This window comes from Streptomyces sp. NPDC088157, from assembly GCF_044741545.1.
Classification (GTDB): domain Bacteria; phylum Actinomycetota; class Actinomycetes; order Streptomycetales; family Streptomycetaceae; genus Streptomyces.
Genome location: NZ_JBIUSU010000002.1, coordinates 439,963 through 496,974, shown reverse-complemented (window position 1 = coordinate 496,974; position 57,012 = coordinate 439,963). Strand labels below are relative to the sequence as shown.

The 57,012-nt window shown below is 71.1% G+C and carries 52 protein-coding genes, 1 tRNA gene and 2 pseudogenes (2 of these 55 cut by a window edge); 34 read left to right on the top strand and 21 right to left on the bottom strand.

What is annotated here, in order from left to right; all coding sequences use genetic code 11:
* The 5 genes in view from ACIPFH_RS08550 to ACIPFH_RS08530 are tightly spaced (at most 24 nt apart) and all read left to right on the top strand, a layout consistent with a single transcriptional unit that may run on beyond the window.
* Positions 1–719, top strand: the 3' portion of a protein-coding gene (locus ACIPFH_RS08550) for a nitrate- and nitrite sensing domain-containing protein (RefSeq protein ID WP_401825107.1). It extends 2,254 nt beyond the left edge of the window; only the last 719 of its 2,973 coding nucleotides appear in the window; the start codon falls outside the window, past its left edge; its stop codon occupies positions 717–719.
* Positions 716–1,219: a roadblock/LC7 domain-containing protein gene (locus ACIPFH_RS08545; protein ID WP_401824388.1), complete on the top strand. Its 504-nt coding sequence runs from the start codon at positions 716–718 to the stop codon at positions 1,217–1,219. The genes ACIPFH_RS08550 and ACIPFH_RS08545 overlap by 4 nt, the downstream gene beginning before the upstream one ends.
* Positions 1,216–1,647: a DUF742 domain-containing protein gene (locus tag ACIPFH_RS08540; RefSeq protein ID WP_401824387.1), complete on the top strand. Its 432-nt coding sequence runs from the start codon at positions 1,216–1,218 to the stop codon at positions 1,645–1,647. Before ACIPFH_RS08545 ends, ACIPFH_RS08540 begins: the two co-directional genes overlap by 4 nt.
* Positions 1,628–2,284 (top strand): GTP-binding protein, encoded by a 657-nt coding sequence (locus tag ACIPFH_RS08535; protein WP_401824385.1) that lies wholly within the window; start codon positions 1,628–1,630, stop codon positions 2,282–2,284. The genes ACIPFH_RS08540 and ACIPFH_RS08535 overlap by 20 nt, the downstream gene beginning before the upstream one ends.
* 24 nt (positions 2,285–2,308) lie before the next feature.
* Entirely contained in the window at positions 2,309–3,571 is a 1,263-nt protein-coding gene (locus tag ACIPFH_RS08530; RefSeq protein WP_401824383.1) for a styrene monooxygenase/indole monooxygenase family protein, read from the top strand.
* Here the strand turns inward: ACIPFH_RS08530 and ACIPFH_RS08525 are convergent.
* The 4 genes and pseudogenes from ACIPFH_RS08525 to ACIPFH_RS08510 form a co-directional block, all read right to left on the bottom strand.
* Positions 3,535–4,743, bottom strand: coding sequence for an NlpC/P60 family protein (locus tag ACIPFH_RS08525; protein ID WP_401824381.1), 1,209 nt, complete (start codon positions 4,741–4,743; stop codon positions 3,535–3,537). The genes ACIPFH_RS08530 and ACIPFH_RS08525 overlap by 37 nt on opposite strands.
* Before the next feature lie 207 nt (positions 4,744–4,950).
* Positions 4,951–5,283 (bottom strand): annotated as a pseudogene (locus tag ACIPFH_RS08520) (hypothetical protein); the annotation flags it as partial.
* A gap of 14 nt (positions 5,284–5,297) precedes the next feature.
* On the bottom strand, positions 5,298–5,948 hold the full coding sequence (locus ACIPFH_RS08515) for a helix-turn-helix domain-containing protein (RefSeq protein ID WP_356250027.1): 651 nt from the start codon (positions 5,946–5,948) through the stop codon (positions 5,298–5,300).
* Positions 5,949–5,994: 46 nt separating this feature from the next.
* Positions 5,995–6,933, bottom strand: a complete 939-nt coding sequence (locus tag ACIPFH_RS08510) for a diiron oxygenase (RefSeq protein ID WP_401824379.1) — start codon at positions 6,931–6,933, stop codon at positions 5,995–5,997.
* Positions 6,934–7,225: 292 nt separating this feature from the next.
* Between ACIPFH_RS08510 and ACIPFH_RS08505 the strand changes: the two genes are divergently transcribed.
* On the top strand, positions 7,226–8,164 hold the full coding sequence (locus tag ACIPFH_RS08505) for an ADP-ribosylglycohydrolase family protein (protein ID WP_401824378.1): 939 nt from the start codon (positions 7,226–7,228) through the stop codon (positions 8,162–8,164).
* 61 nt (positions 8,165–8,225) lie between these two features.
* On the opposite strand, the gene ACIPFH_RS08500 is transcribed toward ACIPFH_RS08505, so the two are convergent.
* The 7 genes from ACIPFH_RS08500 to ACIPFH_RS08470 form a co-directional block, all read right to left on the bottom strand.
* The gene (locus tag ACIPFH_RS08500; protein ID WP_401824376.1) at positions 8,226–8,756 is read right to left on the bottom strand and encodes a DUF3291 domain-containing protein; all 531 of its coding nucleotides are present in this window, start codon (positions 8,754–8,756) and stop codon (positions 8,226–8,228) included.
* A 45-nt stretch (positions 8,757–8,801) separates the two neighbouring features.
* Entirely contained in the window at positions 8,802–10,259 is a 1,458-nt protein-coding gene (locus tag ACIPFH_RS08495; protein ID WP_401824374.1) for a peptidoglycan D,D-transpeptidase FtsI family protein, read from the bottom strand.
* Complete coding sequence (locus tag ACIPFH_RS08490) at positions 10,256–11,788, bottom strand: FtsW/RodA/SpoVE family cell cycle protein (RefSeq protein ID WP_401824372.1); 1,533 nt, start codon at positions 11,786–11,788, stop codon at positions 10,256–10,258. Before ACIPFH_RS08490 ends, ACIPFH_RS08495 begins: the two co-directional genes overlap by 4 nt.
* A 94-nt stretch (positions 11,789–11,882) precedes the next feature.
* The gene (locus tag ACIPFH_RS08485) at positions 11,883–12,749 is read right to left on the bottom strand and encodes an SH3 domain-containing protein (RefSeq protein WP_401824370.1); all 867 of its coding nucleotides are present in this window, start codon (positions 12,747–12,749) and stop codon (positions 11,883–11,885) included.
* A gap of 70 nt (positions 12,750–12,819) precedes the next feature.
* A complete protein-coding gene (locus ACIPFH_RS08480; protein ID WP_401824368.1) occupies positions 12,820–14,124 on the bottom strand; it encodes an ATP-binding protein in 1,305 nt (434 codons plus the stop codon).
* A complete protein-coding gene (locus tag ACIPFH_RS08475; protein ID WP_401824366.1) occupies positions 14,121–14,897 on the bottom strand; it encodes a hypothetical protein in 777 nt (258 codons plus the stop codon). The genes ACIPFH_RS08480 and ACIPFH_RS08475 overlap by 4 nt, the downstream gene beginning before the upstream one ends.
* Positions 14,898–15,238: 341 nt before the next feature.
* Positions 15,239–15,748, bottom strand: a complete 510-nt coding sequence (locus tag ACIPFH_RS08470; protein ID WP_359123971.1) for a dual specificity protein phosphatase family protein — start codon at positions 15,746–15,748, stop codon at positions 15,239–15,241.
* 111 nt (positions 15,749–15,859) lie between these two features.
* On the opposite strand from ACIPFH_RS08470, the gene ACIPFH_RS08465 reads away from it, so the two are divergent.
* The gene (locus ACIPFH_RS08465) at positions 15,860–16,663 is read left to right on the top strand and encodes an NERD domain-containing protein (protein WP_356250009.1); all 804 of its coding nucleotides are present in this window, start codon (positions 15,860–15,862) and stop codon (positions 16,661–16,663) included.
* Between the two features lie 219 nt (positions 16,664–16,882).
* Here the strand turns inward: ACIPFH_RS08465 and ligD are convergent, their stop codons facing one another.
* The gene (gene ligD / locus ACIPFH_RS08460) at positions 16,883–17,764 is read right to left on the bottom strand and encodes a non-homologous end-joining DNA ligase (RefSeq protein WP_401824364.1); all 882 of its coding nucleotides are present in this window, start codon (positions 17,762–17,764) and stop codon (positions 16,883–16,885) included.
* A 90-nt stretch (positions 17,765–17,854) separates the two neighbouring features.
* On the opposite strand from ligD, the gene ACIPFH_RS08455 reads away from it, so the two are divergent.
* A complete protein-coding gene (locus ACIPFH_RS08455) occupies positions 17,855–19,024 on the top strand; it encodes a Ku protein (protein ID WP_401824362.1) in 1,170 nt (389 codons plus the stop codon).
* A 61-nt stretch (positions 19,025–19,085) separates the two neighbouring features.
* Here the strand turns inward: ACIPFH_RS08455 and ACIPFH_RS08450 are convergent, their stop codons facing one another.
* Positions 19,086–20,675: an acyltransferase family protein gene (locus ACIPFH_RS08450; RefSeq protein ID WP_401824360.1), complete on the bottom strand. Its 1,590-nt coding sequence runs from the start codon at positions 20,673–20,675 to the stop codon at positions 19,086–19,088.
* A 359-nt stretch (positions 20,676–21,034) separates the two neighbouring features.
* On the opposite strand from ACIPFH_RS08450, the pseudogene ACIPFH_RS08445 reads away from it, so the two are divergent.
* The 4 genes and pseudogenes from ACIPFH_RS08445 to ACIPFH_RS08430 form a co-directional block, all read left to right on the top strand.
* Positions 21,035–21,301, top strand: a pseudogene (locus ACIPFH_RS08445) (MFS transporter); the annotation flags it as partial.
* 36 nt (positions 21,302–21,337) lie between these two features.
* Positions 21,338–23,092: a beta-galactosidase family protein gene (locus ACIPFH_RS08440; RefSeq protein WP_401824358.1), complete on the top strand. Its 1,755-nt coding sequence runs from the start codon at positions 21,338–21,340 to the stop codon at positions 23,090–23,092.
* A complete protein-coding gene (locus ACIPFH_RS08435) occupies positions 23,092–25,611 on the top strand; it encodes a beta-galactosidase (protein WP_401824356.1) in 2,520 nt (839 codons plus the stop codon). Before ACIPFH_RS08440 ends, ACIPFH_RS08435 begins: the two co-directional genes overlap by 1 nt.
* A gap of 105 nt (positions 25,612–25,716) precedes the next feature.
* Positions 25,717–26,787 (top strand): LacI family DNA-binding transcriptional regulator, encoded by a 1,071-nt coding sequence (locus ACIPFH_RS08430; protein ID WP_401824354.1) that lies wholly within the window; start codon positions 25,717–25,719, stop codon positions 26,785–26,787.
* Between the two features lie 300 nt (positions 26,788–27,087).
* On the opposite strand, the gene ACIPFH_RS08425 is transcribed toward ACIPFH_RS08430, so the two are convergent.
* Positions 27,088–27,996 (bottom strand): ANTAR domain-containing protein, encoded by a 909-nt coding sequence (locus ACIPFH_RS08425; RefSeq protein ID WP_401824352.1) that lies wholly within the window; start codon positions 27,994–27,996, stop codon positions 27,088–27,090.
* A 486-nt stretch (positions 27,997–28,482) separates the two neighbouring features.
* Between ACIPFH_RS08425 and ACIPFH_RS08420 the strand changes: the two genes are divergently transcribed.
* Positions 28,483–28,830, top strand: coding sequence for a hypothetical protein (locus ACIPFH_RS08420; protein ID WP_401824350.1), 348 nt, complete (start codon positions 28,483–28,485; stop codon positions 28,828–28,830).
* Between the two features lie 491 nt (positions 28,831–29,321).
* Here ACIPFH_RS08420 and ACIPFH_RS08415 read toward each other — a convergent pair whose 3' ends face one another.
* Both ACIPFH_RS08415 and ACIPFH_RS08410 read right to left on the bottom strand, forming a co-directional pair.
* The gene (locus ACIPFH_RS08415) at positions 29,322–29,915 is read right to left on the bottom strand and encodes a D-glycero-alpha-D-manno-heptose-1,7-bisphosphate 7-phosphatase (protein WP_401824349.1); all 594 of its coding nucleotides are present in this window, start codon (positions 29,913–29,915) and stop codon (positions 29,322–29,324) included.
* Complete coding sequence (locus tag ACIPFH_RS08410) at positions 29,912–30,916, bottom strand: glycosyltransferase family 2 protein (protein WP_401824347.1); 1,005 nt, start codon at positions 30,914–30,916, stop codon at positions 29,912–29,914. The genes ACIPFH_RS08415 and ACIPFH_RS08410 overlap by 4 nt, the downstream gene beginning before the upstream one ends.
* 799 nt (positions 30,917–31,715) lie before the next feature.
* Between ACIPFH_RS08410 and ACIPFH_RS08405 the strand changes: the two genes are divergently transcribed.
* The 3 genes from ACIPFH_RS08405 (at position 31,716) to ACIPFH_RS08395 (ending at position 35,166) form a co-directional block, all read left to right on the top strand.
* Complete coding sequence (locus ACIPFH_RS08405; RefSeq protein ID WP_401824345.1) at positions 31,716–33,140, top strand: phosphatase PAP2 family protein; 1,425 nt, start codon at positions 31,716–31,718, stop codon at positions 33,138–33,140.
* Positions 33,141–33,370: 230 nt separating this feature from the next.
* A complete protein-coding gene (locus tag ACIPFH_RS08400; protein ID WP_401824343.1) occupies positions 33,371–33,913 on the top strand; it encodes a GNAT family N-acetyltransferase in 543 nt (180 codons plus the stop codon).
* Between the two features lie 1,028 nt (positions 33,914–34,941).
* Positions 34,942–35,166: a hypothetical protein gene (locus tag ACIPFH_RS08395; RefSeq protein WP_356249979.1), complete on the top strand. Its 225-nt coding sequence runs from the start codon at positions 34,942–34,944 to the stop codon at positions 35,164–35,166.
* A gap of 256 nt (positions 35,167–35,422) precedes the next feature.
* Here the strand turns inward: ACIPFH_RS08395 and ACIPFH_RS08390 are convergent, their stop codons facing one another.
* Positions 35,423–35,740: a hypothetical protein gene (locus ACIPFH_RS08390; protein ID WP_401824342.1), complete on the bottom strand. Its 318-nt coding sequence runs from the start codon at positions 35,738–35,740 to the stop codon at positions 35,423–35,425.
* Positions 35,741–36,128: 388 nt separating this feature from the next.
* Here ACIPFH_RS08390 and ACIPFH_RS08385 point away from each other — a divergent pair, with 388 nt between their 5' ends.
* A complete protein-coding gene (locus tag ACIPFH_RS08385; RefSeq protein ID WP_401824341.1) occupies positions 36,129–36,254 on the top strand; it encodes a hypothetical protein in 126 nt (41 codons plus the stop codon).
* A 108-nt stretch (positions 36,255–36,362) separates the two neighbouring features.
* On the opposite strand, the gene ACIPFH_RS08380 is transcribed toward ACIPFH_RS08385, so the two are convergent.
* Entirely contained in the window at positions 36,363–36,740 is a 378-nt protein-coding gene (locus ACIPFH_RS08380; RefSeq protein ID WP_401824340.1) for a hypothetical protein, read from the bottom strand.
* Between the two features lie 135 nt (positions 36,741–36,875).
* On the bottom strand, positions 36,876–37,046 hold the full coding sequence (locus ACIPFH_RS08375) for a hypothetical protein (RefSeq protein ID WP_401825166.1): 171 nt from the start codon (positions 37,044–37,046) through the stop codon (positions 36,876–36,878).
* Here ACIPFH_RS08375 and ACIPFH_RS08370 point away from each other — a divergent pair.
* Both ACIPFH_RS08370 and ACIPFH_RS08365 read left to right on the top strand, forming a co-directional pair.
* Positions 36,999–37,160, top strand: a complete 162-nt coding sequence (locus ACIPFH_RS08370; protein ID WP_401825105.1) for an excisionase — start codon at positions 36,999–37,001, stop codon at positions 37,158–37,160. The genes ACIPFH_RS08375 and ACIPFH_RS08370 overlap by 48 nt on opposite strands.
* A gap of 267 nt (positions 37,161–37,427) precedes the next feature.
* A complete protein-coding gene (locus ACIPFH_RS08365; RefSeq protein WP_401824338.1) occupies positions 37,428–38,000 on the top strand; it encodes a hypothetical protein in 573 nt (190 codons plus the stop codon).
* A 65-nt stretch (positions 38,001–38,065) separates the two neighbouring features.
* Here ACIPFH_RS08365 and ACIPFH_RS08360 read toward each other — a convergent pair whose 3' ends face one another.
* Together ACIPFH_RS08360 and ACIPFH_RS08355 are read right to left on the bottom strand one after the other, a co-directional pair.
* Positions 38,066–38,692 (bottom strand): hypothetical protein, encoded by a 627-nt coding sequence (locus tag ACIPFH_RS08360; protein ID WP_401824337.1) that lies wholly within the window; start codon positions 38,690–38,692, stop codon positions 38,066–38,068.
* A gap of 280 nt (positions 38,693–38,972) precedes the next feature.
* Positions 38,973–39,044: transfer RNA gene (locus ACIPFH_RS08355), tRNA-Arg, on the bottom strand.
* Positions 39,045–39,234: 190 nt separating this feature from the next.
* On the opposite strand from ACIPFH_RS08355, the gene ACIPFH_RS08350 reads away from it, so the two are divergent.
* From ACIPFH_RS08350 to glyA, 15 genes are all read left to right on the top strand, one after another.
* The gene (locus tag ACIPFH_RS08350) at positions 39,235–39,717 is read left to right on the top strand and encodes a response regulator (protein WP_401825104.1); all 483 of its coding nucleotides are present in this window, start codon (positions 39,235–39,237) and stop codon (positions 39,715–39,717) included.
* Positions 39,718–39,981: 264 nt separating this feature from the next.
* Entirely contained in the window at positions 39,982–41,157 is a 1,176-nt protein-coding gene (gene nrtL, locus ACIPFH_RS08345) for an ArgS-related anticodon-binding protein NrtL (RefSeq protein WP_401824335.1), read from the top strand.
* Between the two features lie 15 nt (positions 41,158–41,172).
* Positions 41,173–42,564: a diaminopimelate decarboxylase gene (gene lysA, locus ACIPFH_RS08340; RefSeq protein WP_401824333.1), complete on the top strand. Its 1,392-nt coding sequence runs from the start codon at positions 41,173–41,175 to the stop codon at positions 42,562–42,564.
* Positions 42,565–42,805: 241 nt separating this feature from the next.
* A complete protein-coding gene (locus ACIPFH_RS08335) occupies positions 42,806–44,104 on the top strand; it encodes a homoserine dehydrogenase (protein ID WP_356257780.1) in 1,299 nt (432 codons plus the stop codon).
* 6 nt (positions 44,105–44,110) lie between these two features.
* Positions 44,111–45,169 carry a threonine synthase gene (thrC, locus tag ACIPFH_RS08330; RefSeq protein WP_401824332.1) on the top strand — a complete coding sequence of 353 codons (1,059 nt, stop codon included), beginning with the start codon at positions 44,111–44,113 and terminating at the stop codon, positions 45,167–45,169.
* A gap of 364 nt (positions 45,170–45,533) precedes the next feature.
* Positions 45,534–46,478, top strand: a complete 945-nt coding sequence (gene thrB / locus ACIPFH_RS08325) for a homoserine kinase (RefSeq protein ID WP_356257730.1) — start codon at positions 45,534–45,536, stop codon at positions 46,476–46,478.
* 405 nt (positions 46,479–46,883) lie between these two features.
* Positions 46,884–48,914, top strand: a complete 2,031-nt coding sequence (gene rho / locus ACIPFH_RS08320; RefSeq protein WP_356257727.1) for a transcription termination factor Rho — start codon at positions 46,884–46,886, stop codon at positions 48,912–48,914.
* A gap of 157 nt (positions 48,915–49,071) precedes the next feature.
* Positions 49,072–50,862 carry a trypsin-like serine protease gene (locus ACIPFH_RS08315; RefSeq protein ID WP_401824330.1) on the top strand — a complete coding sequence of 597 codons (1,791 nt, stop codon included), beginning with the start codon at positions 49,072–49,074 and terminating at the stop codon, positions 50,860–50,862.
* Positions 50,863–51,031: 169 nt separating this feature from the next.
* Positions 51,032–52,171 (top strand): LCP family protein, encoded by a 1,140-nt coding sequence (locus ACIPFH_RS08310; RefSeq protein ID WP_401824328.1) that lies wholly within the window; start codon positions 51,032–51,034, stop codon positions 52,169–52,171.
* Positions 52,172–52,321: 150 nt separating this feature from the next.
* Entirely contained in the window at positions 52,322–52,546 is a 225-nt protein-coding gene (gene rpmE / locus ACIPFH_RS08305; protein ID WP_062642060.1) for a 50S ribosomal protein L31, read from the top strand.
* A gap of 108 nt (positions 52,547–52,654) precedes the next feature.
* Positions 52,655–53,731, top strand: coding sequence for a peptide chain release factor 1 (gene prfA / locus ACIPFH_RS08300; RefSeq protein ID WP_401824326.1), 1,077 nt, complete (start codon positions 52,655–52,657; stop codon positions 53,729–53,731).
* Between the two features lie 45 nt (positions 53,732–53,776).
* Positions 53,777–54,622: a peptide chain release factor N(5)-glutamine methyltransferase gene (gene prmC / locus ACIPFH_RS08295; protein WP_020131188.1), complete on the top strand. Its 846-nt coding sequence runs from the start codon at positions 53,777–53,779 to the stop codon at positions 54,620–54,622.
* 53 nt (positions 54,623–54,675) lie between these two features.
* Positions 54,676–55,323 (top strand): L-threonylcarbamoyladenylate synthase, encoded by a 648-nt coding sequence (locus ACIPFH_RS08290; protein WP_356256109.1) that lies wholly within the window; start codon positions 54,676–54,678, stop codon positions 55,321–55,323.
* Complete coding sequence (locus tag ACIPFH_RS08285; RefSeq protein ID WP_401824325.1) at positions 55,320–55,997, top strand: protein-tyrosine-phosphatase; 678 nt, start codon at positions 55,320–55,322, stop codon at positions 55,995–55,997. Before ACIPFH_RS08290 ends, ACIPFH_RS08285 begins: the two co-directional genes overlap by 4 nt.
* Before the next feature lie 138 nt (positions 55,998–56,135).
* Positions 56,136–57,012: the 5' portion of a serine hydroxymethyltransferase gene (gene glyA, locus ACIPFH_RS08280; protein WP_401824323.1), read on the top strand. It continues 386 nt past the right edge of the window; only the first 877 of its 1,263 coding nucleotides appear in the window; its start codon is at positions 56,136–56,138; its stop codon lies beyond the right edge, outside the window.

Below are 57,012 nucleotides of genomic sequence, written 5' to 3'. Positions count from 1 at the left end.
AGACGGAGCCCGCACCGGAAACGCCGACGGCGAATTTGACGGCGAACCCGACGGTGACCTCGGCGGACCCCGCGCCGCGGTTCGCCGATGACGCGTCGGCGGCGACCCCGTCGAGGCCTTCGCCCGACACCGCGCCGCGGTTCCCGGACGAGACGTCGACGCCCGTCCCGCCGGGGAGTTCGGCACGGTCCGTGCCGCGGTTCCCGGTCGAGACGCCGGCCGAGACGACGATGGAACTTCTGCTGCCGACCCCGCAGGGCGGGGAGGCGGAAGAGGCGGGGGAGCAGGACACCGCCGCGGTCCTCGATCTCGGCATCGACCCGGCGACCGCCGACCGCGCGTACACCCCACAGAGCCCACCCGCACCTGACGAAGCGCACGCCGAGGGCGAGTCCGAGGCGGAACACGCCCGCACGCCGGACGCCCCGGAAGAGCTCGTCACGGACAAGGGCCTGCCGAAACGCACCCCCAAGATCACCGCACCCACCCAAGCCCCGCGCCAGCGGACCGGTTCCGTCGACGCGGACGCCCTCCGCCGCCGTCTGGGCGGCTTCCGCCGGGGGGCGGAGGCCGGCTACCGGCACGTGGAAGCGGAGATCGCCGAACGGACGGGCCAGAACCGGGCACCGTCCCCCGAGACAGCCCGAGAAACAGCTCAAGAAGCACACGCACACGCCGAAGATGACACGGGGGGCACAGTCGAGGAGGCAAGCAGTTGACCGCGCCCAGTACCTTCGGACTGAGCAGTGAAGCCCGAAACCTGCACTGGCTGTTGACCAACCTCGTGGAGGAGGTACCCGGCATCCAGTCCGTCGCCGTCGTCTCCTCGGACGGCCTGCTCCTGCTGTCCTCGGACCCAGGCCGCAACCTCGAGGCACGCCGGGCCCGCGAGACGAAACCCTCCGGCCCGCGCGGCTCCTCCGCCGACCTCGCCACCATCGTCTCCGGCATCGGCAGCCTCACCATCGGCGCCGCCAAGCTCATGGCGTTCGGCGGGGTGAAGCACACCATGATCGCGATGGACGAGGGCAGCCTCTTCGTCATGTCGATCAGCGACGGCTCGCTCCTCGGTGTGCACGGTTCCGCCGACTGCGACATGAGCGTGGTGGCGTACCACATGGCCCTCTTCGTGGGCCGCGCCGGCCACGTCCTGACCCCGGAACTGCGCAGCGAGCTACGGCAGTCCCTGGAGTCCCGGACGGCGGGGAGCGTCCGATGAGCGCCGTCCCGACGCAGCCCGAGGGCGGCAGGCAGTTGCTCCCCGTCCGCGGCGGCGACCGCAAACCGGCCCGGGTGCGCCCGTACTCGCTCACCGGCGGCCGGACCCGATTCGGGCACGTCCTGCTGGTGGAGACGTTCGTGGCGGCCCTCGAAGCGCCCGAAGAACGCAAGGAACTGACGAACAGCTCGCTCAAGTCCACGGTCATGCCGGAACTGCGGGCCATCGTCGAACTCTGCCGCCGTATGCGCACGGTGGCCGAGATCGCCGCGCTGCTGAAGATGCCGCTCGGCGTGGTCCGGGTGCTCCTCAGCGACCTCGCGGACCAGGGAAAGATCCGTGTGTACGGCACCGGTACCGCTCACGGTACGGGCCGTCCCGACCGCGCTCTGCTGGAAAGGGTGCTGAGTGGACTCCGTCGTCTCTGACGCCGCCTCCTCCTTTGGCGTCACCCCCCTCGTCGAGCCCGTGACCGAGCCCGACGAACCCCTGCAGCCCTGGCAGACGGACCGCACCCGTGCCCCCATCGCCACGAAGATCGTGGTGGCGGGCGGTTTCGGCGTCGGCAAGACCACCCTCGTCGGGACCGTCTCGGAGATCGAGCCCCTCCAGACGGAGGCGCTGATGACCGAGGCCAGCGAGGGGACCGACGACCTGACCGGCACCCCGGAGAAGGTCACCACCACGGTCGCCATGGACTACGGCCGGCTGACCCTCGACGACGACCTGGTGCTCTACCTGTTCGGCACCCCGGGACAGCAGCGGTTCTGGTTCATGTGGGACGACCTGGTGCGCGGCGCGATCGGCGCGGTCGTGCTGGCCGACACCCGCCGCCTGAAGGACTGCTTCCCCGCGCTGGACTACTTCGAGAGCTGCGGGCTGCCGTACGTCGTCGCCGTCAACCACTTCGACGGCAGCGAGCTGTTCGAGCCGGTGGACGTGCGGGAGGCGCTGACGATCCCCGCGCACATACCTGTCATGATCATGGATGCGCGGCGCCGGATCTCGGTGATCGAGACCCTCCTGGCCCTGGTGGGCCACGCGCTCGACGAAACCCCCGAGTAAGGCCCTTCAAGGAGAGTTCCCCGCATGCGGAAGATACTCGTCGTCGGAGCCGGCCAGTCCGGTCTCCAGCTCGCCCTCGGCCTCCAGTCGCACGGGTACGAGGTCACGCTGATGTCGAACCGGACGGCGGACGAGATCCGCTCCGGCCGGGTCATGTCGACGCAGTGCATGTTCGACACGGCCCTCCAGCACGAGCGCGACCTCCAGCTGAACTTCTGGGAGCAGCAGGCCCCGAAGATCGGCGGACTCGGCGTCTCGGTGGCGGCCCCCGGTTCGCACGACCCGGGTCCGACGCAGCGCGCGATCGACTGGCTGGGCAGGCTCGACGGGTACGCGCAGTCCGTCGACCAGCGGGTGAAGATGGCCGGCTGGATGGAGACGTTCGCCCAGCGCGGCGGCCAGCTGGTGATCCACGGCGCGGCGGTCTCCGACCTCGACTACTTCTCCCGCGCCTACGACCTCGTCCTCGTCTCGGCGGGCAAGGGCGAGCTCGTCCAGATGTTCGGCCGGGACCCGGAGCGCTCCCCCTACAACGAGCCGCAGCGCGCTCTCGCCGTCGCCTACGTCCACGGCCTGGGTCCCCGTCCGGAGCACCCGGACCTCGACGCCGTCCGCTGCAACCTCGTCCCCGGCGTCGGCGAACTGTTCGTCATGCCGACGCTCACCACCTCCGGCCGCGCGGACATCCTGTTCTGGGAGGGCATACCCGGCGGCCCGCTGGACGTCTTCAACAACGTCAAGGACCCGGCGGAACACCTCTCCCTGACCCTGGAGCTCATGGAGAAGTTCACGCCCTGGGAGTACGCGCGGGCCACCAGGGTCGAACTGACCGACGCCGGCGGCACCCTGGCCGGCCGCTACGCACCCACCGTCCGCAACCCCGTCGGCCGTCTCCCCGGCGGCGGTCTGGTGCTCGGCGTCGCCGACGTCGTCGTCGCCAACGACCCGATCACCGGCCAGGGCTCCAACTCGGCGTCCAAGTGCGCGGCCGCGTATCTCTCCTCGATCCTCGAGCGCGGGGAGAAGGAGTTCGACGAGGAGTGGATGCGCGCCACCTTCGACCGGTACTGGGACACCGCGCACCACGTCACCAAGTGGACCAACGCGATGCTGGCCCCGCCGCCGGAGCACATCATCAACCTGCTGGGCGCGGCCGGACAGCTGCCGCCGGTGGCTGATCGTTTCGCCAACGCCTTCAACGACCCCGCCGACTTCGAGAACTTCTTCTACGAGCCGGAGAAGACGGCGGCCTACCTGGGGTCGGTCGCGGGAGCTCCGGGCGCCTGAGCGGGCGGCGCGTCCGGACGTACGGCACCGAGCACCGGCTGGGCCGCGATCTCCGTGATCTTGACCTGCTCGCCGGTTCTCGGCGCTTGGACCACCTTGCCCCCGCCCAGATACAGCGCGACATGGGTGGCCCCGGGGAAGTAGATCACCAGGTCGCCGGGGCGCAGCTCCTTCAGCGGGATCCTCGGCAGGCGCGCCCACTGCTCCTCGCTGGTGCGGGGGATCGGCGTCCCCGCGTGCCCCCAGGCCTCGGACGTCAGGCCCGAGCAGTCGTACGACCTCGGGCCCTCCGCGCCCCACTCGTACGGCTTACCGAGCTGCCGTACGGCGTACCGCACGGCCTTCGCGCCCTCCTTCGACGGCTTGTGGTCCTCGGCGAGCGCACCGGACGCCACGAGCTTCTCCTGCGCCTGAGCGACGCCGTGCTTCTCCAGCTCGGCTAGCGCGGTGAGCTGCTCGGCGTTGAGCGAGGCGAGGAGTTTTTCGACGTCGTCCAGGCGTCGGCGCACGTCGTCGCGCTCCTTCTTCCTGCGCTCCGTGAGGGTGAGCTGTTCGTCGAGGACGGCGCGGGCCTTGCGCGCCAGTCCGTCGGCCCTGCGTTCGCCGCTCGCCAGCCGCCCGACCGTCCCGGCCCGCTCGCGCGCCAACTGGCCGATCAGGTGCCCCTGGTCGAGGGCGTGCTGTGGATCGCGGGCGAGCAGCAGCCGTACGTACGGGGAGATGTCGGTGCTGCCCTGGTACTGCTGGCGGGCCAGCCGTCCGGCCGCGCCCCGGCTCCGGTGCAGGGAGAGCCGGGCCTTCACCAGGTCGGCGTCCAGCCGCCCGGTCTCGGCCCGGCGCCGCTCCAGCTGCTCCTCGGTGGCGTTGAACGCCTCGGTGGCCCGTTCGGCCTCCTGATACAGCCGCTGAAGCTCCGTCAGCAGTTCGGCCACGGTGCGCCCGTCGGCGTCCGAGGCCTCCGCCTCCGCCACCGACGGTTCGCCCGGATTCGGGGTCTCCGGCGCGGTGACCGGTGGTTCGTCCGGGTCCGGGGCCCGTGGCGCGGTCACGGTCTGTTCTCCGGGCTCCGGGGAGCGCGGTGCGGCCACGGCGAGCCCGGAGGCCAGGACGGCCTGTGCGGCGAGCGCCGCCGTGGAAACCGTACAGGCCAGACGCAGCAACCTTCCTGACACACCATCACCTCCGTTGCGGGGTGGCCCCTCCACCCCGTACGGAGAGCATCAGGCGTGCGGACGTGGCCCGCGCGCCAAAGGTGCGCGGTTCGGCGCAACCGGTCACTCGTCGGCGTCATCCCGCCGCCCGCCCGGCGTGGCGTCGGGCCCGGAGCGGCGTGTGGTGCCGGGCCCGGGGTCGCCTGTGGTGCCGGGCGCGGGGTCGCCTGTGGTGCCGGGTGTGCTGTCGGCGGTGGTGTCCGGTTCGGTGCCGGGCTTCGACCACGGCCACTTCAGTCCGCCCAGGCCGCCCAACGCGCCGCTCCCCCTCCCCTTGTCGCCCTCGGCGGCGTACTCGTACTTCCAGCCCTGGGGCAGTCCGAGCTTCTTGCTGTGGCCGCGGGGCACGCGCCGGTAGACCAGGACGGTGGGCGGGCCGCCGGCCGAGTCGGGGACGGGGATCCGGTACGTCTTCGGCGGGTGCCCGGTGGGGCCGAGCAGCACGGGGAGCACCCGGCCGTCCATGGGGCCGCCCTCGAAGGGGGTGTCTTCGCTCTTCACCGCACCAGTGTCGATCAGGTCCGGGCGGTCAGCTCACCCCGGACCAGCTCGGCGGTCTGCGCGTCCCGCGCCGCGGTCACGGTGAGGACGGCGACGAACTGGTCGACCAGCCAGTCCCGCAGCTCGTCGACGGGCGGCTGCTTGTCCTCGTCGAGCCAGATGAGGGAGGCCGCCTCGACCGCGGTGATCCACATCCGTACGGTCATCCGGAGCCGCGGCCCGGGGGCGGGAACCCCCAGGTGGCTGTAGATGGCCTCGGCGGCGGCCCGTCGTACGCCGTCAACGATGGCGGTCGTCCGCGAGGTCTCGACGACGCTGCCGCCCTGGAGCAGGGCGCTGAAGCCGGCGTCATGGCGGCCGACGAAGGTCAGATAGCGGTCGAGGACCCGGGCGAGGCGGGGGAGGAGCGGGCCGTCGTGGGGCTCGTCGAAGCAGTGGTGCAGCTCCTCGGCGGCGGAGCGCAGGGCAGCCTCGTAGAGCTGCTGCTTGCCGCCGGGGAAGTACCGGTAGACGAGCGGCCGGGACACACCGGCGGCCTCCGCCACGTCGTCGAGCGAGACGTCCTCGGGGACCCGGTGCGCGAACAGCGAGAGCGCGGCCTCGAGCAGCTGGCTGCGGCGCTCCTCGACACTGAGACGACGGTAGGCGGGGGCGGCGGGGGTCATGACGTGCAGCGTAATCGCCCGTCCCCGGCCCGCGCCCGTCGTCGGCTCACGCCAGCAGCCCGGACGACCTCCACAGCCGCCGTCCGACGCCCCGCAGCACCCCGATGTCGTCCAGGAAGTCCGTCAGCCGTTTCGACCCCGTCTGCATGACCTCCCGCCGGTGCCCGCTCGCCCGCACCTGCGCCACGGCCTCCCGCTTGTCCAGGCCCACGTTCGTGTAGACGTCCGGATTCACGAAGGCCACCGAGAACACCCGCGCGAACTCGCCCGACGTGACCCTCGTGAACTCCTGGGACCACCTCGGCGCCGTCATCATCTGGCGGCGCAGCTCCTCACGGGCGTAGCGCACATGCCGGGCCTCCTCCACGACGTGGATCCGGGTGACGCCCCGGACCAGCGGCTGGACCCGCTCGTCCGGGAAGGTCAGCCGCTGCATCCAGTCGAGGACCTCCTCGCCGAGCAGGGTCGCGGTGAAGGAGCCGGGCGTCGTGGAGATCGTCTTGAACACCCGTCCCAGATGCTGGTGGGCGCGACTCACCGGGTACCAGGGCGTCCCGCCCTGCGTGATCAGCCGGGCGAACATCTTCGAGTGCCGGCACTCGTCCTCGATCTCGGTCAGCGCGTACCGCACGTGCGCGCTCGTCGCCGCCTTGTCGTAGATGTGCCGGACGAGCAGCTGCATGAGGATGATCTCGAACCAGATCCCGAGGGAGGCCAGCGAGGCGGCCTCGTGCTGGGACAGCAGGATCCGCTGCTCCTCGCCCATCCGCCGCCACATCGGCGTGTCGTACAGCGACACCAGTTCCGGCGGCCAGAACCACTTGCCCTCCTCGAAGGGGGCGTCCCAGTCCAGTTCCTTGTCCGGGTCGAAGGAGTGCTTGGCGGAGGACGCGAGCAGCCGCTCGGCCACCTGCTCCCGGTCCTTGAGCAGGCCCAGCGCGTCCCGCAGCCCTTCCAGCGCGTCGGCATCCGTGAGGGTCGTCATGGCTCTTATGAGACTGCCTGTCAGCAAGACCGTCAATCCCTCACGCACCATTTGTTGATCCGGCCCCGGTTCGGACTCCGATCCGGCGTCGGTCCGGGCGTCGATTCGGGCTGCGATCCAGGCTCCGGTTCGGGCGTCGGTCCGGGCTCCGGCTCGGGCGTCGGCGTCGGTCCAGGCGTCGGTCCGGGCGTCGAGCCGGCTGCGGACCGGGCCCCGATCAGGGGGCTTTGGGCTGCGGCTCGGATCCGGGGTCTGGGAGAATCGGGTTCCGCGAGCCGTAGGGGGAGACGACTTGAGCACCGAGCCCGGAAAAGACCCCGGAAGCGCAGCCGCAAGCGCGGCCGGCAGTGCCGCCGCCCGCCGCAGTCTGGAGGGCCTGGCCCTCGGTGACGCGTTCGGGGAGCGCTGGTTCCCGCTCTTCCGGGATCCCCGGCAGGCGTACGAGGAGGTCCGCGCCCGGCGGACCCCCGAAGAACCGGACTGGCACTGGACCGACGACACGGCGATGGCCCTCGGCCTGCTCCGGGTGCTCGACCAGTACGGGGAGGTACGGCAGCGGGACCTCGCCCTCGCCTTCGCGCTGGGCCACGACGCCGACCCGGCCCGCGGTTACGGCTACGGCATGCACGAGTTGCTGCCCCGGCTGCTCCGGGAACCGCACCGCTGGCCCGAGTTCACCCGCGAGCTCTTCGGCGGCGAGGGCAGCCTCGGCAACGGGGCGGCGATGCGGGTGGCGCCGCTGGGCGCCTGGTTCCACGCGGACCTGGCGCGGGTCGTCGAGCAGGCCACCCGCTCCGCCGAGGTCACCCACGCCCACCCGGAGGGCATCGCGGGCGCGGTCGCCGTGGCGGTGGCTGCGGCGCTCTCGGCCACGGGACGGCTGAGCCTCGCCGAGGTGGTGGCGCTGACCCCGGGCAGCGCCACCCGCGACGGCCTTGCCCGCGCCGCCGGGCTCCCCTTCACCACCGAGCCCTGGGAGGCCTCCGACATCCTGGGCAACGGTCAGCGCATCCGCGCCGACGACACCGTGCCCTTCGCCGTCTGGTCCGCCGCCCGCCACCCCGACGACCTCGTCACCGCGCTGTGGACCACCGCCGAGGGCTTCGGGGACGTCGACACCACCTGCGCCATCACCGGCGGCATCGTGGCCGCCCGCACCGGCGTCGACGCCGTCCCCGCACAGTGGCTGGAGCGCCGGGAACCCCTGCCCGGGAAGGCGGGACGCCGATGACCGCCGAGGTGCAGCCCGTCGCGGACGATGCCGGACATGGGCGGCGGCGCCGGCGGGCCGGCTAGACCGAGCAGCCCAGGTCCTCCGGGACGGAGAAGGCCACCGGCTCGGCGCCCTGCGGCGGGAACGAGGTGCGCAGGCCGAAGGCGTACGGCGTCGGGCCGTTCGCGCGAAGGTGGAGGAGACGGGACTCGGCCTCCGCGACCGTCGGCCGGTGGCCCGCCGGTACCCACCACAGTGCCGTCATCGCCTCCGCCACCCGCTCGAACCACTCCCGCCGACGGGTGAGCAGCTCGCGGTGCCGGCCCTGGTACATGAACGAGGTCAGGGCGTCGATGTCCCGCCACGTCGTCATGTTGATGATCAGCCAGGAGTCCCCGAAGACCTGGATGTCGGTCGCGTCGCCGCCGTCGGACTGGAGCCGCCACACATAGCCGTCAGCCCCCTCCGCGGCGGCGTTGACCGGGTCGAGGGAATCCACGAAGTCCTTCAACTCCGGTGAGTCCAACGGAAACCTGAGGCGGGAGATGTTGACCTGCGCGAGTTCGAAAGAGGCGGTTGGGTTGACGTTCTCAGCTCCGGCGTCAGTCATGAGCGAACCGTAGGACGCCCCTGTGCGGTCCCGGTAGCCCCCGTCTCACGAGTTGAGCACCGCCTCCATCACCGCCCGCGCGATCGGCGCCGCCATCCCGCCCCCGGTGATGTCCCCGCGGCGCGCCGACCCGTCCTCCACCACCACGGCGACCGCGACCTTCGACTCCGTGTCCCGCTCGTCCCGCGCCCAGGAGACGAACCAGGCGTACGGGATCCCGGCGTTGCCGAGGCCGTGCTGAGCGGTGCCGGTCTTGCCGCCGACGACCGCGCCGGGAATCGCGGCGTTCATGCCGGTGCCCTTGCGCACCACACCCTCCATGAGTTCCCGCATCCGCCGCGCCGTCGAGGGGTACATCGCCTGGCGGGACGGGCGGGAACCGGCCGTGGCCACCGTCGCGCCGCCCTTCCGCGTCGTCCGTTCCACCAGGTACGGCGTGCGCACCTGGCCCCCGTCGGCCACGGCCGCCGACACCATGGCCATCTGGAGCGGGGTCGCCCGCGTGTTGAACTGGCCGATCGAGGACAGCGCCAGCTGCGCCCGGTCGAGCGAGGTGTCGAAGGTGCTCGGCACGACGGCGAACGGGATCCGCACGTCCACGTCGTTGAACCCGAACGCCTGCGCCGTCCGCGTCATCCGGGCCAGCCCGGTGTCCACGCCGAGCTTGGCGAACACCGTGTTGCAGGAGTACTCGAAGGCATCCCGCAGCGGGGCGTCCTCGCAGCCGTCGCCCTCGTTCGTCAGCCGCGTCGTCGTCCCGGGCAGCCGGTAGGGATCGGGGGAGTCGGTGGCCGCGTCGAGGTCGGTGATCACGCCCGCGTCCAGCGCCGCCGCCGCGGTGACCACCTTGAACGTCGACCCCGGCGGATACGTCTGCCGTACCGCCCGGTTCAGCATCGGCCTGTCCGGGTCGCCGTTGAGCCGCACCCAGGCCCGTTCGGCCGCGGCGTCGTTCCCCGACAGCACGGCGGGGTCGTACGAGGGGCTGGACACCAGTGCCAGCACCCGCCCCGTCGACGGCTCCACCGCCGCCACCGCGCCCTTGCGTCCGTCCAGCCCCTCGTACGCGGCCCGCTGGGCCTCGGGGTTCAGGGTCGTCACCACGTTGCCGCCGGGGGGCCTGCCGTGCGTGACGTCGTTCCACAGCGGAAACGGCGAGAGCAGCGGATCGGACCCGGAGAGGACGTCGTCCCCGGAGTGCTCCAGGAACGTGGTCCCGTACACCTGCGAGGCGAAGCCGGTCACCGGCGCGTACAACGGCCCGTCGCGGTACGTGCGCTCGTAGCGAAGCTGCTCACCGGTGTCCCGGGAGCCGGTCACGGGGTCGCCGCCGACCAGGATGTCTCCGCGCGGCTGGGCGTAACGGGCGATGGTGTCGCGCCGGTTGGCCGGGTTGTCGTCGTAGCTGCCGGACTCGACGACCTGCACGCGCAGGGCGTTCACCAGCAGCGCCACCAGCAGCAGGGCGCAGAAGACGGCGGCGTGCCGGATGTGCCGGGTCAACCGGGCCTCCGTGGGTCCTTGTCGGTCGGTGAGCCGTGCGGAATGTTCTGCGGTGCGCCGCGCGGTGTGTTCGGCGGAGCGTCGTGAGGTGCGTGGTGCGGCCGTCTCGCCGAGTCGCTCACCCGGATCAGCAGCGCCACGATCGCCCAGTTGGTGACGACCGAGGAGCCGCCCTGCGCCAGGAACGGCATCGCCATTCCCGTCAGCGGGATCAGACCGGTCACCCCACCCGCGATCACGAACACCTGGAGCGCCACGATCGAGGCGAGACCGGTCGCCAGCAGCCGGCCGAAGGGGTCGCGCAGGGAGAGGCCCGCCCGGTAGCCGCGCTCCACCAGCAGGCCGTAGAGGAGGAAGACGGCGGTCAGGCCCAACAGACCGAGTTCCTCGCCCGCCGTCGCCAGGATGAAGTCCGACTTCGCGGCGAAGCCGATGAGGACGGAGTGACCGAGGCCCAGCCCGGTGCCGGTCATCCCGCCGGCCGCGAAGGAGAACAGCGACTGCGCGAGCTGGTTGGGGCCCTCGCCCGCCTCGATCGTCGCGAACGGGTGCAGCCAGTCCTCGACGCGGCTGTGCACGTGCGGCTCCAGGCGGCCGACGGCGACCGCGCCGAGCGAGGCGAGCAGCAGCCCGACGGCGATCCAGCCGGTGCGACCGGTGGCGACGTAGAGCATGACCACGAACAGGCCGAAGAACAGCAGCGACGTGCCGAGGTCCCGTTCCAGGACCAGCACCCCGACGCTCAGCAGCCAGATCGTGACGATCGGACCGAGGACGCGCCCGGTGGGCAGTTGCAGCCGTTCGAAGCGCCGGATCTTCCGGCCCGCATACGCCAGCGCCGTGCGGTTGGCCGCCAGGTACGCGGCGAAGAACACCGCCAGCAGCACCTTCGCGAACTCGCCCGGCTGAATGGAGAACCCGGCGATCCGGATCCAGATGCGGGCGCCGTTCACGGCCGGGAACAGGATCGGGAGCGCCAGCAGGGCCAGCGCGGCGACCACGCAGACGTACGCGTAGCGCTGGAGCACACGGTGGTCGCGCAACGCGGCCACGACCATGATGAACAGCGCCACTCCGAGCGTGGACCACACCAGTTGGGTGGGCGCCGCCCGGTCGCCCGGCGTCTCCAGGTCGAGCCGGTAGATCAGCACCAGGCCGATCCCGTTGAGCAGTACGGCGATGGGGAGGAGGAGCGGGTCGGCGCAGGGGGCGCGCAGCCGCACCGTCAGGTGCGCCAGCAGCGCGAGCACGCCGAGCCCGGCGCCGTAACCGGCGGCGCCGGGCGGGACCGTGCCGTTCTTCGCGAGGCCGACGGCGCAGTAGCCGTACACGCAGAGCAGCACGGCCAGGACGATGAGGGACAGTTCGACGCCAGGGCGCCGGGGGAGACGCGCCGCGGGGGCGGGCGCGTCGGCCGCCGCCACGGTGGCACCGGCACCGGCACCGGCACGGACACCGGCCCCGGCGGCGGTGCCGGCTCCTGCTCCCGTCCCTGCACCGGTTCCTGCTCCGACTCCGGCTTTCGTCATGTCCGGAACCTACCCAAATATGGCTCCTTGCGAGCCTTGGATGCTTACATGTCAGTGTCGCGCAGTGCCGGGTCAGCGCCGTTCGAGTGGCTGGTCAGCACCAGCGAGGCGCCGTCCCGATGGTGTCGATGTAGCGCGCGGAGCCCCAGGCCCAGGTGCCGTCCGTGAGGAGGTACCAGAGGGAGTTGCCCTGGACGTTCTGTCCGGGGGTCTTGCAGAAGATCGAGACGATCTCGCCGCGATGGGCCACCCGGATCACCTGGCTGGCACGGGTGGGCGCGCTGCGCAGCAGCAGTTCGCTCGCGGTGACGCGTCCGCGGTAGCGGCGGGAGTCGTTCTGGTTGCCGTTGCCGTTGCCGTTGCCGTTGCCGTTGCCGTTCTGCCAGTTGCCGCCGCCATCGCCGCCGTTCTGCCAGTCGTTGCCGCCACCGCCACCGCCACCGCCACCGCCGCCACCGCCGTTCTGCCAGTCGTTGCCGTTGCCGTTGCCGCCCGACTGCCAGCCGTTGCCGCCGCCGTTCTGGGTTCCCTGACCGTTGTTGCCTTGGCCGCCGTTCTGATGGCCTTGGCCGTTCTGGTTGCCTTGGCCGCCGTTCTGATGGCCTTGGCCGTTCTGGTTGCCTTGGCCGCCGTTCTGGTTGCCCTGGCCGTTCTGATTGCCTTGGCCGCCGTTCTGATGGCCTTGGCCGTTCTGGTTGCCTTGGCCGCCGTTCTGATGGCCTTGGCCGTTCTGGTTGCCTTGGCCGTTCTGATTGCCTTGGCCGCCGTTCTGGTTTCCCTGGTTGTTCTGGCCGCCGTCGCCGCCCTGGTTCTGCCAGTCGTACGAGCCGCCGTCCTGGCTGCTGAAACCGTCCTCGCCGTCCCAGTCGTCGGCGAGGGCCGGAGTGACGGCCGCGGTGGCGGCGAGGGCGCCGGCCGCGGTGACTATGGCGAGGCGGGTGAGAGCGGTACGTAGGGACATGGCGATACCTCCATGAAGAGGGCGAAGCTGACTAACCGCCACATTAGGAGCGGTTGGCGTGTGTCGCCCGTCACGCTGCGCCATCGGGGAGGACGTTCCCGGCCGGAGGCGTCTGAGGCAGTGTCAGCGTCGCCACCGCGCCGCCGTCCGGTGCGTTGGTGAACGTCAGCCAGGCGCCCAGCACCTCCGCCTGACCGGCCGCGATCGTCAGCCCGAGCCCGTGCCCCCTCGCCCCGCCCTCGGTGCGGAACCGCTGCGGCCCGTGGGTGACGAGGTACTCCGGATAGCCGTCCCCGTGGTCCCGCACGGTGACCACGGGCCCGTCCACCGTCAGTACCACCGGCGACCGCCCGTGCCGGTGCGCGTTGGCGATCAGGTTGCCCAGCACCCGCTCCAGGCGTCGCCGGTCGGTGTCCACGCGCGCGTCCCGGACGACCGTCACCTCGGTGCCGGTCGCCGCGGCGCCCGAGGTGTCCGAAGCCTCCGCCGCCCGCACCGCCCGGACCGCGAGCGCGCCCAGTTCCTCGGCGTCCAGCTCCAGCCGCTCCCGCCCGGTGTCCAGGCGGGAGATCTCCAGCAGGTCCTCCGTCAGCGTGCGCAGTGCCGCCACCCGGTCGCGCACCAGTTCCGTCGGCCGGCCCGGCGGCAGCAGTTCCGCCGCCGCGTGGAGCCCGGTCAGCGGCGTGCGCAGCTCGTGCGCCACGTCGGCGGTGAACCGCTGCTCGCTCAGCAGCTTGCCCTGGAGCGAGGACGCCATGGAGTCCAGTGCGACGGCGACGGTGCCCACCTCGTCCTGCGGCCGGCCCGGCTCCTTCGTACGGGGGTCGTCCACACGGGCGTCCAGGTCGCCGGCGGTGATCCGCCTGGCCACCCGCGCGGTGGCGTGCAGCCGCCGGGTCACCCGGGTCACCGCGACGGCGCCGACCAGCAGCGTCGCCCCGATGGCCAGCACCGACGACCAGAGGATCGCGGAGTCGAGGGCTTCGATGGTGCGGGCGCTCTGCGAGTAGTCGACCGGGACCGCGAGGGCCCGCGCACCGTCGGCCGGGCCCGCCGCCCACATGGTGGGGCGCCCCTGGTGGTCGGCGACCATCGTGCCGCGCTCTCCGGCCACCGCCAGCGTCCGCAGCGACGTGGGCAGTCCCGGTGGATCGAGGCTCGCGCCCCACCCGAGGGTGTCGCCGGCCTCGAACGCCGTCGTCGCGTCCTTGAGGCGGGACAGCGCCAGGTCACGGGCCTGCCCGACGGTCTGATTCGTCACCGAGACGTGCACCAGGACGCCGAGCAGGGCGGCCAGCGCGCAGCACATCACCGTGATGAAGACGGCCGCCTTCACGGCGAGCGTGCCGGTCCAGGAGGGGAACGCGAGCCTCATCGGCCGCTCGCGGAGGCGGACGAGGCGGCGGAGGAGGAGGGGCTGGGGGAGACGGGCGTGGAGGAGGCGGAGGGCCGGGGCGAGTACTTCCGGTTCCCGGTGCGCAGCATCTCGTCGTGGGTGAGCAGCATCGCCCGCTGCTGCTGGTCCCAGGTCCACTGGAGGCGGTACTCGTAGCCCGCCACCTCCGACGGGGCGCGGATGATCACGGACCGTCCGGCCAGCTCGACCCCGCTCACGGCGTCCTCGTAGGCCATGACCTGCACGAGTCTGCCCTTGCGCGCGGTGTAGACGCGGACGGCCGTCAGGTTGCCGGGCAGCTGCCGAAATCCCAGCGTCAGATCGGCGTGGCCGTCGCCGGTGAGGTCCCGGTAGTACGCCTTGAGCACGGGGCACCGGCTCCCCGCAGCCCCGCTCTTCCCGCAGTCGGCCATCCGGCGGGCCGTCTCGTCGTACGCCCCCGTGCTGTAGTCGCCCGGATTCGCGGCGATCTCCGCGCGGACGACCGCCACCGGGTCCACCTCGCGGATGTCGCCGCCGGGCACTGTGATGCCCTTCACCACCTCGGTGTCCACCTCGCCGATGTCGAAGGCGGGGCTGGAAGCGGGGGTCAGATCCGGCCACAACCTGTCCGGACTGATCGCGGTCGGTGTCGCTCCCGCGCCCTGAAGCTCACCCGCGTCACCGCAGCCGACGGCGACCGAGGCCAGCAGCGCGACGAGGGCGGCGGCGAGCCCGCGTTTGGCGGGACTGCTGGGGCGCGAGGGGCTCATGGGGCGCGAGGGTCTGGAGGCGCTGGTGGGGCGACTGCGAGGCACGGGACTCCTGTGACTCCTCTGGGGATACGACGGTGGCAGGCCCGTACACCTTATTCGTAAGGAAGTCCGTTTTGCGTACTGGTGGGCCGGAGATGGGGAGGCGTTGAAGTGTCGGAGGCGTTGAGGGATGCGGACCGGTACCGACAGGTACTGACAAGTGTTGGCGTGTACTGACAGATATTGGCAGGTGCCCCTGGGTGCGACCGGTGCCGGGTGGGTGCCGGGTGGATGCCGGGCGGGCGCTGAGGGATGCTGGAGGTGCCGGAGGTGTTGGCGCTCTGGTCATGGCGAAACGATTACTCTGCCAGTTCCTCCAGGAGCCTGGCCGTCGGCAGCCCGGCCCGCAGGTACTCCACGAACAACTCGTTGTGCAGGGCCCACGGCGAGCGCCGCGACCGTATCAGCCGGATCGCCTCCTCGGCCGAGTGGCCCCGGCGCACCAGCGTGTGGGCGACGACCAGGCCGGAGCGGTTGTAGCCGCTGTAACAGCGGACCAGGACCGTCCGGCCGTCGTCCATCGTGTCTCCCGCCGCCTGCGCCAGCCGGATCACCCCGGCGAGCTGGGTCCCGTCCAGCGGGCCGTCCGGAATCGGCCACACGTGATGCCGCACGCCGGGATCGGGACCGTGTCCCCGCCGGGCGCGCGTCAGTGTCTGGACGAGATCGAACTCGTCCCGCACCACGGCGAGTTGCACTTCTCCGGAAGGCCCCTGGAACTCGTGTCCGCCCATCCACAGGCCGGGCACGACCTCGTTCCACGGACGGTCCGGAACCGGTACGTCGGGCTGCTTCCTGCGGGTCCGCAACGGCGCCTCCCCAAACGCGCTGCCCAGGGCCTGCCCAACTCGCAGCGAGGGTAACCGCCTTCTTGCCCCGGAGCGTCCCTCCTGTTCCCATGGTCATAGGGGTGATGGTGCATGAACGGACTGCGCGTCATACCGACCTGGTGGCATGGCCAGGAGCGGCTCTACGTCTGTCGCGACGACGGCAGGAACATCGCCTGGTACGACCGCGAGGCGGCCAGGATCAACCTGATCGGGGACGACCGCCGAGAGGACGTACTGGATGTCCTCGGCCCCTTCGTGACCGGGCCGGTGACGGTCGGCCCGCCTCCGGTGCCCACGCCCGCCGAGCTGGTCCGCCTCTCCCTCCACCCGGACGACGACCTGGCCCCCAACCGTCCCGGCGAGGCTCTGTTGATCGACCTGGACCGCGACCCGGGCCCCGCACACCGCCTCCGGGCCGACCCGCGCCGTCGTGCCCTGGCGGCCGAGCAGGCGGTTGGCGAGGCCCTGGACCGGCTCGACGGCGCCGGCTGGCACACCCTGCACTCCCTCCCGCTCCCCGGCGGCGACCGAGTCCACCACCTGTCCATCGGCCCGGCCGGCCTGTTCGCGGTCCACACGCTGTACGCCCGTAAGCAGCGGGTCCGGATCGCCGACCCCCTGGTCGCCCTGGGCCGCCGGGACCCGGAGCCGCTGCTGCGCCGGGTACGCGCCGACGCCGACCGCGCGTCCTACGCCCTGACGGCCGAGGTCCGCCCCGTACTGGCCCTGGTCGGCCCGACGGATGTCGCCGTCACCGCCCCTCCGCGCGAGGTCCGCGTCCTGAACGACACCGACCTCGCCGACCTGACCCGGCTCGGCGGCGTACTCAAACCGGCGGACGTGGAAGCGCTGCACGCGATGGCCCGGGACCGCGGGACCTGGAAGAGGGTGTGACCCGGCGACGCAAGAGGCGCCGACGCGCGCCGCTCGAGCTCGCCCGGGGGCCCCTCCCGGGCGAGCTCGAGGAAGAGGCCCGTTCCGGTCCGTAAACGGGGGTCGGGGGGCAGGCCTCTGAGGGCGCAGGACGGACGGGTGAGGCAGGCCTCTGGAGGGCGCAGGACGGGACGGGTAGGGACGGTGGGGGCGAGAACGGGAGAGGCCCGCGCGCCCCGATCACGGCACCGCCCCGGCCCGCCCGGCATCGAGCAGCGGCGCCAGCAGGTCCCCGTAGTCCTGTAGCCGCGGAGCGATGTCGGAGGCCGAGAACGCGAGCGTCCCGGGGGACCGGCACGACTCGACCTCCTCCCACGTGACCGGCGCCGACACGGTCGGCTCGGCCCGCGCCCGCAAGGTGTACGGCGCCGCGGTCGTCTTCCGAGCGGCGTTCTGACTCCAGTCCACGAACACCTTGCCCGGCCGCAGACTCCGCGTCATCCGGTGCAGCACCAGGCGGGGCATCGCCTCCTCCGCCTCCACCGCCAGCTGTTTCGCGTACTCAGAGACCTGTTCGGAGGAGGCGCCCCGCACCGCCGCCAGCAGATGCAGCCCCTTCGAACCGGACGTCTTCGGCTGCGCCTCGATCCCGTCCGCCGCGAGCCGCTCCCGCAGCCACACCGCGACCTCGCAGCACTCGACGACGGTCGCGGGCGTGCCCGGATCGAGGTCGAAGACGAGCCGGTCGGCGATGTCGGGCGCCTGGATCACCCACTGGGGCGTATGGAACTCCGTGACGAGGTTCGCCGCCCAGACCAGACTCGCCAGATCCTGCACGACCACCATCCGGGCGGGCCCGTCCGACCGGGGCACCTCGGCGGTGGTGACCCACTCGGGCGTGCCCGGCGGCACGTTCTTGGCGAAGAAGACCTGCCCGTCGGGCCCGTCCGGATAGCGCAGGAAGGACAGCGGCCGGTCGCGCAGATGGGGCAGCAGGGCTTCGGCGACGGTCGCGTAGTAGTGCAGCACCTCGCCCTTGGTGAAGCCGGTCGCCGGATACAGCACCTTCTCCAGATTGCTGAGCGCGAGCCGCCGCCCCTCCACCTCAGTGATCGGCGTCATACGATGAGAATCACATGAAACCATGAGTTACCGCCTCATATCTGCGCACATCGCCCGATTCTTTCCCTGGCGCACTCTGTGGCCGGAAAGGTGCTGCACGTGAGATCCATCTGGAACGGCGCCATCTCCTTCGGCCTCGTCAGCATCCCGATCAAGCTGGTGAACGCCACCGAGAACCACTCGATCTCCTTCCGTCAGATCCACACGGAGGACGGCGGCCGCATCCGCTACCGCAAGGTCTGCGAGCTGGACGACCACGAGGTGAGCTCGGCGGAGATCGGCAAGGGGTACGAGGACGCGGACGGCACGATCATCCCGATCACCGAAGAGGACCTGTCCCACCTGCCGCTCCCGACCGCGAAGACGATCGAGATCGTGGCCTTCGTCCCGGCCGACCGGATCGACCCGCTCCAGATGGACGCCGCGTACTACCTCCAGGCGGGCGGCGCCCCGGCGGCGAAGCCGTACACGCTGCTCAGGGAGGCGCTGAAGCGCAGCAACAAGGTGGCGATCACCAAGTACGCCCTTCGCGGCCGCGAGCGCCTCGGGATGCTGCGCGTGGTCGGCGAGGCCATCGCCATGCACGGCCTGCTCTGGCCGGACGAGGTCCGCGCTCCGGAGGGCGTGGCCCCGGACACCTCGGTCACCGTCCGTGACAAGGAACTCGACCTCGCGGACGCCCTGATGGACACCCTCGGCGAGGTCGACCTCGAGGACCTGCACGACGAGTACCGCGAGGCGGTGGAGGAGGTCGTGGCGGCGAAGGCGGCCGGCGAGACGCCCCGCGAGATGCCTGCCCCGCCGTCCAGCGGCAAGGTGCTGGACCTGATGGCGGCCCTGGAGAAGAGCGTGCGGGCGGCGAAGGAGTCGCGCGGCGCGAAACCGGAGCAGGGATCTTCGGAGCGGGGAGAGGGGACGGAGGGGCCGGGGGAGGAGGTGGAGGCCGAGGTCAGACGCCTTCCGCAGCGCAGGTCCGCCCGTACGGCTCCCAAGCGGACGGGTGGCAAGAAGTCGACGTCGACCGCGAAGAAGACCACGGCGGCGCCGAGGAAGTCGACGGCGAAGTCGGCGCAGGCCGCGAAGAAGACGACGGCGTCGAAGAGCACGGCGCAGACGAAGAGCGCTTCGCAGACGAAGAGCACGGCCAAGAAGGCCGCCGCGAAGAAGACGACGGCGTCGAAGGGGACGACGGCGTCGAAGGGGACGACGGCGGGAAAGGCGGCGGCGAAGAAGGCGACGGCCCGCAAGCGCACGGCCTGAGCCCGCCTGTCGACGAGGCCCCGGGACGAGGCGAGGTCGACCTGGTCGTCAGACAGCTTCGTCAGACAGCCCCGTCAAGGTGCCTCGATGCCCGCGTGCTCGGCCTGTTCGGCGTGTTCGTGTCCGGTCTGTTCGGCCCGTCCGGCGTGTCCCGCCCGTCCGGTGTGTTTGGCCTGTTCGGCGTGTCCGGCCTACTGTTCGGCGTGTCCGGCCTGCTCGGTGTGGCCGGCCGTCCGGCCCGTCCGGTGTGTCCTCCGGCCTCCTGGGCCTCCTGGGCCCCCTGGGTCTCCTGGGTCTCCTGGGTCTCGGCGGTGCCGCCGCTCTTGCCGCTTGCGTCGCCCCGGCGGGGGAGAGCCACGCACGCCGTGCCCACCGCCAGCCCCACGGCCGGCCACACCGGGAACGCGCCGCCGTACGCGAACCCGTGCCCCGCGAAATAGGTCAGCGCCCAGACGCTCACACCGAGCCCGGCCCATGTGCGCCAGGCCGCCGCCCCGCGGAGTCCCGCGGCCGGCCGCACGCGTGCGTCCAGGGAGGTCAGCACCCGTTCCAGCGGCCGTAGAGCCCACACCACCCCCGCCAGGACGCCCGCCAGCACCAGCAGCCACGGCACCCGCAGCGCCCACCAGCCCGCCGAGCCGTAGCGGGGTTCCGGGGCGAGGCCGGTCAGGTAGAAGGCGGCGGCGACGACCAGCACCGGCAGCATGTGCCAGAGGTAGAGCGCCATGCTGCCGGCCCCCAGCACCCGCACCGCCCGCCGCACCCGGGCCCGCTCCAGCAGCCGCCGCACGACCGGTGCGACCAGCAGCGCCACGCCGACCTGAGCCAGGCTCCACGCCAGCATGGCCGCCGACGGAGGATCGGTGTTGCTCAGCTCCTGCCCGGTCACCCGGATCAGACTGACGGGAAAGGGCCCGGGTCCGACGAGCAGGGCGAACGTCAGCGCGCCCCCCACCGCCAGTGCCGGAGCCCGGGCGGGCGCCTGCCGCGCCGTCCGCCCGTCGCCGCCCAACAACCCGTCCCGCCAGCAGAAACCGAGCTGGTAGACGACACCCCACACGAGCAGGAAGTTCAGCGCCCCGATCGCCTCGACGGCCGGGCCGCGCGAGGACGCGTCGCCCGCCGCCACGAGCGCGCCGACGCCGAAGCCCACCACGCCCATGCCCACGGGGACCCGCAGTCCCCACCGTTCGTGGAGGGAGTACAGGGCCGGTGTCAGGGCGCTGATCAGCAGGTACACCGGCAGGAACCAGAACTGCATGGCCATCGCCCAGCCCACCAGCGCGAGCGTGACGGGGTCCACGCCGAGGGCGGAGCACGCGCCGACGGCGAGCAGCACGAGGCCGCTGTACGCGGCGGTGGGCAGCAGCAGCCGCACCGCTCGCTGCCCGACCCATCCCGCGGCGGTCCCGCCGGCGGCCCGAGCACGCGACCAGGAGCCCGCCGCGGCATGGCCGCCGGCGAGGAAGAACAGCGGCATGATCTGGAAGCCCAGGGTCAGCCACTGCGTCCAGGGCACGGTCGCCAGCAGTTCGGGCGCGGTGATCTCGCCGTCCGGATGCCGGATCAGCCCGGTGATCAGCCAGTGGCCGAGGACCACGAGCAGAATCGCCCAGGCCCGCAGGAAGTCGACGTACCGGTCTCGACTCATGCCTCGCATGCTGCCGTCCCCCCAACTCCCGTACGAAGAAAAGTCCTTGTCGCAACCAATCCGTGCCCGAGACGACACCGGCCGCGCGTCCGAGACGACACCGGCCGCCTGCACGGAGGCGCCGACCGCCCCGTCCCCTCGCCCGCTGCTCGGCTCCGGGCCGGGGCGGGCGCACGGTGAGGATCGGCTCGTCGGGCCCGGATCCGAGCCCGCCGCGGGTCCGATGCCGAAGAACCCCGACTGCGCGTCGGGCATCTTGACGGTCGGGATGTTACCGGTAACATCGATGTCTCGGAGCATCTCCCGCAGCCCGCGAAGAGGTGGGCCGTCCGCCTTCTGGAGTCCGTGTGACCGACCACCCCACGGCCATCGTCGCGGTGTCCTGCGCCGGCATGACCGCGTGTCTCCTCCTGGCCGCCGTACCGGGCCCGGCGTCCTTCGCCCACGCCGGCGTGGGCCTCCTCGTCGCGCCGATCTTCCCCACCGGACTGCCGTGGCTGCGCCGGACCACACCGCACGCCCGCCGGGCCGGCGCGCTCGTCACCGCCGCGTCCCCGGTGGGCGGTGTGGTGGCGGACCCGTCACTCGGCGAGGTCATCGAGTGGTCCGGCCTCTCGACCGCTCCGGCGCACCCGTAAGCCCGCCCCGACGAAGGGACCCGTATGCCAGCCCTGACCACGACCTCCGACGGATTCCTCCTCCACGGTGAACCGTTCCGCGTCCTCTCCGGCGCGCTGCACTACTTCCGGGTCCACCCCGACCAGTGGACCGACCGGCTGCGCAAGGCCCGCCTGATGGGCCTGAACACGGTCGAGACCTACATCCCGTGGAACCTCCACCAGCCCGAACCCGGCACCCTCGTCCTCGACGGGCTCCTCGACCTGCCCCGTTTCCTGCGCCTGGCCGCCGCGGAGGGCCTGCACGTCCTCCTCCGCCCCGGCCCCTTCATCTGCGCCGAGTGGGACGGCGGCGGTCTGCCCCACTGGCTCACCACCGACCCCGAGATCCGTCTGCGCACCAGCGACCCCCGCTTCACGGACGTCGTGGACCGCTACCTGGACCTCCTCCTCCCGCCGCTGCTGCCGTACATGGCCGCGTCGGGCGGCCCGGTGATCGCCGTACAGGTGGAGAACGAGTACGGCGCCTACGGCGACGACATCGCCTACCTCGAGCACCTCGAGCGCTCCCTGCGCTCACGCGGCGTCGAGGAACTGCTCTTCACCTGCGACCAGACCGACGGCGACCATCTCAAGAACGGCGTCCTGCCCGGCGTCCTCGCCACCGGCACGTTCGGCAGCCGGGTGGACCAGTCCCTCGCCCGACTGCGCGAGGCGCAGCCCGAAGGCCCTCTGATGTGCGGGGAGTTCTGGATCGGCTGGTTCGACCACTGGGGCGGCCCGCACCACGGAAGGGACGCCGGCAACGCCGCCGCCGACCTCGACCGGCTCCTCTCGGCGGGCGCCTCCGTCAACATCTACATGTTCCACGGCGGCACCAACTTCGGTTACACCAACGGCGCCAACCACCACCACGCCTACGTGCCCACGGTCACCTCCTACGACTACGACGCCCCGCTCACCGAGAGCGGCGACCCGGGCCCGAAGTACCACGCCTTCCGTGAGGTCATCGCCCGCCACGCCCCGGTCCCCGACGAGCCGGCTCCCGCCCCGTCGCCCAAACTCCCGTCGACCACCGTCCGGTTGACCCACCGCGCACCCCTCCTCCCGCTCGCAGGCCGCCCCGTGCACGCCACGGACCCACGCTCCGCCGACGAGATGGACCAGCGCGCCGGGTACACCCTGTACCGGACGACCGTCGCCCACCCGGGGACCGGCCTCCTGCACTTCGCCGGCGGAGTGGGCGACCGGGCCCAGGTATTCCTGGACGGCGCCCCCGCGGGCGTCCTCGAACGAGAGCGCTACGAAGAGACCCTGCCCGTCCACGTCCCCCGTCCCGGCGCCGTCCTCGAAGTGCTCGTGGAGAACATGGGCCGGGTCAACTACGGCCCCCGCATAGGCGTCGCCAAGGGCCTGCTGGGCCCGGTCACACTCGACGGCACACCCCTGCACGGCTGGGACTCCCACGCCCTGCCCCTGGACGACGTGCCGGTCACGGCCGACTTCACGCCGGCCGAGAAGCCCAGCTGTGCCGAACCGGCCTTCCACCGCGGCACGTTCGAGGTGACGACCCCCGCCGACACCTTCCTCTCCCTCCCCGGCTGGACCAAGGGCCAGGCCTGGGTCAACGGGTTCCATCTCGGCCGCTACTGGAACCGCGGCCCGCAGCGCACCCTCTACGTCCCGGCCCCCGCCCTGCGCCCGGGCGTCAACGACCTGGTCCTCCTCGAACTCCACGGCACCACCACCCCCGACGCCCACCTCACCGACACCCCCGACCTCGGCCCGGTGACGCCCTGATGCGGCACAGGGCAAGCGTTCCGCCTCCCCCGTCACCGCCGCTGCGCGCCCTCCCCTTCGCCGACGCGCCCGGCGTCCCCGACCCCATCGTGGTGACCAGCCGCTGGCTGACCCGGGGCGGCCGCCCCTGGTTCCCGGTCTCGGGCGAGTTCCACTACTCCCGCCACCCGGCCCGGAACTGGGAGGAGGAGCTCCTCAAGTTGAAGGCGGGCGGGGTCACGGCCGTCGCCTCCTACGTCATCTGGATCCACCACGAGGAGACCGAGGGCCGCGTCCGCTTCGACGGCGACCGCGACCTGCGCCGCTTCGCCCGGCTCTGCGCCCGGCACGGTCTGGACTTCATTCCCCGGATCGGCCCCTGGTCCCATGCGGAGGTCCGCAACGGCGGCCTGCCGGACTGGGTCCTGGCCCGCACCTCGGCCGCCCGCTCCGACGACCCGGCGTACCTGGCCGCCGTCCGCCCCTGGTTCGAGGCGATCGCGGCGCAGCTCCACGGACTGGACCGGGCGCACCGCGGCCCGATCGTCGCGATCCAGATCGAGAACGAGCTCTACGACCGGCCCGGCCACCTCCGCACCCTGAAGCGCATGGCCCAGGAGGCCGGTCTCCGCGCACCCCTGTGGACCTCGACGGCCTGGGGTGGGGTCCACCTCCCCGACGACGAACTGCTGCCCCTCTACGGCGGCTATCCCGACGCCTTCTGGACCGAGGCCGACGGCGGCTGGCCCGACACCTGTCGCAAGCACTTCTTCTTCACCCACCAGCGCGACGACGAGGGCATCGGCGCCGACCTGCGCCCGACGACGGTACGCGGCGCGGATCCGGAGACCTACGCGGACAGGTTCCCCTGGGCCACCTGCGAGCTGGGCGGCGGCATGGCCGTCGCCTACCACCGCCGCCCGCGGGTCGACGCCGCCGACATCGGGGCCCTCGGCCTCACGAAGATCGGCTGCGGCTCGGTCTGGCAGGGCTACTACATGTTCCACGGCGGCACCAACCCCACGGGGGAGCGGACGCCCCTCCAGGAGTCCCACGTCACCGGCTACCCCAACGACCTCCCCGTCCTGACGTACGACTTCCAGGCCCCGCTCGGCGAGTACGGCCAGTACCGCCCCTCCTACGACGAACTGCGCCTGCAGCACCTGTTGCTGGCGGACTTCGGTGAGCTGATCGCCCCCATGCGGTCGGTGCTGCCGGACGGCACTCCACGAGGCCAGCACGACCGCGACACCCTGCGCTGGGCGGTCCGCTGCGACGGGCGCGCGTCGGGCTTCCTCTTCGTCACCAACCACCAGCCGCACGAGCCGCTCCCGGACCACCCGGACACGACCTTCACGGTCGCCTTCCCCGAGGCCCCGGCCCTCACCCTGCCCAGCACCCCCGTCACCGTCCCCGCGGGCGCCTACTTCTGCTGGCCGCTGCGCCTGGACGTGGCGGGTCTGCGCCTGGACTGGGCCACCGCCCAGCCGGTGTGCACGATCGTGGACGACGACGGGCGCACGGTCCTGGTGCTGGCCGCGACGGACGGCATCGAGCCCGAACTGGCCCTGGACGCACGGACGGTGACGACCTTCGCCACCCCGGCCGGTGCGGACGCCGCGACCGTGACCGACGGCGACCGCATCCTGATCACCGGCCTGCGCCCCGGCACGGACGCCCTGGTCGAGGTGAATACCCGGGCCGGTGACCGGGTCGCCCTCCTGGTACTGGACGCGGCCACCGCCCGCACCGCCTACCGGGGCGAGGCCTGGGGCGCACAGCGGCTCGTTCTGTGCGCCGAGGGCGTGGTCTTCGACGCGGCGGACGGCGAGGTACGCGTCCACCCCCGCACCCCGTACGACGAGGCACCTCGCGTCGAGCCCCATCCCCCGTACGACGAGGCGCCTCGGGCCGAGCCCCGCACCCCGTACGACGAGGGACCTCGGGCCGAGCCCCACCGCCATTCCCGCTCGCCCGTGCCGGCGGTCTCGCTCTCCGTCCTCCCTGCCCCGCACCGCCTGCCGACGGTGCCCGGCGCCACGGTGGAGAAGAGCCGGGACGGCGCCCTGACCCGTTACACGCTGGTCCCCGACGAGGACGCGCCCGCTCCCTCCGCCCCGGCCCCGTCCGTCACCGCGCTCCGTCCGGCGGGCGCACCGCCGGCCCCCGTCACGGGCGTACCGGGCCGGGCGAGCGCCCCCGCGGACGAGTACTACGACACGGTGGCGGCCGTCTACCGCGTCGACGTAGGGGCGTCCCATGCCGACGCCCCGCCCGGTGCCGACCTGCTGCGGCTCCACTGGACCGGCGACGTGGCCCGCGCCTACGTGGGCGACACGCTGGTCGCCGACCAGTTCTTCACCGGCCGCCCGTGGGACATCGGGCTCGACCGGCTCCCGGCCGGTGAGCCCCTCACTCTGAAGATCCTGCCGTTCGCCGCCGGCGCGGCGGTCCACCTCCCCGTCGCCCCGGTACCGGGCGTCGCCGAGGTGCGGCACGCCGAACGGATCACGACCCGCACCTGGAGGCTCCGCACCTGACTGACCTGACCCCCGCCTCCTCGTCCGCCCGGCCTATCCTGTGGGTCCGCCGGGCGGCCCAGTGCGACTTGGCCCCGGACCAGTCCCGAGGAAGAAGCCCCCACCATGACCCGAAGCGCCGCCGACGGCCCGGTCGGCCCGGCGACCCGGGGACGCAGCAGACGCAACTTCGCGGGCTCGCGTCCGGTCATGGACGACGTCGCGAAACTCGCCGGAGTCTCCAAGCAGACGGTCTCCCGGGTGCTCAACGACCACCCGGCCGTCCGCCCCGAGACCCGGGAGGCGGTCCAGGCGGCCATGCGCACGCTCGGTTACCGTCCGAGCAGCAGTGCCCGCTCGCTGGCCAGCGGCCGCACCCGCATGCTCGGCGTGATCTCGTTCGACGCGGCCCGCTACGGCCCCGCCTCGACCCTGACCGCCATCAACACGGCGGCGCAGGAGGCCGGTTACCTGGTGAGTTCGATCGCGCTGGACACCGCGGACCGGGACACGGTGGTGCGGGCCGCGGACCGGCTGTCGGCGGAGGGCGCGGACGGCGTGATCGCGATCGCGCCCCAGGTCCGGGTGGCCCGGGCCCTCGCCGAGGCCCACCTGGACACCCCGCTGGTCGTCATGGACAACGAGCTGGGTGACGGCACCCCCATGGTCACCTCGGACGCCCGCACCGGCGCCCGCAAGGCCACCGAGCACCTCCTCTCCCTCGGCCACCCCACGGTCCACCACCTGGCGGGCCCGACGGGCTGGACCTCGGCGGACCGCCGGGCGGAGAGCTGGCGCGCCACCCTCGAAGCGGCCGGAGCCGAGGTGCACGCACCCCTCATCGGCGACTGGAGCGCCGACTCCGGCTACGACCTGGGCCGCGAGCTGGCGAAGGACCCGTCCGTCACCGCGGTCTTCGTGTCGAACGACCAGATGGCACTCGGTGTCCTGCGGGCCCTGCACGAGGCGGGCCGCCGGGTCCCGGAGGACGTCAGCGTCGTCGGCTACGACGACATCCCGGAGGCCGCCCACTTCCTCCCCCCGTTGACCACGATCCGTACGGACTTCACGGACATCGGCACGATCTCCCTCCGCATCCTGCTGAACCGCATCGACGACCCGTCGGCACCCGGGAGCCCCCTCACCCTCGTCCCCGTCGAACTGTGCGTCCGGCACAGCACCGCCGGCCCCCGCTGAGGGCGTTCGGAGCGTCGTCCGGGCACCGGACCCGTCAGGGCCGGGGCGCAGGGGGTGTCCGTCCGAGGGCGGCTGCCGCTGATCGGCGATCAGCTTCCGGCACAGACCACCGAACCTGAGGTGAGAACCTGAGGTGAGTGCCGCCGGGGACAGCGGGGGCCAACCCGAAGGGTCACTCCAGCGGGACGGCCGACCCGTTCCGAGCGCAGACGGAGACAGAGGGGGCGGCCCTGTCCCTGCGCCCCCGCTCCTCCCGGCCACGCGAGCGAACCGCCTCCGCTCACGCACCGCCCGGCGACATCAGCGCCGTGCGCCCCGCCCGGCCGTCGCGTGGAGCTGCTCCAGGGCGTCCAGCACGACGGTGTTCCAGTGCCAGGCCAGCCAGCGGCCGACGTCGAGGCCCGTCTGCCGCAGCGCGGCCAGCTGGGCGTGGGTGAGATCGGTGAGGGGCCGTTCGTGGTGGGAGGACACCATGCCCAGCGGCACGCCCACCCGGTTCACCAGCGGAAGGCTGTGCGCGGCCCGGCTGCCCGTCTGCAGGATGGCGTGGCGGGAGGCCGCGTCGAACACCTCCGCGGTCGCCACGTCCCGCACGGTGACCTGCCGACGCTCGGCGGCCGCCTGCGAGCAGGCGGTGGTCGGGGCGTCGACGAAGGCGAAGAAGTCGGTGAAGTACTTGTTGAGCCCGGTGTGCCGGACCAGGCGCAGCCGGCCGCTCTCGGCCAGTTGCACGTTGCCCATCGACGTCTGGGTGATCGACAGCACCCGTTGCAGGACCGCCTTGACGACCGCGCCCTGACTGACGCCGCTGTCCGGTTCCACCGGAAGCCCGGGAAGCCCGGGCTGCCCGGGTCGGGCCCGGCGGGGGAACCAGAGCTGGGCGTCCTCATCGGGAGCCGGTGTGCGTACGACCGCGTCGGCGAGGGTGGAGAGCTTGATGTTGAACCGCTGCGAAACGCCTTTCAGCAGCGTGAACGCCTCGTCGGCGGAACCCAGGCCGTAGCGCCTGAGCAATACGCCCTCGGCGCGGGCGACCCCGGCACGGCCGTACAGGCGATTGCGCAGATCGAGCTCGTCCTGCTGCCAGTGCGGTGCCCTGTCGTGCCCGGTCCCGGTCCCGGTCCCGGTTCTGGTGCCGATGCCGGTCCCGGGGGCAAGGGCATCGGCCGGCGAGCCTTCGTCGGCCGGGTGCTGGGACAGCTGACTCATACCGAGGGCTCCAATCCGCGTGGTGGCCGGCGGCGGCCCCGGCGGTCGGCTCCCTGGGCTGCCGATTACGTACCTGTCTGCCAGGCACTGCGAACGGACCTAATAACCGCAACCGAGCCGGACAAACCCGAACGCTCCCAAGCCGCCGCCGGACAAACCCGAACACTCCCAAGCCGCCGTCGGCGCCGCCGCCACGCGGCAGGGGTGCTCGAGCCGCCCAGGCCGGGAGGGACGACCGGCTGCGGGCGCTCGCCTCCTCCTGCCACCCGACGACCCTGCGGCAGCCGCGCCCGGCCAAGACCGTGATCAAGGATCTCTCCCCGTAGACCCTGACCAGCATTCGAGCTGCCCCGAGCGGCTCGCCGACCCCGCCGCACCGGGCCTGGTCCCCGCTCCGTGCCGGCGCCACCCGCCTTGCCCCGCCGGTTAGTTCGCCGGACTCAGGGAACCCGGAGGAGGTCACCGCGAGTCCGCAGAGGAGTGACAGTGTCGATCGGCCGACTCCCCGAACGCGAGCAGCGCATCCTGGAGGAGATGGAGCGAGCCCTGCGTCGCGACCGTCGCTTTCAGCGGCGCCTGCGCAGACTGAGCCGTTCCGGTCGCTCCGGCCGTCCTGGCCGCCTCGCCCGCGCCGGTCGCCGGCCGACCATGTCCCGGCGCGTGCTCCGCACGCCGCGCCCCTGGGCCGTCGCCCTGCTCCTCGCGGTGTCCGTCGCGCTCATGGTCTCCGGCATCACCACCTCCGAACCGGGCGTGATCTGGGCGTTCGCAGCCGTCTGGCCCCTGACGCTGTACGCGGCGTTCCGGCTGCTGTGCCGACGGACGGAACGCTGAGCGTTTGCCGCAACGCGCAACCCGCAAGCCACAGCGCGAAACGCGTAGAGCGCAGCGCGCAACCCGTAGACCACAGTGCGCAACCCGCAGCGCGGACCCGCACCCCGCAACCCGCCTCGGGTTGCGCGTCGCGGGCAGCGGCTGCGGGCATGCGGGACCATCGGGCAGGGGCGGGACACCGGCCAGGCGCAGCGACAGGGCGGTGGGCAGCGGGACCGGTGGAAACGGAGGCCGGGATCAGAGCCGCGTCGGCGTCGATCTCGTCGATGAGCCGCTCGACCTCGCCGCGTCCGACGGGCGGCGCGCGAAGCCGACCCCCCGGGGGCGTCCCGGGCGAGGATGTCGTCGCCGTCCGGCGACAGTCGCGCGGTGGGGGCGCCGAGCGGTCGGCACAGCATCGTGACGTGGTCGGCCCGGGCGGCGACGGCAACGGATCGCCGGCCCGGCGAGCAGCACGTCGCCGTGGCTGTCCAGGCGGGTGACCGGAGCTCTCACCGGACCCTGCGGGCGGGCCGGTAGGCGGCCTCGACGGGCCGCTCGTCCGCGAGCACACGGCCGAGCGGCCACCGCCCGGACAGCAGCGCGCGGACGGCGGTCGACAGGTCGGCCGCCACGTGCTCGGCGGCGGTGATCTCCTCGGGCCGGGTCTGCTCGGTCGGGACGAGGATGCCGAGGGCGCCGGCCCGGCGGGCGGCCTCCACGTCGGCGCCGACGTCGCCGATCACGGCGATCCGCTCCGGCGGAGTGCACAGGCGCCCGGCGGCCCACAGGATCATGCCGGGCCGGGGCTTGCGGCAGTGGCATCCGTCCTCGGGGCCGTGCGGGCAGACGGCCCACACGTCGAAGGGTCCGAGCAGCTCGCCGATCCGCTCGTTGACCCGGCGGACGTCGGCCGTGGACAGCGGCCCGCGCGCGACGCCGGGCTGGTTCGTCACCACACCGGTGCCGACACCTCGTTCGCGCAGCAGGTCGAGCGCCTCGCGGGCCCCGTCGACCGGGCGGACGAGGCCGGGGTCGCCGTTGTGGGGGACGTCATGTACGAGGGTGCCGTCGCGGGCGAACAGCACGACGTCGATCCCGTTCACGGCGCCACCTCCAGCCAGGGGGCGGCGCCCCGGTGGCGCCACAGGCCGCTCGTCCAGTGCCAGGTGGCCGCGGGCGGTATCAGCACACTCGTGGCGAGCATGGTGCCGACCTCGTGCCGGGTGCGCGGGCCGGGAGCGATGCGCGCCCAGGCGAACTCGCCGGTACCGGCGGCCCAGCCGAGCGCGGCGGCCGCGGCGGCCCGGCGCCGCCCGGCCACGGCGAGCGCGCACGCGGCCAGGCCGGCGGCCGTGATCGCGAGATGGTTGCGCAGCCGGCCGCGCGGCGCCAGGGCCCGGTGCCACCAGTCGGGACCGTGCAGGCGCCGCATCAGGGCGTCGTCGGCGTTACCGCGCTGGGAACGAAGCGACACCCAGCGGTCGGTCGGCCGCACCGGATGCCGGGTGGTGCGCCGACCCTGCCGGATCCGCCACCCCGCGTCCAGCACCCGCAGGGCGAGATCGGCGTCCTCGCGGAACGCCCGCGGGAACCGCTCGTCGAAGCCGCCGACCTGCTTCAGCGCCTCGGCGCGGAACGCCATGTCGGCGGTGATCCAGAGCGCCCGCGCCAGACCGGCGGTGCCGCGCTCCCAGTCGGTGGGCCGACGCTCGCCCGGCAGCGGTACGGCGATCACGCCCTGTACGGCGCCGGTGTCGGGTTCCGCCTCCTCCAGGTCCTGGACGAGCCGCTCACACCAGTGCGGTCCCACCTGCACGTCGTCGTCGAGGAAGGCGATCCAGGGCGCGTTGACCGCGCGCAGCCCGGTGTTGCGGGCGGCGGCGGGCCCGTGTCCGCCGCTGTGGATCACCAGCGTGCGCTCTCCCAGGTCGCCGAGGACGCGCAGCGGGCGCTCCAGCGCGCCGGGGTCCGGCTCGGGCTCGGGCCGGTCGTCGACGAGCACGATCTCGTCCGGCTTCGGCCCGGTCGCGGCGACGAGCGCGGCGAGGCAGTCGGCGAGCGTGTCCCGCACCAGCGTCGGGATCACGACGGCGTAGGCGGTCATACGTCAGCCCCTTCCGTGCATCGCGCCCCGGCGAACCGCGAGGGGGCGGACTCGGGTACGCGCCGGGCGTGGTCCTGAGCAGAGGGTTCCTGGGGTCGTCCGGATCCATGTCGGCGGCGGGACGGGCGAGCCTGGGATCGGGGGAGTGGATGACCGCGTCCCAGTGCCTCGGGCCGCGGCCGGATCGTGGAACAGGGCGTTGATTCCAAGAATGCGCATCGGGGGTGCTCCGTCCCGGGCGGCGTACAGGGCCACTGTGTCCTCGCGGGTCCCGCACTGCGACTGGCTCAAACTCCTGGAGGCAGCTCACTCGGAATGACGTGACCTTTCACTGTATGTGGTGACCCGTATAGGCGCGCGGCGACCGCCCGCGCATCCGGACGCGCCACGAGAACAGGCCGAGCACCGGCCCCTGCCAGGGGCGATGCGGCCGCCGGTCCGGCGACCGGGGCACGGCCCGCCTCGCCCTGTACCCGCCCCCGTACCCGTTGGTCATTGATCCAGGCGGCCGGTGCCTCCGGGGAGCGCCGCCGCCGTCCCGGCGCGTCGCCGGCTCCTCCGACGACCTCGCACATTTGGGCGTAACCCACCCGCACCGCTCCGTTAACATGTTCGAACTCGCGACGAACCGCCCTCATTTCCCGTCCTCCACGGGAAAAACCATGACATCCAGCGAGATAAGCAAGCCACTCAACCAAAATCTCACAAACTGGTCAGATAATTGATATCCATGTCACCGCGGGTGTTTTCGCGAATAAAGAGCAGAATTGCGTTCTCCGCATGGCGTCGGCCGCGGGTGATGCTCCTGGTCACGGCGGGCGTGGTGGCCCTCGGATTCGTCATCGCCCTGGAGCTCGTCGCCCGCCATCTGGGCATTCCGGGACCGATCACCTCCCAGGTGCGCGAGGTGATATTCCCTCCTAAATCGGGTGGTCTGCTGTACGCCAGCATGGCGTTGATGCTGGTGGTGTTCACCTGGCGGCAGAGGCTTATCGCGATCGGCGCCGCGATCGGCATCGACCTCGTCTTCCTGGCGGTCCGGTGGGCGGCCGACATCAAGGTGACCGAAGGCCATCCCTTCGGCAACGGGGCGCTGTGGGTGACTCTCGGCTGTGCGGTCATCGCCGTCACGCGCCGCACCGGCCGGGAACGTGTTCTGCTGCTGAAGGGCGCCGGGCTGGGCCTGCTGCTGATGACCGGCCGCAAGACCGGAGACACCTGGCTGCTCATCACCTCGAAGACCCGCCCGATGGTGCTTGACCAGTACGTGGCGACCGCCGATCACGCGCTGGGCAACCCCTCGTGGCTGGTGGGCCGGATGGTCACGGCCACCGGCGCGATCGGCTTCAACACCCTCGACTTCGTCTACGGCCAGCTCCCGGTCGCCGCGGTCGTCGTCGCGCTGTACCAACTGCGAAACGTGGCGGTCGAGCGCCGCTTTCCGACCCACCACCTGGTGCGCACCTTCCTGGCGATCGGCCTCCTCGGGCCGGCGTTCTACATGATCTTCCCGGTGGTCGGCCCCATCTTCGCCTACGGCGACGGCACCGAGCACTGGGCGACGATCAGCCTCTGGTCGGAATCGCACGTCAGCGTGCAGTGGGCGGTGGCCGATCTCTGGCCCAAGACGCCGACGCCGATCGGCACCCCGCACCACATGCCGTTCGACGGTGTCACCCCACGCAACTGCATGCCCAGCCTGCACACGGCGTGGGCGACCGCGATCTTCATCCATTCGAGGAAGGGCCCGCGCCTTCTGCGATACGCCGGCACGTTCTGGCTGATCGCCACGCTCTGCGCGACCCTGGGCTTCGGCTACCACTACGGCGCGGACCTCATCGCCGGCGTGGTGTTCACGCTCACGATCGAGGGAGCGCTGCGCGCACACGACCGAGGCTGGGACCGGTCGGGGATCCAGCTGGTCGCCTACGGCGCGACGGTCTTCGCCGCACTCCTGGTGTCCTACCGCTATCTGCCGCTGGAGATGGCCAGGCACCCGTGGGCCTTCGGACCACTTCTCCTGCTGGCGATGACCTCAGTGATCTACGGCTACGTACGGACCACCACACTGTGGGACCCGAAGACCGCACCAGCGCGCCCACAGGAACCCCAACCGGAACCCCAACCGGAACCCCAGCGGGAATCACAGCCGGAACCCCAGCGGGAATCACGACAAGAACCGCAAGCCGAACCGCAACAGGAACCGCAACCCGAACCGATTTGACCGGGCTGCGGCTGCACCACCAGCCCGCCCGGCCCATGCACTCCTACCCCGCCCCACCCGGTGCGCGGAAAACGTCCCGCCCCGGGCGGCGCGGACCCCGTCGTCCAGCCGGCCTGTGCGGCGCATCTCCTGGGCCCGCGCGCCCCTCCGGGCCCTGCACGCCCGTGAGTTGCCGACGCGGTTGCCTTATTCGTTTGCCGTCGGTGAACCCGGTCGGATAGGAAACCTGCATGCTTAGAGGCGGCAAGGTCGGGCTCAGGGCCCGCCACGAGGACGACATCCCGATCCTGCGGGCCGAGCTCTACGACGACGTGGTCAACTCCTCGCGGGCCGAAGGCCGGCCGTGGCGGCCGATCACGCCCGGCTCGAAGGACTCGCGGCTCGTGGTGGACGACAAGGAGCAAGGTCACGTCCCCTTCTCCGTGGTGGAGCTGGACGGCGGCACGCTGATCGGAACCGCGGTCCTGTGGAACATCGACAACCACAACCGGTCCGCGCACATCGGCCTTGGACTGCTGCCGTCCGCTCGTGCCAAGGGCTACGGCACCGACGTGGTCGCGGTGATGTGCCACTACGGATTCATTGTGCGCGGCTTGCAGCGGCTGCAGATCGAGACGCTGTCGGACAACGCCGCGATGCTGCGCTCCGCCGAGCGCAACGGCTTCGTCCGTGAGGGCGTGCTGCGCTCCTCGGCCTGGGTGATGGGCGAGTTCCTCGACGAGGTCCTGCTCGGGCTCCTCGTCCAGGACTGGAAGCCGGACTCGAAGGGCTGAGCCGGCCTCCCGGCTCGGGGAAGCGACGGGTTCCGGGGCACGGACGCGACTGATCGACGCCGCTGTCCTCTGCCGCCGATCGACGCCGCTGTCCTCTGAGGCCGAGCCTTGACCAGTTGCCACTGAAGTTTGACCGCAGGTGAACTCCGGGACGTTCCCCCCTTCATACGCTGACGCCATGCGACGACATGGACGAGTGGTCAAGGTGACTCGTTGGCCGGCGGTCTGGGCTGCGGTCACCGTCGTCATGGGCTTCGTCACCAGGCTCGCGGACATCTACACGGGCTGGCCGCTCACCACGGTGACGTCAGTGGCGCTGGTGGCTCCCCGGTACTGGGCCCGGCGGCGGCAGGGCGGCAGGGGGGCAGGGTGCGCGGAGCCGCAACACGGGAGCCGGGCCGCGAGCTCGGAGCGCCGTAGCCCAACCCGACCCCAGGGCGGACGGACCCACCCGATCAAACCCAAGTGGCGCTCGGTCAAGATTCAGCACAGATGACAGCTACTCCCCGTCTCGACGGGGTACAGGCATCGGCATATTGTTTCAATCGAACATATGAACGATAAGCCTTCGGGTCCGCCTCGCCTTCAAGCGATCCAGGGGTACCTCGAAAAGCAGCTCGCTGAGAAGAGACCGTGTTGACGTACCTGTGCCTTCAGGGTGAGACCGTACGACGTGCCCTCGCCGTGCCCGAGAACCGCGAGCCCGTCCAGCCCGGCCCGCCGCCCCGCGGACCTGTGGCACCCCGGCCGGAGCCGGGGTCTGCGCCGACTCCCCGCGCGCGGGCGTCGACCGCGTTCACGGTCGAACGGCGGAGAAGTCCGGAGGGACCGCAGGGGGCCGCGATTCCTCTGGATGTCCGCTCGAGGACAAGCTGCACGACGCATCCCTCGAGTGCGCACGAGTCACGGTCGGCGTCGACGGATGCGCAGCTGGAGGCGCGCGCTTTCCGCCGTCCGGACACGGAGCCGGGGACCCGCGCATGACGGGCCGGAGTGCGGAGCCGTACATACCGGATGATCCTGAAGGCATGTCCGGACCGATCCGCGTGATCGTTCATCCGCCGTCGCCTTCGGGTGGCCGGCGGGTGCGCGTGAACGGCGAGATTCTCGGCCTGGCGCACAACGCGGTGGACCTGGCCGAGTTTCTCCGCCGGGCCGGGTTGGAGATCGACCCGTCGGACGTCGTCGAGGTGCCGTGGATCGATTGGCGCGGCGTGGGACCGGAGCACTGGGGGCCGGAGACGAACGGCTGACCCACACAGCTGCGAACGACGGATCTGTCCGGCAATAGAGACGCCGTCCATTGTCGCGGGTATGGACCCCACCGAGACCGCCGATCGCGAGGCAACGGCGTCGAGTTCCTGCTGACCCGCTACGCGAAGTACCTCGACGGACGGCAAGCCATCGCCAACCGGCGCGTCGAGGACTGCTCCGCGAGTACGAGTGACACCCGTGCCCGCACCCGAGGTCCTTGGCATCGTGTTCAGGGGCCCTTCGCAGCTGAACGCCTCAGCTCGTCGGATAGCCGATCTCCGCAACGTCCTGCGCGAGGTCGGCCAGAGCGACCGACGAGTTCAAGGCGCTGACCACCTCTTCGGTCAGGGGACGCGAAGAAAAGATGTGACGAACGGCCCCCAGGTCGACCGGCGCCTCGTAGTAGTCCTCGGCCCACCGCTGAAACGCCTCCGGCGAGCGGTCCACCAATAGCTGGAAGAGGTACCCGGCGCCGTCCGGGTCCTCGTTCGCCCTGTGGGGAAAGTCGATCGATCCGGTTGTCCAGCCATCGTCTTCCGTCTCTCGCCACGTACACGCGGTGACGACAGGCATGCCGTCCTCATCCGAGAACGCGGGCTCCTCGACGCACGGCCGGAAGACGTCGGGAACCGCCCCGGCCGCAGTGCTTCCGCTGATGACGGGGTCTTTGGGCGCCTCTTGCGGGTGCCCCCGGCAGCATTCGAACCTGCGCAGGGCTCCGGGGCTCCAGGTTGCCGGGCAGCGCGGCATGCGGCAGGTCACAGCCTTGCACGTGACAGATCAGGCGGGACGAGTCCACGGATGGTCCACGGCTGGTGAACCGACCGGACGGCGCCACTGTTCTGCGTGGTGCTGGAGGCTGGCAGGGTCGGCCGCAGGGCCCCAGGTCTCCGCCATGTCAGAGAGGTCACCTACGGAGACAGGTGCCTCCCGTGCGAGAACCGGCACCGCGTCCGGGCCGATGGCCACCCTGAGGCACCTGGTCATCGGCGCATGCCGACTCGCCGGCCGCACCGACATCACCGTGGGCCTCCGCCACCACGCCGCCAACCTCGCTTACTTGCTCACCACTCCGCGCATCACGTGATCAAGCCGTGCACAACGGCGCAACCGCGCAACCGCACGAACGACGCGGCCCGGCCTGTCGCCCGGCGGCGGGCGCGATCACGCGCGCCTGCCGGCCGTTCCAGCGGATTCAACACGTCGAGCTGCTGGAGATCTTTATTCCGGTGACGACGTAGGCGTTGGCGAACACGGTTTGGTTATTCGGCGGAAGGCAGATCGAGCCCCCGCTCTGGAGCCGCAGATACACCACGTCGTCATTCCGAGTGTTCAGGACCCCGTAGTGCGGCCGGGGCGTGACCGCCTGATAGCCACTGGTGACGTCCTGGTACTTCGAGATCGGCGTGCCCGCGAGCAGGGCGTTGTTGTCCACGTAGAAGCAGACCCAGGGATATGGGCAGCCCTGGGTGGGGGACTCCGCGTGGGCTGCGGACGCGCCGGTCACGGACATGGCCGCGACGGCCACGCCCACCCCCGCGAAGCTTGCAACCTTCCGGATGACGGACTTCACCCAACCTCCAAGGATTCGACAGCCTGCTCGAGTGCGTCCGCGAGTGTGACCGGACATGACAAGGTGGGAGCATAGCCGGGGCGGACATGTGCTGCTGTCGCGAACTCCCCTCGCTCCAAAGGCGCTTGAGGGCGTTCACGCCCGGGCTCGACCGACGCGGCTCTGCTGCTCGTCATGGACGCTGCTGCCGGGCACACGGAAGATCTTCTGGTCGATGTTCACGTCCACGAAGAGCGTCATCGTCCCCGGGCCGAAGGCCTGGGCGACGACGGTCTCGGTGGTGGCCGAAGCTGCCGCACCTTCCACCGCCGACGTGAGTCGGGATACGGGTTGGCCGCGTTCAAGCTGCTCAACGGGGAGCTCCGGGTGTGGCGGAGTGACTTCGCCGCGTGGCTGCGGCAGTTGCACGCAGCGGCGTGAAGTCACCCGACGTGAAGGCCTGGGATGTACGTAACCGCGGTGACGACTTCGCCCTCAGATACCTCGCGATGAAGTGGCCCCACGCCGCACCCAACACGCGGGATGGCATCAATGAATCGCTCACCAGCGGCACGGCGGACTCCTCGACGAGCGCGCCGGTCGGCCGCCCGACGAGGCGTTGCGCAAAGCGCTCCGCAACTGGGCCTTCGTGTTGCTGGGGCCCAACGATCGGGAAGTCCCAACGACGTGCGGAACGTTCATCGCTGGGTGTCCAAGGCATCGCGCCCGCTCGCCGATCTCGCCGATCTCGCCGAACAGGCCACGGCTCGTGCAGTGCTCGACTCACTCAAGGTCAAGCTCGACGGCACAGCAGCAACCGCTGAAACCGTCCGGCGTAAGCGCAGGAACCTCGTCAACGCTGCGAATTACGCGGTCGACCTGGGGGAGTTGCGCGAAAACCCCATCACGGCGGCCCGCTGGCAGAAGCCGAAAGCGTCCAACCAGGTCGATCGGCGGGCTGTCGCCAACCTGCAGCAGGCCCGCAATCTTCTTCAGCGAAAGGGCTCGGTCGTCCCGTCCTCGACCTGCTACGGCGTGTGGCGGGAGGCCGGCTCCCCGCGCTCCCGCCGGCCGTCGCTTCCTCGCCGCTCGAGTCGGCCGTACGACCTGCGGCACTTGGCGCTGTCGACATGGCTCAGCGCTGGCGTCGACCCCACCGAGGTTGCCGAGCGCGCGGGTAACAGCGTCGAGGTCCTGTTGACCCACTACGCGACGTGCCTCGACGGACGGCAGGACGTCGCCAACCGACGCATCGAGGACCTGCTTCGCGAGTACGAGTGACAGCACCTGACGGTGACCGAGGCCCCTGGCGTGATGCCCAGGGGCCTCGTTGTCTGCCCTGCCCGTCAAGCCGGCCCAGTGGCCTGGGTCTGTTCGGAAGCGAGCAGGCGCTCAAGGATCCTCCGCTCGCTGTCGAGCGCAGCGAGCATCTGGGTGCGTGTGCGTTCAAAGTCGGGGTCGACCTCGACGCCGAGATCGTGGCGCAAGGCGACCCGCAACAGAAACACCCCGTCGGACAGCGGGCCGCTGAACCAAGCTTTGGCTCGGTCGTATGACCCGTCTGGGGCAGGACTGCTCGGCAATTGTTTTACGACCGAGTACCCGACTCCGAGCGCCCTGTTGAGAGTCGAGGCAACCTGATGGACATGCTTCGGCAGTGCCATCTGCGCCAAAGAGTATTGCTCTGACCATGCTTCCTTGGCGGTGTCCAGGACTGAGGGTTCGATGCTTTCACCGCGCTCGGCCGCTCGGACTGCGTCTCGGGCAGCGACCCGGTACGCGCGAGCCGTGGTGTTCAGACGGGCATAAAGATCCCGTCTGGCTTCCTGCGCTCGGTCGTGGCGGTCCTCTGCCCGTTCTCGATCGGCACGCTCATTTTGTTCCCGGGTGACGCGCTGGCTGAGCACTGCCCCACCCAGAGTGCCGCCCAGCGTTCCTCCGACGCCGATGAGCGCGACGGCCAGCGTGGTCACATCCACGAGATCCCCCAACTCGTCCATTGCCCGCGGGCAGCGGCTGAAGATGGTACGACAGCGGCCCCCAGCAACCTCAGGCTCTCCACCTGCGGCATGCTCCAAGGTCGGGACGACGATAACGAGGAGCAGACCTGCTTGGCTCCCACGAGTCCCATCACCTGCTCCTCTACGGACCCCGGCATACGGCCGCTCCGAGCGGCACACGGCTGCACATACGCCAAGACCCCGTCCTCAGGGAAAGCGCTGATGGCGGGGTCTTTGGGCACCTGATTCAAGGTGCCCCCGGCAGGATTCGAACCTGCGCACACGGCTCCGGAGGCCGTTGCTCTATCCCCTGAGCTACGGGGGCGTGTCGGTCGGGAGGTGTTGCTCGCGGCGACGGGTAGAACACTACCAGCTCGCTCGGGGTGTTCATGAACGGGTTTCTTCGGGGTCAGGGGAGGAGCGTGGGGCGCCCGCACGGGGTGGAAGTGGGGAAAACCCGGACGCGGTGGCCGGTCCGGACCTACTCTCGAGTTGTGCCAGGCGCGTCGGGTCGGGTGCTTGTTGTGGACGACAACAAGGTCATCCGGCAGCTGATCAGGGTCAATCTCGAGCTGGAGGGCATCGAGGTCGTGACCGCGTCCGATGGTGTCGAGTGTCTGGATGTCGTTCATGAGGTGAAGCCCGATCTCGTGACCCTCGATGTCGTCATGCCCCGCCTGGACGGGCTGCGGACCGCCGCTCGACTGCGTGCCGATCCGCGAACGCGTGATCTCCCTCTTGCCGTCATCAGTGCCTGTACGCAGTACGAGGTCGAGGCCGGTCTCGAAGTCGGCGTCGACGCATTCCTTGCCAAGCCCTTCGATCCCGCCGAACTCGTCTCCGTAGTACGGGAGTTGCTGGAGCGTGGGGAAGTGGCAGGCCGTGGAGGCGGGGGCGGACTGGAGCTCGGGATGGGGCTCGGGACTGCCCTCGGAGCCGGGGAAGGTGTGGGGGCGGGGAAAGGCGGCGGACCGAGCGCCGGCCCTGGGGCCGAGTAGACCGACCAGCGAGTCGCCGACCAGCGAGCCTGAAGAGTGCCTGAGGGTGCGTGACGGAAAGCAGTCCACCCGCGGTACGGGTCCCCGGGGAGTGGTCTCCACCCATCCAAAGCACCCCTCAGCGCCCCCACCCCCCACCGTCCCGCTCCCAAAGCGCCCCCACCACCCCCGTAGCCAGGCCCCACGCCTCCTGCGGCGTCCACATCGCGGACCTCTGGCAAACCGGCTCGCCTACCCACCCCCCTCCTCCCCTACGCTTGTCCCGTGACCCCCGTCGAGCTCTCCCGTACCGTGCTGCGCGCGGTGCGTCGTGCTGTCGATGACGGGGTGCTGTGCGTGGACGTGCCGAAGAGGATCGTCGTCACCGCTCCGAGGGCCGGGGGCCGCGGGGACTACGCGACCAACGTCGCCCTCCAGCTCGCGCGGCCGGCCGGGCAGCCGTCGAAGCGGGTCGCCGAGGTTCTCCTGCCTTATCTCCTCCGCGCCGACGGCGTCAGTGATGTCGTCGTCACCGGCCCCGGGTTCCTCAATATCAGCCTGAACCGGGCCGAGGCGTCGGCCGCGCTCGTGCGGGAGATCCTGCGGAGCGGGCCGAGGTACGGGTACGCCGATCGGCCCAGCGGGCAGCTCGTGCAGCTGCATGCCCCGCACGAGGTTCGTGCCGTCGTCGTCATGGATGCCGTGGCGCGGGTACTGCGCTCTCAGGGAGCCCTCGTCCGTACCAGTTGCGCCGCCCGCCCCGAGCCGGAGTGGACCGAGGTGCTCGGCGCCGAGGTCGACGCGTACGGTACGCCCGAGTCGCCCGCCCCCCTCGATGTCAACGTGCGCCCCACCCCCGCGGGTCCGGCCGATCCGGCCACTCTCGGTCGTGACGCCGGTCGTTGGGCTCTGCTCCATCCCGCCGCTCATGACCGGCCCCGCATCACCGGCGAGCATCTCTCCCAGCGTGAGGGCAATCCGCTCTTCAGGGTCCGTTACGCCCATGCCCGCGCCTGCGCGCTCAGCCGTAACGCCGCCGATCTGGGATTCGACGCCCGCCCAGGCGGAGACCTACGGGACCCCGAGGACCTGGACCCACAAGGCCCGCAAGGCCCACAGGGGCCACGAGGCGCGCAGGACCCACCGCATGTACCGCATGTGCACTCACCGCACTCACCGCACTCACAAGGCCTACCGGACCTACGTGCGCTCGAGATCGCTCTCGCCGATCACCCCCGCATCCTGGCCGCGGCCGCGACGCAGCACGCTCCCGATCGGATCGCCCGGCACCTTCTCGTCGTCGCCGATGCCGTCACCCCTCTTTTTCCCACTGTCCTTCCCCGTGGTGAGGAGAAACCCTTGGCCGCCCACCGTGCCCGGCTCGCGCTTGCCGAAGCCGCCGGGGTGGTGCTGGCCGGCGGCCTGTCCCTGCTCGGCATCGACGCACCCGACCATCTCTGAAAGAGCACGCCCAAGATGAGCCGTTCCGCCCACCCCGCCGGGCCCCGTCACGCCGACGTCCTTCCGGAGGGGCACTACTCGGCCCCGCCCGCCGACCTCAACGCCCTCCACCCGAAGGTCTGGGCGCACACCGTCACCCGTGACGCCGAAGGTGTGCTGACCGTGGGAGGTGTCGACGTCACCACCCTCGCCGAGCAGCACGGCACCCCTGCCTACATCCTCGACGAGGCCGACTTCCGGGAGCGGGCCCGCGCCTGGCGCACCGCCTTCGGGGCCGACGCCGACGTGTTCTACGCGGGCAAGGCCTTCCTGTCCCGGGCCGTCGTGCGGTGGCTGCACGAGGAGGGGCTCAACCTCGACGTCTGCTCGGGCGGCGAGCTCGCCACCGCCCTCTCCGCCGGCATGCCCGCCGATCGCATCGCGTTCCACGGCAACAACAAGTCCGTCGACGAGATCCACCGCGCCATCGACGCCGGGGTCGGACGTATCGTTCTCGACTCCTTCCAGGAGATCGTGCGCGTCGCCCATGTCGCGCAGTCCCTCGGCAAGCGGCAGCGCGTGCAGATCCGTATCACCGTCGGCGTCGAGGCCCATACGCACGAGTTCATCGCCACCGCGCACGAGGACCAGAAGTTCGGGATCCCGCTCGCCGGCGGACAGGCGGCGGAAGCCGTCCGGCGGGCCCTTCAGCTCGACGGGCTCGAACTCATCGGACTGCACTCCCACATCGGATCCCAGATCTTCGACATGTCGGGCTTCGAGGTCGCCGCCCACCGGGTGGTCGGGCTGCTCAAGGACATTCGTGACGAGCACGGCGTCGAACTGCCCGAGATCGACCTCGGTGGTGGCCTCGGGATCGCATACACCAGCGACGACGATCCCCGCGAGCCGCACGAGATCGCCAAGGCGCTCACCGAGATCGTCACCCGCGAGTGTGAGGGCGCCCGTCTGCGCACTCCCCGTATCTCCGTCGAGCCGGGGCGCGCCATCGTCGGGCCGACCGCCTTCACCCTCTACGAGGTCGGCACGATCAAGCCCCTCGACGGGCTGCGCACGTACGTCTCCGTCGACGGCGGTATGTCGGACAACATCCGTACGGCGCTGTACGACGCGGAGTACAGCGTCGCGCTGGTCTCCCGGACCTCCGAGGCCGCGCCGATGCTCGCCCGGGTCGTCGGCAAGCACTGCGAGAGCGGCGACATCGTCGTGAAGGACGCGTTCCTGCCCTCCGACCTGGCACCGGGTGACCTGATCGCCGTACCCGCCACGGGGGCGTACTGCCGGTCCATGGCCAGCAACTACAACCATGTGCTGCGACCGCCCGTGGTCGCCGTGCGCGAGGGGGAGTCGCGGGTCATCGTGCGGCGGGAGACCGAGGAGGATCTGCTCCGCCTCGACGTCGGCTGAAGAATGGAAGGAAGGCCGACAGGAAGGCCGACGGACGTGCTTACCGAAGGCCGGTATGGCCGCCGAATACGAGAGCTGACGGGAGCCGATGGAAAAGGGCGCAAGATCTCCTGTCTGTCGCCTCCGTGGAAATGAAATAGATGTCTCACGATCCGGACCAGGGATAGAAACTCCGGTCCGGTGAGTGAGACTGGGGCAACCGGAAACAACCGTAGACGGTATGAGGAAACGAGGTCGGATGATGCGTACGCGTCCGCTGAAGGTGGCGCTGCTGGGCTGTGGAGTGGTCGGCTCAGAGGTGGCGCGCATCATGACGACGCACGCCGACGACCTGGCCGCGAGGATCGGCGCCCCCGTGGAACTCGCCGGCGTGGCCGTGCGGCGGCCCTCCCGGGTCCGGGAAGGCATCGACCCCGCCCTCGTCACCACCGACGCCACCGCCCTGGTCAAACGCGGTGACATCGACGTCGTCGTCGAGGTCATCGGGGGCATCGAGCCCGCTCGTACGCTCATCACCACCGCCTTCGAGCACGGCGCCTCCGTCGTCTCCGCGAACAAGGCGCTCCTCGCCCAGGACGGCGCCGCGCTGCACGCCGCCGCCGACGGACACGGCAGGGACCTCTACTACGAGGCCGCCGTCGCCGGCGCCATTCCGCTGATCCGGCCGCTGCGTGAGTCCCTCGCCGGGGACAAGGTCAACCGGGTGCTCGGGATCGTCAACGGCACCACCAACTTCATCCTCGACAAGATGGACTCCTCCGGCGCCGGGTATCAGGAGGCCCTCGACGAGGCCACCGCCCTGGGCTATGCCGAGGCCGACCCCACCGCCGATGTCGAGGCCTTCGACGCAGCAGCCAAAGCGGCCATCCTCGCCGGGATCGCCTTCCACACGCGCGTGCGCCTCGACGACGTCTACCGCGAGGGCATGACCGAGGTGACCGCGGCCGACTTCGCCTCCGCCAGGGAGATGGGCTGCACCATCAAACTGCTCGCCATCTGCGAGCGGGCGGCCGACGGGGGTTCCGTCACCGCGCGGGTGCATCCCGCGATGATTCCGCTGACCCACCCGCTCGCCTCGGTACGCGGTGCCTACAACGCCGTGTTCGTGGAGTCGGACGCGGCCGGGCAGCTCATGTTCTACGGCCCCGGCGCCGGCGGTGCTCCCACCGCCTCCGCCGTGCTCGGCGACCTCGTCGCCGTCTGCCGCAACCGGCTCAGCGGGGCAACGGGGCCCGGCGAGTCGGCGTATGCCGCCCTGCCGGTGTCGCCCATGGGTGACGTCGTCACGCGCTACCACATCAGCCTGGACGTCGCGGACAAACCGGGTGTTCTCGCCCAGGTGGCGACCGTGTTCGCCGAGCACGGAGTGTCCATCGATACGGTGCGCCAGCAAGGACGACAGGACAGCGACGGCGAGGCCTCACTCGTCGTCGTCACCCACCGAGCGTCCGACGCCTCCCTCACCGGGACCGTCGAGGCGCTGCGCAAGCTCGACACCGTGCGGGGTGTCGCCAGCATCATGCGGGTTGAAGGAGAGTAACCAGCAATGACCCACCAGTGGCGCGGAATCATCGAGGAGTACCGGGACCGGCTTCCGGTATCCGACAGCACGCCGGTCGTGACGCTCCGTGAAGGCGGCACGCCCCTCGTGCCCGCGCAGGTGCTCTCCGAGCGCACGGGCTGCGAGGTCCACCTCAAGGTGGAGGGCGCGAACCCCACCGGGTCCTTCAAGGACCGCGGCATGACCATGGCCATCACGCGGGCCAAGGAGGAGGGCGCGCAGGCGGTCATCTGTGCCTCCACCGGCAACACCTCCGCGTCCGCCGCCGCGTACGCGGTGCGTGCCGGAATGGTCTGTGCCGTGCTCGTCCCGCAGGGCAAGATCGCGATCGGCAAGATGGGCCAGGCCCTCGTGCACGGCGCGAAGATCCTCCAGGTCGAAGGCAACTTCGACGACTGCCTCACGCTCGCCCGCGCACTGAGCGACAACTACCCGGTGGCGCTGGTCAATTCGGTCAACCCGGTGCGCATCGAGGGGCAGAAGACGGCCGCGTTCGAGATCGTGGACATGCTCGGTGACGCCCCCGACATCCACGTCCTGCCGGTCGGCAACGCGGGCAACATCACCGCGTACTGGAAGGGGTACCAGGAGTACGCCGCCGACAAGATCGCCCTGCGGACGCCCCGCATGTGGGGGTTCCAGGCGTCCGGCAGCGCTCCGATCGTGCGCGGCGAGGTCGTCAAGGACCCGTCGACGATCGCCACCGCGATCCGCATCGGCAACCCCGCCTCCTGGAAGTTCGCGCTCGCCGCGCAGGAGGAGTCCGGCGGCTTCATCGACGAGGTGACGGACCGTGAGATCCTGCGCGCCTACCGGCTGTTGGCCGCGCAGGAGGGCGTCTTCGTGGAGCCCGCGTCCGCCGCGTCGGTGGCCGGTCTGCTGAAGGCCGCCGAGCAGGGCAAGGTCGACCCGGGGCAGAAGATCGTGTGCACCGTCACCGGCAACGGTCTGAAGGACCCGGACTGGGCCGTCGCCGGCGCTCCGCAGCCGGTCACCGTCCCGGTCGACGCGGACACGGCGGCGGAGCGCCTCGGGCTCGCGTAGAAGCGGCCCGGAGGCCGCTTGCAGGCTGCCTCGTGCTCGCGGCGAGGTCGCCTGAGGGCCGCCTTCGGGTGGCTCGAAGGCGGCTCGCCCGTGACCTGGAGGCGGCTCGCGGGCGGTCCGCCGGGGGCTTTCCCTCACGGGGGTGCACAGGGGGCTTACGACACGCATCGTGCGCCGCCTGTGCGCCCTATGTCGCCACAGAACCTTCCTTCGATAGGCTGTACCGAATCCGCCCGCCGCATATGCCGCAGTGGCGCGTTGTCGCCGCGTCGTCTCCGCGGGCCCAAGGGTTCTCCCGCACATGTAGCCCGTACATATCGAATGTCATTCGACAGTCCCGCAGCTCAAGGAGAGTCATCGCGAGATGGCCGGTCCCGCCTTCCGCGCCGCCCCCGTCCGGGTGCGCGTTCCCGCCTCCAGCGCCAATCTCGGCCCGGGCTTCGACGCCTTCGGCCTCGCGCTGGGGCTCTATGACGACGTCGTCGTCCGGGTGGCCGACTCCGGGCTGCACATCGACATCGCGGGGGAGGGCAGCGAGACGCTGCCGCGCGACGAGAAGCACCTCCTCGTCCGCTCCCTGCGCACCGCCTTCGACGTCCTGGGCGGTCAGCCGCGCGGCCTGGAGATCGTCTGCGCCAACCGCATCCCGCACGGCCGCGGCCTCGGCTCCTCCTCCGCCGCGATCTGCGCCGGAATCGTCGCCGCGCGCGCGGTGACCATAGGCGGCGAGAACAAGCTCGACGACGCGGCCCTGCTCGAGCTCGCGACCGAGATCGAGGGCCACCCGGACAACGTGGCGGCCTGTCTGCTGGGCGGGTTCACCCTGTCCTGGATGGAAGCGGGCGCCGCGCGGGCGATCAGGATGGAGCCCGCCGATTCCATCGTTCCGGTGGTTTTCGTGCCCGGGAAACCGGTTCTCACCGAGACCGCGCGCGGTCTGCTCCCGCGCTCCGTCCCGCACGTCGACGCCGCCGCCAACGCGGGCCGCGCCGCACTGCTCGTCGAGGCCCTCACCCGGCGCCCCGAACTGCTGCTGCCCGCCACCGAGGACCGTCTGCACCAGGAGTACCGCGCGCCGGCCATGCCGGAGAGCGCGGCGCTGGTGGAGCGGCTGCGGGCCGACGGGATTCCCGCGGTCATCTCCGGCGCCGGACCCACCGTGATGGCGCTGGCCGACCCGGGCACGGCCGACAAGATCGAGGCCTCGGCCGGCGCGGACTGGGCGGCGAACCGGCTGGCCCTGGACCTGAAGGGCGCGTGTGTACTGCCGCTCGCGCCCGCTGGTGACACCCACTCCGGCGACATTTAAGCGCACGGTTGCCGGATTTCGAGAGGGGGAATGTTTGTTGGATCCGGTAGTGTTAACCTCAAGTCTGCACCCGACCCCACCATGGCGAGGTGCTTCGTGTCCCCCTTCGGGACAGACATTCTTCCGGGAGCTCCCCAAGCCGCACTGCGTTCCGTACGTCGTACCTGGGCAGTACGCAGTACAGCGACGCTGAGCGGTCCACTGGGCACGCTCCGGAATCGGTGCGACCACGCCACGTGACACTGAGTGTCACGGCTCGTCGCGGTAGCGCCATCACCAGCAAATACTCTTCCGCCGCTTTGGCGGACCACCGCCCCGGCTTCGCCACAGCAAGGACCGAAGTCGGACAGCACAAACGGTCGCCGTGCCAGACAGGCCGACGTCCGCTCCAGGGAAGGACCCTTCGTGAGCGACACCACCGATCTGATGGGCGCACGTGTCGAGGAGACCGCTGCCGCGCCCGCCACGGACGCCTCCGCGCCTGCCACCGGTGCCGGCTCCCGGCGACGCCGCGGTACCGGCCTCGAGGGCATGGTGCTGGCCGAGCTTCAGCAGGTCGCATCCGGCCTCGGCATCAGGGGCACCGCGCGTATGCGCAAGAGCCAGCTGATCGAGGTCATCAAGGAGGCGCAGGCGGGAGGCGGAGCCGCTCCCAAGGCCGCGGCCTCCGCCGGCGACGCCGCCGAGACCAAGCCCAAGCGCCGCGCCACCTCGAAGGCCCGCACCGGCGACGAGGCCGTCGAGAAGAAGACGGCCGCCGCCAAGGCCGAGGCGCCCGCCGAGCAGGCCGTGGCCCAGCAGCAGATCGAGATTCCCGGCCAGCCGGCCGGGGGCAACGACGCGCCCACCGAGCGCCGTCGCCGCCGCGCCACCGCCGAGGCGGGCAGCCCGGAGACGGTCGTCGCCGAGGCGAAGACCGCTCCGAAGGCCGAGACGCCCGCCCCGGCGCAGACCGAGGCCCAGGCGCAGCCGCAGGGTGACGCCGACGGCGCCGAGGGCCGCCGCCGCGACCGCCGTGAGCGTGGCCGCGACCGTGGTGAGCGGGGCGACCGCGGTGACCGCGGTGACCGTCGCAAGAGCGACGACCAGCAGGGCGGCCAGCAGCAGCGGGGCGGCCAGCAGCAGGGTCAGCAGCAGAGCGGCGGCCGCCAGGACCGCCAGCAGCGCGACAACGGTCCCCAGGACGACGACGAGTTCGGCGACGGCCGGCGTGGCCGGCGTGGCCGCTACCGCGACCGCCGTGGCCGTCGTGGGCGTGACGAGATCGGCGCAGCCGAGCCGCAGGTCGCCGACGACGACGTCCTGATCCCCGTCGCGGGCATCCTGGACATCCTCGACAACTACGCGTTCATCCGTACGTCGGGCTACCTGCCGGGTCCCAACGACGTGTACGTCTCGCTCGCCCAGGTCCGCAAGAACGGCCTGCGCAAGGGTGACCACGTCACCGGTGCGGTCCGCCAGCCCAAGGACGGCGAGCGCCGCGAGAAGTTCAACGCGCTGGTCCGTCTGGACTCCACCAACGGCATGGCGCCCGATTCCGGGCGCGGGCGACCGGAGTTCAACAAGCTGACCCCGCTCTACCCGCAGGACCGCCTCCGCCTGGAGACGGACCCGGGCGTGCTGACCACCCGCATCATCGACCTCGTGTCGCCGATCGGTAAGGGCCAGCGCGGTCTGATCGTGGCCCCGCCGAAGACCGGCAAGACCATGATCATGCAGGCGATCGCCAACGCGATCACGCACAACAACCCCGAGTGCCACCTGATGGTCGTCCTGGTGGACGAGCGTCCGGAAGAGGTCACCGACATGCAGCGGTCGGTCAAGGGCGAGGTCATCTCCTCGACCTTCGACCGCCCGGCCGAGGACCACACCACGGTCGCCGAGCTCGCCATCGAGCGCGCCAAGCGCCTGGTGGAGCTGGGTCACGACGTCGTCGTCCTGCTCGACTCGATCACGCGTCTGGGCCGTGCGTACAACCTCGCCGCCCCGGCCTCCGGCCGCATCCTGTCCGGTGGTGTCGACTCGACCGCCCTGTACCCGCCGAAGCGCTTCTTCGGTGCGGCCCGCAACATCGAGGACGGCGGCTCGCTGACCATCCTCGCCACCGCGCTGGTGGACACCGGGTCCCGCATGGACGAGGTGATCTTCGAGGAGTTCAAGGGCACCGGCAACATGGAGCTCAAGCTCGACCGGAAGCTCGCCGACAAGCGCATCTTCCCCGCGGTGGACGTCGACGCGTCCGGCACCCGTAAGGAAGAGATCCTGCTCGGCAACGAGGAGCTGGCCGTCACCTGGAAGCTCCGCCGGGTGCTGCACGCGCTCGACCAGCAGCAGGCGATCGAACTGCTCCTCGACAAGATGAAGCAGACGAAGTCGAACGGCGAGTTCCTGATGCAGATTCAGAAGACGACGCCGTCGACGGGCAACAACGACTGACGTCGTTCCGCCGGACACCGAGTGAGGGCCACCCCCGTGAAGGGGGTGGCCCTCACTCGTTCTTCACAGGCGGGATACGATCTCGCCTTCGTACTTCTTCAGCTTCGTACTTCTGATCGAACTGAACCGAACTTCTTGATCCCGAGGGGGGACTTGAGTGGGTACACCCACGTCCGGGGGCGGTCGGCACAGACGCCGGATACGGATAGCGCTGCCCGTCGCCGCGGCCGGACTGGCCGTCGCCGTCGCCGGTGCGCTGCTGAGCTCGTCCGCGGAGGCGGCCGAGACGCCGCCGACGCCCAAGGCCACCGCGCCGTCGGCGAAGGAGCTGCAGAAGCGGCTCGACATCGCGCTGGCCGGTGACGACGTCGCGGGGCAGACGTCGAAGGAGTCCCTGACCGCGGGCTCCAAGGCCACCACGGTCGACCCGAAGATCATCGGCGGTACGACCACCACCATCACCAAAGCGCCGTGGATGGCCCAGCTCTGGTACGGCGACGACCGTGGCACTCCCGACAACGAGAGCGACGACATCGGCTTCTTCTGCGGCGGCGCGGTCGTGTCGCCGACGAAGATCCTCACCGCCGCGCACTGCGTCAAGGGCTACGACTGGAAGGCCCACGGCACCATCGTCACGGGCACCTCGCAGCTGCCGTCCGAGGGCGACCTGCACGGCGGCACCGCCAGCGGTGTCTGGCTCCAGTGGAACCACTGGTCGTACAACGCCTCGACGATCGACAACGACATCGCCGTGCTGACCCTGCCGAACCCGGTCAAGGCCACGCCGATCCCGCTGATCACGTCGGCGAACACCGGGTCGTACGTGGCGGGCACCAACGCCACGGTCTACGGCTGGGGCCGCACCACGTCCACCAACGAGGACATCTCCGAGACGCTGAAGACGGCCACGCTGCCGATTCAGTCGGACACCACCTGCGCGAACACCTACGGCGCCGACTTCGTCAAGGGTCACATGGTGTGCGCGGGCACCCCCGCCACCGGCAGCGACGAGGGCACCACCACGTCCTGCAACGGTGACTCGGGCGGTCCGCTGGTCGTCGGCGGACGGATCGTGGGCGTCGTCTCCTGGGGCGTGAAGGACTGCGTCGAGAGCGGCGCGTACAGCGTCTTCAGCAAGGTCACCACGTACGTCGGCACGGTCTATCCGCGCATCGACGACACCAACCTCAGCGGCGACCACAACGCCGACCTGTGGGTGCGCAACGCCTCCACGCAGACCGGCTACGAGCTGGACTCCAAGGGCACCACGCTCGCCGCCCGGCAGTCCTGGGGCACCTGGAGCGGCTACAACGTCATCCTGCAGGCCGACCTCGACCGTGACGGCTACCAGGACCTGATCGTGCGCCGTACGTCCGACGGCGACGTCTTCTGGAAGCACTTCGTGCCCGCCAGCGGAACCTGGGCCGACAAGCTCATCGGCGACAACTGGAAGACCCGCCTGGCGATCGTCGCCCCTGGTGACGTCACCGGCGACTACCTGCCCGACCTGGTCTCCGTGGACTCCGCCGGCGTCCTGTGGATCTACCCGGGCAAGGGCAACGGCAGCTTCGCCACCGTCGTGAAGGCCGGCACGGGCTGGAACAGCTTCAACTTCGTGCGCGGCCACGGCGACTACAACAACGACGGCAGGGCCGACCTGCTCGCCCGCAACAAGACGAGCGGCGCCGTCTACCTGTACAAGGGCCGGGGCGTGGCCGGTACGGGTGCCTTCGCGCCCGGCGTCAAGGTCGCGACCTGGAGCAACACCACGTACAACGCCTTCGCCGCGGTCGGCGACGTGAACGGCGACGGCATGGCGGACCTGCTGGCCCGTACGCCCGCCGGCAAACTGGTCCTGTACCGGGGCAACGGAGGGGCCACGAATGTGATCTTTTCCGCAGCTCTCTCCCTCGGGACCACGTTCAAGCAGTACGACCTCTTCGGCTGAGTCCGGCCGAAGCCGCAGGTGAGTGGGGGTAGACCTCACCCGCCCGCGTCACGCTCTGTGCCCGGTCCGACGCGGACCGGGCACACTGCGTTGTGCAACCCTGTCCCGAGTTTCCCCGTCTGTCCTGGCGGAGCGACGATGGTGAGGTTGTACGAGAACAGAGGAGCACATGTCCGCCGAGAGCACGCCGGAGCCCGGCATACCGGGTGAGGCCGGCACAACGAGCGGCGCGGCCGGCATCAGCGGTCCGCGCCACCGCAGGCAGCGGGGCCGCCGCAAGGGGGTGCTGATCGCCGCCTGGACCGCCGCGGGCGTCCTCGTGCTGGGCGGCACCGGGGTCGGCTACCTCTACTTCAAGCTCAACGGCAACATCAAGAGCGTCGACATCGACCAGGCCCTGGGCACCGACCGGCCCGCGAAGGTCGACAACGGCTCCGAGAACATCCTCGTCCTCGGCTCGGACACCCGCTCCGGCGCCAACAAGAAGCTCGGCGGCGGCACGGACGACGGCAGTGCCCGCTCCGACACCGCGATGATCATCCACGTGTACGAGGGCCACAAGAAGGCCAGCGTGGTCTCGATACCGCGCGACACGCTCATAGACCGCCCCGCCTGCACCGACGCGAGCGGTGACACGCACGACGCCGCCTCCGACGTGATGTTCAACTCGGCGTACTCGACGGGTGGCGCGGCCTGCGCGGTGAAGACGGTCGAGTCGATCAGCGGCATCCGTATGGACCACTACCTGGAGGTCGACTTCTCCGGGTTCGAGGAGCTCATCGACGAACTCGGCGGCGTCGAGGTCACCACGACCAAGGCCATCGACGACCCCGACAGCCACCTCAAGCTCAAGGCGGGCACGCACACCCTCACCGGCGAGCAGGCCCTCGGCCTGGTCCGCACCCGGCACGGCGTGGGCGACGGCTCCGACCTCGGCCGCATCCAGCTCCAGCAGGCCTTCATCAAGGCCCTGGTCAACCAGGTCAAGCACGTGGGCCTGTTCACCGGCGGCACGAAGCTGTACGACCTCGCCAGCACCGCCACCAAGGCCGTCACCGCCGACTCCGACCTCGGCTCGCTGAACTCCCTGATGTCCTTCGCGAACGGCCTCAAGGGCATCAGCGCCGCCCACATGAACATGGTCACGATGCCGGTCCGGTACGACCCGTCCAACCCCAACCGCGTCATCGTCGCCGAGGCGAAGGCGAAGCAGGTCTGGACGGCCCTGAAGAACGACCGCCCCGTCCCGAAGGCAGCCACCGAGGGCACCGCCACCGGTGAGGCGGCGGGGGTCGTGAAGTCGTCCTGAGGGGCTCGGCGGGGCCCCGGGGAATAGATCCCCCCGCCCCCCGGTTTTGGGGGATGCGCCCAGTCCTGGCAGACTGGTACGTCGGCTCCGGTTCACGTTGGTCGTATCCCGCGACAACGACCCGGCGCCCTCCCGAAACTAGGAGACACCTTGAAGCGCGACATTCACCCCGAGTACGTCGAGACGCAGGTCAGCTGCACCTGTGGCGCCTCGTTCACCACCCGTAGCACGATCGAGAGCGGTTCCATCCGCGCCGACGTCTGCTCCGAGTGCCACCCGTTCTACACGGGCAAGCAGAAGATCCTCGACACCGGTGGCCGTGTGGCCCGCTTCGAGGCCCGCTTCGGCAAGGCTCCCGCCGGCTCCAAGAAGTAGCGAGCCCCTCTTCGCCGGTCCACGGCCGTGTCCCCGCCCAGGGGCACGCCGGGACCGGCGTTTTTGGTCGCCCGCCCTTCCCCCACGTACGTCATTCAGGAGCGCATCATGTTCGAGGCCGTCGAGGAGCTGCTCGGAGAGCACGCCGACCTGGAGAAGAAGCTCGCCGACCCGTCGGTCCACGCCGACCAGGCCAACGCGCGCAAGCTGAACAAGCGCTACGCCGAGCTGACGCCCATCGTCGGCACGTACCGCTCCTGGAAGCAGACCGGCGACGACGTCGAGACCGCGCGCGAGTTCGCCTCCGCCGACCCGGACTTCGCCGCCGAGGTGAAGGAGCTGGAGAAGCAGCGCGAGGAGCTGACGGAGAAGCTGCGGCTGCTGCTCGTGCCCCGGGACCCGTCCGACGACAAGGACGTCATCCTCGAGATCAAGGCGGGCGCGGGCGGCGACGAGTCGGCGCTGTTCGCCGGCGACCTGCTGCGCATGTATCTCCGGTACGCCGAACGCGTCGGCTGGAAGACCGAGATCATCGACGCGACCGAGTCCGAGCTGGGCGGCTACAAGGACGTCCAGGTCGCGGTGAAGACCAAGGGCGGACAGGGCGCCACCGAGCCCGGGCAGGGCGTCTGGGCGCGGCTGAAGTACGAAGGCGGCGTGCACCGGGTGCAGCGGGTGCCCGCGACCGAGTCCCAGGGACGGATCCACACATCCGCCGCGGGTGTGCTCGTGACGCCCGAGGCCGAGGAGGTGGAGGTCGAGATCAACGCGAACGACCTCCGTATCGACGTCTACCGGTCCTCCGGGCCCGGCGGCCAGTCCGTCAACACCACCGACTCCGCCGTGCGCATCACGCACATTCCCACCGGAGTCGTCGCCTCCTGCCAGAACGAGAAGAGCCAGCTCCAGAACAAGGAGCAGGCGATGCGTATCCTGCGCTCCAGGCTGCTCGCGGCGGCACAGGAGGAAGCGGAGCGGGAGGCCGCCGACGCCCGCCGCAGCCAGGTCCGCACCGTCGACCGCTCCGAGAAGATCCGCACGTACAACTTCCCGGAGAACCGCATCTCGGACCACCGCGTCGGATTCAAGTCGTACAACCTGGACCAGGTCCTGGACGGCGACCTCGACGCGGTGATCCAGGCCTGCGTCGACGCGGACTCGGCCGCCAAGCTCGCAGCCGCGTAAGCGTTGTAGGACGTACGCACGACGAGTACGACACGGAGGACTTGCGTGAACCTGCTGCTCGCAGAGGTGGCCCAGGCCACCCAGCGGCTGGCCGACGCCGGCGTGCCCTCGCCGCGCAACGACGCGGAGGAGCTCGCCGCGTTCGTGCACGGCGTGAAACGCGGTGAACTCCATTCCGTGAAGAACTCCGACTTCGACGCCCGTTACTGGGAGACCATCGCCCGGCGGGAGCAGCGCGAGCCGCTCCAGCACATCACCGGGCGGGCCTTCTTCCGGTACCTGGAGCTCCAGGTCGGCCCCGGCGTGTTCGTTCCGCGCCCCGAGACCGAGTCCGTGGTCGGCTGGGCCATAGACGCCGTACGGGCCATGGACGTCGTCGAACCCCGCATCGTCGACCTGTGCACCGGCAGCGGCGCCATCGCGCTCGCCCTCGCGCAGGAGGTGCCGCGCTCGCGTGTGCACGCCGTGGAGCTGTCCGAGGACGCCCTGCGCTGGACGCGCAAGAACATGGAGGGGTCCAGGGTCGACCTGCGTCAGGGGGACGCCCTGGACGCCTTCCGCGACCTCGACGGCCAGGTCGACCTGGTCATCTCCAACCCCCCGTACATCCCGCTCACCGAATGGGAGTACGTCGCCCCCGAGGCCCGTGACTACGACCCCGAACTCGCCCTGTTCTCGGGGGAGGACGGCCTCGACCTGATCCGCGGTATCGAGCGAACCGCGCACCGGTTGCTGCGTCCCGGCGGCGTCGTCGTCATCGAGCACGCCGACACCCAGGGCGGCCAGGTGCCGTGGATCTTCACCGAGGAGCGGGGCTGGGCCGACGCGGCCGACCACCCCGACCTCAACAAGCGTCCGCGTTTCGCGACCGCCCGCCGGGCGACGCCATGAGCACCCCCCACACTTCCGACCCGCAGCAGTACGTGTACGAGGAGGCCCGCTAGATGGCTCGGCGATACGACACCAACGACGCGACCGACCGGGTGACCGGTCTGCGCGAGGCCGCGTCCGCCGTCCGCCGTGGCGAGCTCGTGGTCCTCCCGACCGACACGGTGTACGGCATCGGCGCCGACGCGTTCTCCTCGGAGGCCGTCGCCGACCTCCTCCAGGCCAAGGGCCGGGGCCGCAACATGCCCACCCCCGTCCTCATCGGCTCCCCGAACACACTGCACGGGCTCGTCACGGACTTCTCCGAGCTGGCCTGGGAACTGGTGGACGCGTTCTGGCCGGGTGCGCTGACGCTCGTCGCCAAGCACCAGCCGTCCCTCCAGTGGGACCTGGGCGACACCCGCGGCACGGTCGCCGTCCGCATGCCGCTGCACCCGGTCGCCATCGAGCTGCTGACGGAGGTCGGCCCGATGGCGGTGTCGTCGGCGAACCTGACCGGACACCCGTCGCCGGAGAACTGCGACTACGCCCAGGAGATGCTCGGCGACTCCGTCTCCGTCTACCTCGACGGCGGCCCGACCCCCGGCAACGTCCCCTCCTCGATCGTCGACGTCAGCCGGGAGGTGCCGCTGCTGCTGCGTGAGGGCGCGATCTCCGCGGACGAGCTGCGGAAGGTCGTACCCGACCTCGAGGTGGCGAATTGACAGCCCCTGACGCGGGGCGTGGCATAGGCAACGGGGACCGTGCCGCGGAACAGACCACGACGTTCGGGTTTCCGCGCGACAGCTTCCGCATCCTCCACGTCAGCACCGGCAACGTCTGCCGCTCGCCGATCACCGAGCGGCTGACCCGGCATTTCGTGTCGCAGCGCCTCGGGGTGCTGGGCGGCGGACTGATCGTGGAGAGCGCGGGCACCTGGGGTCATGAGGGCGCGCCGATGGAGGCCAACGCGGAGACCGTGCTGGCCGACTTCGGCGCGGACGCCACCGGGTTCACCGGCCGTGAGCTCCTCGACGAGCACGTCATCATGGCCGACCTGGTCCTGACGGCGACCCGCGACCACCGCGCCCAGGTCATCTCCATGGGCCACTCGGCGGGCCTGCGCACCTTCACCCTCAAGGAGTTCACCCGCCTGGTGAACGCCATCGACCCGGCCACCCTGCCCTCGCTGGACGAGGGCGTGGTGATGCGCGCCCGGGCCCTGGTCCGCGCGGCGGCCGCTCTACGCGGGTGGCTTCTGGCCCCGACCCTGGAGGCGGACGAGGTCTACGACCCCTACGGGGCACCCCTGCCGTTCTTCCGGTCGATCGGCGACGAGATACACCAGGCCCTGGACCCGGTCGTCACGGCGCTCACCGGTGTCCCCGCGAGGACGTAGACACCGCGCCCACCGGTGTCCCCCGCGGGGATCGGACACCGCGCTCACCGGTGTCCCCGCAAGGTTGCGGAGACCGCGCGTACCGCACACCCCGGGCCTACATTGGACGTACGTCACCGTCGACGCCCGGAGCGCATCATGTCGGTCACCCATGTCCGTGAGGCCGATGTCCTGCGCCGGCAGGACCCCGAGCTGGCCGAGATCCTGCTCGGGGAACGGGAGCGGCAGGCGTCGACGCTGCAGCTGATCGCCGCCGAGAACTTCACCTCGCCCGCCGTGCTGGCCGCCCTCGGCTCGCCGCTCGCCAACAAGTACGCGGAGGGGTATCCGGGGTCCCGGTACCACGGCGGCTGCGAGATCGTCGACGTCGCCGAGCGGATCGCCGTGGAGCGCGCCAAGGCGCTGTTCGGCGCCGAACACGCCAACGTGCAGGCCCACTCGGGCTCCTCCGCGGTGCTGGCGGCCTACGCGGCCCTGCTCCGGCCCGGCGACACCGTCCTGGCTCTGGGGCTGGCCGACGGCGGTCATCTCACGCACGGCTCGCCGGCGAACTTCTCCGGGCGCTGGTTCGACTTCATCCCCTACGGGGTGGACGCGGAGACCGGACTCGTCGATCACGAGCAGGTCCGCACCCTGGCCCGGAGCCACCGGCCCAAGGCGATCGTGTGCGGGTCCATCGCCTATCCGCGCCACCACGACTACGCCTTCTTCCGCGAGGTCGCCGACGAGACGGGCGCCTACCTGATCGCCGACGCCGCCCATCCCATCGGGCTCGTCGCCGGGGGAGCGGCGCCCAGTCCGGTGCCGTATGCCGACATCGTCTGCGCCACCACGCACAAGGTGCTGCGCGGACCGCGCGGCGGGATGCTGCTGTGCGGGGGCGAGCTGGCGGAGCGGGTGGACCGGGCGGTCTTCCCGTTCACGCAGGGCGGCGCGCAGATGCACACCATCGCCGCGAAGGCGGTCGCGTTCGGCGAGGCGGCAACCCCGGCGTTCACCGTGTACGCCCATCAGG

Bases quoted from the DNA above. Each gene is read 5' to 3' on its own strand.
- ACIPFH_RS08395 (WP_356249979.1), top strand. From the start codon at position 34,942: ATGTCCGGACCGATCCGCGTGATCGTTCATCCGCCGTCGCCTTCGGGT.
- ACIPFH_RS08385 (WP_401824341.1), top strand. From the start codon at position 36,129: ATGGCCACCCTGAGGCACCTGGTCATCGGCGCATGCCGACTCGCCGGC.
- ACIPFH_RS08485 (WP_401824370.1), bottom strand. From the start codon at position 12,749: ATGTCCCTACGTACCGCTCTCACCCGCCTCGCCATAGTCACCGCGGCC.
- ACIPFH_RS08390 (WP_401824342.1), bottom strand. From the start codon at position 35,740: ATGCCTGTCGTCACCGCGTGTACGTGGCGAGAGACGGAAGACGATGGC.
- ACIPFH_RS08510 (WP_401824379.1), bottom strand. From the start codon at position 6,933: ATGACGACCCTCACGGATGCCGACGCGCTGGAAGGGCTGCGGGACGCG.
- ACIPFH_RS08540 (WP_401824387.1), top strand. From the start codon at position 1,216: ATGAGCGCCGTCCCGACGCAGCCCGAGGGCGGCAGGCAGTTGCTCCCC.
- ACIPFH_RS08400 (WP_401824343.1), top strand. From the start codon at position 33,371: ATGCTTAGAGGCGGCAAGGTCGGGCTCAGGGCCCGCCACGAGGACGAC.
- ACIPFH_RS08515 (WP_356250027.1), bottom strand. From the start codon at position 5,948: ATGACCCCCGCCGCCCCCGCCTACCGTCGTCTCAGTGTCGAGGAGCGC.
- ACIPFH_RS08450 (WP_401824360.1), bottom strand. From the start codon at position 20,675: ATGAGTCGAGACCGGTACGTCGACTTCCTGCGGGCCTGGGCGATTCTG.
- ACIPFH_RS08480 (WP_401824368.1), bottom strand. From the start codon at position 14,124: ATGAGGCTCGCGTTCCCCTCCTGGACCGGCACGCTCGCCGTGAAGGCG.
- ACIPFH_RS08310 (WP_401824328.1), top strand. From the start codon at position 51,032: ATGTCCGCCGAGAGCACGCCGGAGCCCGGCATACCGGGTGAGGCCGGC.
- ACIPFH_RS08410 (WP_401824347.1), bottom strand. From the start codon at position 30,916: ATGACCGCCTACGCCGTCGTGATCCCGACGCTGGTGCGGGACACGCTC.
- ACIPFH_RS08500 (WP_401824376.1), bottom strand. From the start codon at position 8,756: ATGACTGACGCCGGAGCTGAGAACGTCAACCCAACCGCCTCTTTCGAA.
- ACIPFH_RS08440 (WP_401824358.1), top strand. From the start codon at position 21,338: ATGCCAGCCCTGACCACGACCTCCGACGGATTCCTCCTCCACGGTGAA.
- ACIPFH_RS08435 (WP_401824356.1), top strand. From the start codon at position 23,092: ATGCGGCACAGGGCAAGCGTTCCGCCTCCCCCGTCACCGCCGCTGCGC.
- ACIPFH_RS08290 (WP_356256109.1), top strand. From the start codon at position 54,676: ATGGCTCGGCGATACGACACCAACGACGCGACCGACCGGGTGACCGGT.
- lysA (WP_401824333.1), top strand. From the start codon at position 41,173: ATGAGCCGTTCCGCCCACCCCGCCGGGCCCCGTCACGCCGACGTCCTT.
- thrB (WP_356257730.1), top strand. From the start codon at position 45,534: ATGGCCGGTCCCGCCTTCCGCGCCGCCCCCGTCCGGGTGCGCGTTCCC.
- ACIPFH_RS08475 (WP_401824366.1), bottom strand. From the start codon at position 14,897: ATGAGCCCCTCGCGCCCCAGCAGTCCCGCCAAACGCGGGCTCGCCGCC.
- ligD (WP_401824364.1), bottom strand. From the start codon at position 17,764: ATGACGCCGATCACTGAGGTGGAGGGGCGGCGGCTCGCGCTCAGCAAT.
- ACIPFH_RS08465 (WP_356250009.1), top strand. From the start codon at position 15,860: ATGAACGGACTGCGCGTCATACCGACCTGGTGGCATGGCCAGGAGCGG.
- thrC (WP_401824332.1), top strand. From the start codon at position 44,111: ATGACCCACCAGTGGCGCGGAATCATCGAGGAGTACCGGGACCGGCTT.
- ACIPFH_RS08490 (WP_401824372.1), bottom strand. From the start codon at position 11,788: ATGACGAAAGCCGGAGTCGGAGCAGGAACCGGTGCAGGGACGGGAGCA.
- ACIPFH_RS08425 (WP_401824352.1), bottom strand. From the start codon at position 27,996: ATGAGTCAGCTGTCCCAGCACCCGGCCGACGAAGGCTCGCCGGCCGAT.
- prfA (WP_401824326.1), top strand. From the start codon at position 52,655: ATGTTCGAGGCCGTCGAGGAGCTGCTCGGAGAGCACGCCGACCTGGAG.
- ACIPFH_RS08530 (WP_401824383.1), top strand. From the start codon at position 2,309: ATGCGGAAGATACTCGTCGTCGGAGCCGGCCAGTCCGGTCTCCAGCTC.
- ACIPFH_RS08405 (WP_401824345.1), top strand. From the start codon at position 31,716: ATGCTCCTGGTCACGGCGGGCGTGGTGGCCCTCGGATTCGTCATCGCC.
- ACIPFH_RS08335 (WP_356257780.1), top strand. From the start codon at position 42,806: ATGCGTACGCGTCCGCTGAAGGTGGCGCTGCTGGGCTGTGGAGTGGTC.
- ACIPFH_RS08430 (WP_401824354.1), top strand. From the start codon at position 25,717: ATGACCCGAAGCGCCGCCGACGGCCCGGTCGGCCCGGCGACCCGGGGA.